Below are 56,092 nucleotides of genomic sequence, written 5' to 3'. Positions count from 1 at the left end.
AAACTCTCCAAAAAGTGTTACTTGATGTCGGATACGAGATCCGACCTTGCTTTTTCGTTCATAAGATCCATAGCAAAATTGAATTGATTATGGGGTTTAAAACCCTTATATCACGCTTGGCTTTTGTTCAGTTTTCAAGGAACATTCTTCATCGTCTCTATCAGACAACCTAAACAATTATATCTTCTTAACTATTCATTGTCAACCCTTTTTTAAATTTAATTTTGATCACTCGATCGCATCAAATCATTATTTCGGAAAGACAACAAAATTTATTTTACCAGCTATAAAGAAAATGTCAACAGTTTTTTTATTCTTTCTGTATATAAAGGCCGTCCGCATATTCACCAGAGCTTGCCCATACAATGGTACAAACATTCGAACGAGGTGGACCACTCATGCTTTGGATCATCAACGGCAAACGTATAAAGAACATCATGCTGATTATTATTGCCGCCTTCTTTGCGGCGCTGATTTTATTCGTTCAAAAACAAGAGACGGATGTGTTTACACCGATTCAATCAACCGGAGCGCTCTCAAAAGTTGAGACTGATCAGAAGCATCTGGCTCTGACATTCGACATTAATTGGGGAGATCAGCAGCTCCCACTGATTCTGAAGACCCTTAATAAAGAACATGTAAAAGCGACCTTCTTCATTTCCGGAGAATGGGCCGAACGGCATCCGAGCCTTGTTCGCAGTATGGCACGAAACGGTCATGAGGTTGAATCCCACGGAATGCGGCATGAAGATTACACGCAATTGGACACGTCTCGTGTCCGCTCAGACATCCTGTTTGGGCGTGAGGCTATTTATAAAACACTTGGCGAACGCCCAAACATGATTCGGCCGCCTTTCGGAAAGACAAATAAAGAGACATTGAGTACGGCCGGCAGTCTAAATCAGCAGGTGGTGCTTTGGAGTGTGAATCCTCGTGATGAAAAAAATCCAGGTTATAAAGTCATCGTCAGCCGCGTCTTACGCAAAACCGGTAAAGGAGACATTATTAAGCTCCATGCTTCGGACTCGGCAAAGGGAACGGATCGTGCATTGCCACTTATTATAAGAGAACTTGAAAACAGAGGGTATCAATTTGTCACAGTGAAGAGTCTTATTTCTGATACGCAGTCAAAAAGCAAGTTGATGGATTAAGGATTTTCCTGACTTTCTGAACTTTGTTGGCTTTCCGACTTTTCCTGTTCCTTCTTTAAAGCCGCGATGATCGCATCAGCAAGCCGCTTTTTATAGAGAGGAGTCGCCATAAGTTCGCCAATGGTCTGCTCGATTTGTCCGCGAAACGGCTTAGTTTTAAGAAGACTCAAGTACTGCTGCTGCATTTCAGGTGTTTTCAGAATATCCATCATCATGCCTTGATACCCTGGATCCTTCATCATCTGTTTTAATAATTTCTCATTTTCGCTCTCCATGGTCTTTGCCAGCTGTTCAGAGAAGTCCGGATCGTTAAATAGTTGCCGCCATAATTTTTGCCCTTGCTCAGTCGTGAGTGTCTGTACCACTGTTTTGCGAACAATCGGATCATCCAGTACAATGGCTTGTCTCATTTCACTGTCCTTCAATAGATCCCTAATCGTGTCTTTACCGTCATCCGTTTTGAGCAGATCCAAAACCATTTTTTTATTTTCCTGATAGGTTGGCGGTTTTTGCCCGTTTCCGCAGCCTGCCAAGCTGACGAGCATAGCGGTACACATGATCAATGATAGTACTCTAGCCATAAATGCGATCCTCCCTAACCAACAATGTCCCTGCTTTAATATGTGTGAACCGCACTTTTTTATTCAGGTAATTCGGATTCAATCACATGATTAAAAGGTAATATCGAACTGTTTGGATTAGGTAGGATTTTGCATAGTTAGGGAGTGATTGCGAAGTGTATAAAAGCGCATGAAGGACAACAAACAGTGCAAGTTAAGGTGAAAGCGAGAAAAGTGAAGGCGAACAGCAGAAAATTTAAAGCTAATCCATCAAAAGTTAAAGCGAAACCAGAAGGTTAAAGCCAAACCTATAAAAGTGAAAGTAAACGGCGGTAAACTTAAAGCTAATCCATCAAAAGTTAAAGCGAAACCAGAAAGTTAAAACCAATTCGATAAAAGCGAAAGCCAACCGCATAATTACTGAACTTTGTTCGTTTCAACTTTTTGTGATTTCGTTACCACCTTTCCACGATTCGTTACAAGTCCAGATGTCAGCAAATCTTACGGGCTTATTGCGTATCATCCGTCTATGATCGAGAAAGATAGGGTGTGAACATGTTTTCATCTTTAAACACGGCTGCGGCAAATAAAAAGCCCCGGATCTAGGATGCCAGCATCCAATGACCGGGGTGATTTGTTTTAAATCAAGATAATTTGCTAATAACCTTTTTTGCAATGTCGTTATACACCGGAGCGATCGGGTCGTCTTCAAAATAGACGCCCGGAGCGAACGTTCCTTCTTTCGGTTGCGGCTGCGTAAGCGGCACTCGGCCGAGAAGATCGGTGTGCAGCAGATCGCTGAGTTTGTCGCCGCCGCCTTTGCCGAAGACATAATCAATCTCTCCGGTCTTTTTGCTTTGATAATACGCCATGTTCTCAACAACACCGAGAATTTCATGCTTGGTGTGAGTTGCCATTGCCCCTGCACGTGCCGCGACAAATGCAGCGGTCGGATGCGGTGTGGTGACAATAATCTCTTTTGAATGCGGCAATTTGCTGTGAATGTCCATGGCCACATCACCGGTTCCCGGCGGCAGATCGAGTACCAAATAATCAAGATCGCCCCAGTATACATCATTAAAGAAGTTATTCAGCATTTTGCCGAGCATTGGGCCTCGCCAAATGACCGGAGAATTATTTTCAACAAAGAAGCCCATGGAAATGATTTTGATACCGAACCGCTCAACCGGGATAATCCGGTCATTTTTTATCGCCGGGCGCTTCTCAATGCCCATCATATCCGGCACACTGAAGCCGTAAATATCGGCATCCAGCAAGCCGACCTTCTTTCCCTGCCGTGCAAGTGCGAGCGCAAGATTGACGGAAACCGTGGATTTTCCGACGCCGCCCTTCCCGCTCGCTACAGCGATAAACTCTGTTTTCACTCCAGGTGAAAGCAGTGTCGGCAGATCAACGGGAAAACCGCCCAACTGTTTGATTTCTTCATCGCTGAGCACTGCAAAACGAATGCTCACCGCTTTTGCGCCTTGCTCTTTAATTTTTGACGAGAGTTCGACCTGAATTTGCATCTGTTTCACTTGGTCCTGCTTAGCAAGAGCAATGTCCATGCGAACGTGATCATCCTCGATCGTCAATTCCTTCAATGCCTGTGTTTCCAAAAGATTTTTATGCAAAAAGGGGTCCTGGACGGTTTTCAGCACGTCCAAAACCTGCTGTTTTTTGATCATATTCTCACCAACCCTTCCGCTAATGCATGCATTTTCAGTATACCAATCCGGGTACCAAAAACCCAGTAATTGAACACCTTTGCTTTAATCAGAAGGGACCTTTTCATTTGTGAAATAACGCATGACGCCTTGGCTAATGGAAGCTGCCGCTTGTTTTTGATAATCACGTTGTACGAGCAGCGCACGCTCCTGGGCATTCGAGAGAAATCCTACCTCAACGAGCGCGGACGGTGCCTCCGCCTTTTTCAGCAGATAGACATGGCTGATTGGTTTCGCGTACCGATTTGTATTGCCGAGATTGCGTTTCAAGGAATCCTGAATGAACAGAGCGAGCTTGCGGTTCTCGCTGAATTTCGGGTGGTAAAAGGTTTGCGCACCATGCAGGCTTGGCATTGGAATCGCATTAAGATGAACACTGACAAACGCATCCGGATGCGTTTTATTAATAAGTTCTGCCCGACGCACGAGATCCTGCCTTTTATGCCGCCCTTCATAATTGTCATCCGCTAAATCCATGTCTTTATCCCGGGTCATCATTACAACAGCACCCATTTCCTGTAAGTAATTGCGCACATCCTGTGCAATTTTAAGCGTAATATCCTTTTCTTCAGTACTTCCGCCCACCGCGCCTCCGTCCGGTCCGCCGTGCCCTGCATCAATGACAATAACCCGCCCCGCGAGCGGTGTATGCCAATTCTGACTCGTATGCCAGCTTACCAGCCATTTGACACCGGCCAGTGTCACAAAGCCGAGCACTACAACCATGCATCCCCAAAATAACCATCTGCGTCTCACGCCAATCCCCCCACACATGCAAGCCTGTCTCTATCTCATATATATGGACAAAGCCTGCGATTATGCGCGGATTAGTGAAGCTTGAGACGCCAACGTTTCAGCGAGGCATCAAATCCCTCTGACCACCAGTTGAATAAGTATTTGCGACAAGTATCCTGCAGGTCATCAAGTGATTGCTGATCTGCTCCCCAGAAAAGCCAGAAATCATAAAAGTCGTCATAAAGGGCATAAAATTCAATTTTGCTTCGTTTGAATGCTTCGATTTTTTCTTCCCCATAAAAGCCGAAGCGTCCCATCGAAGAACCCAGCAAGAAGCTCTCAAGTGCGTATTCTGCGCACATTTCTTTGCCGGTTTTTGCGGCCGCAGGAACAAGTACTAAATAACGGTCAAAATAATCCTGCACCGCCTGTTCAATTTTAGAAAACGATAAATCTTGAAGCGCCCGGCGTTCTGAATCGAGCTGTTTATGACGCAGTTTCTCTTTAAAATCCATGACAACACCCATGATCGCTCCTCCTTCCCTCTTTATCATCAGGCAAGAGAGCTTCGATCAACCGTAACAGCTTTTTCCATGCTGCTTCCGCCCATAAGGAAAGTGGTGGAAGCATAAACAGTACGAAAAATGTTTGCTTCTGAAGCATTGACGCGGTCTTATGAAAAACTGATACTTATGTTAAGAAAAATTAAATATGGAGAAGTAATCCGGAGGTGATTGTGCTTGGCTGATCGAACCCGACTATTTTTCGACGAGATCGAAGGAATGCTGCAAGGCGGTTATCTGACCAAAGCCGAGGCGTCACGTCTCCGCACCGTCTATACACGCTATATCGCGCACATAAACGAGGCACCCAAAGTGCCGCCCGCGCAGCCGAAAAAACTGCTGAGTGAAAAGCCGAAGCCGTTAGACGCCCGCAAAAGCAAAGCGGCACACGTCCCCAAGCAGCCGAAGAAAAAGCTGACCCGCGAGCAGCTTCGCGAAAAAAATTTGACGCTGGTGCTGATTTTAGGTGTTTCATTTCTTCTTCTCGGCGGATTCATTTTAGCAACAACGAACTGGGGTACGATGAATGCTTGGGTGAAGATGCTGGCCATTCTTTCTGTTTCCATTGTCTTTTCTGTAATGAGCTTCATTGCGCGAAAGCTTCACATCCGTCAAACAGCCTTCGCGTTCACTACATTATCTGCGCTCTTTCTTCCTATTGTGCTTGTCTGTGCTTCCTATTATCAGCTTTTCGGCACCTATTTCGCTCTTCATGGTAACGGTGCATCGCTTCTCGGCTTTGTCTCATCCCTGCTCTTTGTTCTGCTCTATCATTGGATTGCCCGGCGTTTTGCGTCCCGCCTCTTTGAAGGCCTGTCACTTTTATTCAGCTACGCCGCACTGTGCTTCGGCACCTACTTCATGACCCATCAAGTAACTGCATGGCAAGTGCTCATTAACCTGTTTAGTCTTATATGGCTCGCCGCACCTTACTTCTTGCAGCGCGTGAGACAGTCCCGCTTTTTTCACTACACACTGAAGTACGACCAACTGTTTACGCAAGTTCTTGTTGCGGCGAATGCTCTGCTCGCTTTAGCCTTCTGGCGTCCAGCAACCGTGTATGCGATCGTAACCCTACTTGTGTCTTGCGCATTTCTCTGGTGCGTTTATAAAGGATTGTCCAAGGGCTACCATGCCGGTTATTTGTTTTTTTGCGCTTTGACTTTTCAACAAACGATACTGTTTACTCACAATTATTCACTGTCGATCATTTTATGGACCGTTCTGCTTATTTTCTATACCGGTCTTTCGGAATTTGGCATTCAGCGATTCGCAGATCCGCTCTGGGCTCGCGTTTACCAGCATTTAAGCGCTGCCGCCTGCTGCTTGTTCTGCATCATGATTCCGTTCATCACGTATTTCAAAATTGCTATTGAGCCGAACAGCATGAGTTACTTTTTGTCTCCGCTCTGCCTTGCCGTTATTTTCGGCATTCTCGTCTATTTGACCTGGCGGCATCCGAAGACATGGTTTCCTTACGCTGCATTGTTTGCTGCTTATACGCTCGTCTTTGACGCCTGCATTATCTTTAAAAGTTCTTTTGCGACTGAACTTCGCTGCGTGATGATTCTCAGTATTGTGCTTTATACAGGGCTTTTCCTCTATAAAAGGACAGCACGCTTCATGTCAAGTTATCAGTCGGCGATTCCGATTGTAACCGCAAGTTTCATGCTGCTCAGCTTGATCGCGAGCTATGCGATTTTTGACAAATGGGAGTGGCTGACCTGGGCGTTGATCGTCTGGGCACTCATGCTGCTGACCAGCTTACTACGTACGGATCTGAGCGCAAAGATCGCTGGGCATACTCAATCCGCTGTATTCGGGCTTGTACTGCTTATCCTTTTCCCTGAGCATTGGCACTACGATATCCAACTAGTATCTGCGAGTACCGTACTGCTCGCGGCTCACCTGCTCGCACGCACGTACAACCGCGCCTACCGGATGACCATCCTTTATACAAGCGGTGTTTATTACCTGCTTTCGCTTCTGTTTATGTTTAATGAAATTGCGTCAGGACCAACTGTTTCAGGTCTCGTTATCCTCATTTACGGCGTGCTGATTTCTGCCGTACTCCTGATGCGCAACCCTAACGATTTATGGGCGGCATTGCATGGACTACTTGCCGGAGCCGCCCTGTTTTATCCGGTTTGGCTGCTTGCAAGCCATGGCGTTCAGGTTACAGGGCTTGTACTCTACCTGGAAGCAGCGGCGCTCACGGCTGTAGCAGCATGCTACCTACTTAATCAAAAAAAGCTGACGATTGCCGGACCCATTTATTATTGGCTGACACATATACTTATGCTTTTCGGCGTCTTACTCACTTGGAACAGCTTTTTTGAAGCGCCAGCTTTTCCTGTGGTGTCGCTCCTGGCAGCAGGAGGTTATATGTTCTATTGCTTCAAAACGAAAAACGCGACAGCTCGGCTGATCAGCTTTTGCTGCTCTGCCATCCTTGTCCTCGGGCTGTTTGAAAATATTCAAGTTTTCTGGTCCATGACCGGAATAAGCTTCTGGCAATGTGTTTCCGTTACAGCCGTGATTTTATACTTGTTTTATATTAAAGCAAACAGCTCATGGAAACGGACTGCCTTTTATCCGACACTTGTTTTTCTTGGTCTCGCCGTGCCAACTGCCTTTCTTGATCCATTCTACTGGATGATCATTCCGCTTGGCGGATTTGTATGGTTTGCCTGGCATGCGGTTAAAATTGTTGAACGTTATGTATTCAGCAACATTGTTCTCCTGCTCATTTTCCTTTGGGGCTCTCGGCTTCAGGATCTTCTGCCGATCACACAAGACGCGGTCTATTCGCTGGCACTGACCACACTCGTTGCAACGTTGTGTTGGGTTTTTAGCAAGGAATCATGGCGCTGCGTCCTGCATCCGACCGTTTTCTGTCTTTTAGCATTCACAGCACTGGTCGCCGTTCGCACAACTTGGGATCTCTCAGGCGTCATCATTACCTTAATTGGCATTTGTGCCTCACTCGGACTGCTTGTATTCCTTTACGTTTATCGTCTGCAGAGCCTGAGCATTGTACCCATGATGCTGCTCTCCCTTCTGATTTGGCTGAATCTTGTGCATGCACCTTTTGCAATTAAAACTGCAAGCTTTCTCAGTGCTTCACTGGTTCTGCTCACCATTTCACTCTGGCAGCAGAAACCCTTTATTAAGAAAAATAATTTTTCACTTAATTATGAACTCATCACGGCTTTTGCCTATCTGTTCGCTTTTTACGGGTACATGGCCGCGCACAACCTTTATTTTGGAAAGCTGACCGCTGCTTGTCTTGTGGTCATATATGGCGCATTGAACGCGTACCGCAGTGTGCACCTTTTAGAACGGAAAATATGGATGAACGGAGCGCTGATCGCTTTACTTTGGCCGGCAGCGATTATTCTGCAAAAGAGTCCACTCTTTCCTTTTATGAATCATGTACTGCTTGCCGCGCTCTTTTTGATCATTGTCTCACTGTCCTGCCGCAAACTATGGAGCACAAGTCTCTATGCTCTGCGCATTGAATGGATTGCGGTTGCCGTTATTTATCTACGCCTGATGCTGCTTGCGCTTACAATCGGCGAGACAGGAGCCCTGCTCACCTTCGCTATTGTGGCATTAGTCGGCACGAGCATCGGATTTCTTTTAAAATATAAGTCCTACTTCTTCACGAGCATCGTTGCGCTCATTATAAGCTTGCTGTATAACCGGCGCCATATGTGGATCGAGCTGCCTTGGTGGTTTTATCTAGTCATCGGCGGATTCGTGCTGATCGCCATCGCCAGTATCGCTGAGTGGACCAGACAGGATAAGCTCCGCCGCGCCAAGCTTAATTTGCCGCCGCGCGAGTCAATGATGCAAAAAATCAAGCATTACCTCAATGCATGGCATTAATTAGTTTGAAAAAAATGGACGGCTCATGTTGAATTTCTGAGCCGTCTTTTTGCTGCTTCTGAATTTTTTTACACGGTTTGTCCAATCATTGCCCTCAGCTTATCCACATGCGATCGATCCTGATCCAGCACTTCCCTGACGACCCGTTCACTTTCCGCTGAGAGATCTCCGCGCACCATCTTTTCGGTCATCTCAATACCAAGCTGCTCGCCTTCAATCGCCTTTTGAATGATTTGACCGTCCTCATTAGGGACCCTCAATTTGACGAGATAATCTTGAAAGGCACCAATTAAACCGGCAGTTTCAACAGGCGTGCCGCCGAGATCCTGCACGCGTTCGACAATGCGCAGTGCCTGTTCCCTAATTTCATACTGGATCGTTTGAAACTTTTGCTTGAGGTCAGAATCCTTTGCTTTTTCCATAAAATGATCATAGGCGTGGATGCCCATATATAAACCTTTCAGTAGTTCATTTAGAGCGGCTATTTCTTCATTTTTCATCATTAATCGCACCTTTCACTTTTAGGATTTCCAAGAAAAGCAAAATCATCAGTCTACCCGTTTAACTGATATGTGAGATTTGAGAAAAACGATCATAACGTCCATACATGTTGATTAGAGACTTACTCTTTGAATTTTATCGTTTCTAGTTGTGCAAAAAAATAGGACTCCGCAGAGTCCCAAGAAAAGTAATACAGGGGGAAGCAATTACTTAAAAATTTAAATTAATGGACCCCCGAGGGGGACCTAAGGAGGAAGCTGTTGTAGCTTCATCTATTATTGTGCACTTCAAATCTTAATTTTTGCTTAACCATGGCTGAACGTAAAAAAAGGGCCTACATTGTAGGTCCGTCAAGGGGATTAAGTTCTTTGATCACTTAATTTATCGGTTCAATCTTTTTTATTTCCATCATTTTCCGCAATAAACAGAAAATTTTTCTATTAAATAATTGTTTGATTCATTCATTTGCATGTTTATATTTTGGTTTCGACTGTTTTGGCTTCAATTGCAAAGCCGAGATCCTCAATCATTTGATAATCCTTCGACTTGCTTTGACCTTCTGTTGTCAAATAATCTCCAATAAAAATTGAATTTGCAATATAAAGTCCAAGATTCTGTGAGGAACGCAGGTTCACTTCACGACCGCCGGCGATACGTATTTCTTTTGTCGGATTCATAAAACGAAAAAGCGCTAAAATCTTCAAACAACGGTTTGGCGTCAATTCGTGCATATTCTCTAGTTCTGTTCCCGGAATGGGATTAAGAAAATTCACCGGAATTGAGTCTGCGTCCAATTTTCTCAGAGCAAAAGCCATGTCAATGATATCTTCATTCGTTTCTCCCATTCCGCAAATGATGCCGGAACATGGAGAAATATTTGCCTTTTTGACCGCTTCAATGGTGTCTACACGATCCTGGTAATGATGTGTGGTTGCAATTTGATTATAATGAGAGGCACTTGTATTCAAGTTGTGATTAAATCGGTCAACACCGGCCTTCTTTAGTGCTTTTGCCTGTTCTTCATTAATCAAGCCGAGACATGCACATATTTTCATTGTCGGCATTGTTTCTTTTATTTTTTCAACTGCTGAGCAAACTGCGCGTATTTCTCTAGGCGCTGCTTTTCGCCCACTCATTACAATGCAGTAGGTACCAATTTGATTTTCATAAGCTTGTTTGGCACCGTTCACGATGATCTCCTCACTAACAAGCGGATATTCTTTAATCGATGTATCCGCATAAATAGACTGTGAGCAATAGCCGCAGTTCTCTGCACAACGACCACTTTTAGCGTTAATAATCAAATTCAATTTCATGTTCATTCCAAAATAATATTTTCGTAATTGGTAAGCACCGCAGACAAGATCCAATGTTTCATCATCGGGAACATTCAAAATCTGCTGTGCTTCTTCTGCTGTACATGCATCACCGGCAATAATACTCTGAGCTAAATCATACCATTTCAAAAGTGCACCATCCTTTTTTAAACTGCTTTAGATTTTCTTATAACTGAAAGCCTCTGTTTTAGTTGAACAGCGACCACAGTACATAGAACTGTCTTAACAAGGTCAAGAAGAAAAAGTATTAAGTTGCTCTCTGCAACTGCAAGAAGCGAAAGATGATTATAAAAAGCAAACCACGATACACCAATTGCATAGATAATCAGAATACCGACAAGTATCGCGAGGTAATGCCCGAAAACCATCCATTTTTCTATTTTTATGTAATCAGTAAGTAGGCCAATAACAAATACAGCAAGTGGCCATGCAAGTACGTAGCCTCCAGTCGGTCCGAGCAGAACACCCAAACCGCCACGGTATCCGGACAATACCGGAACACCGGCAGCCGCAAGTGCAGTAAAAACAAGCATAGCCGCAAGTCCTTTCTTGGCATCAAGAATACTGCCGACCAACATGACACCAATCATCTGAAAAGTAAACGGAACGGGGATAAACGGAATAGCGACGGCAGGCAGTGCACCAAAGGCAATCATCATCGCAACAAACAATGAAATTAAAGTAAGCGATTTTGTTTTCAAAGACACATTCTCCTTTCGTTAACAAAATATAATTTTAAGTTTACCTTTTAAATACGTCAACCCAAAATAAATTAAGGTTAACATATTTTGCATACGCATATTTCATTAGTGATTTTAATGTGTTTATTAGTGGACAAACGATCAGACGTGAGAAGGCATAAAAATGAATCAAAATCGAGGAAGTCAGAAAGTACGAAGACTACATGAAAAATGCAAAAGAAAATTAAATATCGTCAAAATATCGTCACGGGGCTGTTTTTGGCCATGAAAAAAGCCCCTTTCGATCTCTCGAAAAGGGGCTTGAAACGTTGACAAATCAGCGTTTTGAGAACTGTGGTGCGCGACGTGCGCCTTTGAGTCCGTATTTCTTACGTTCTTTCATTCTTGGGTCACGCGTCAGGAATCCGGCTTTCTTCAAAACAGCGCGGTATTCAGGATCAGCTTCGAGCAGTGCGCGGGCAACGCCGTGACGGATTGCACCGGCTTGGCCTGTGAAGCCGCCGCCTTCTACGTTAACAAGAACATCATATCTGCCTTCGGTTTCTGTTGCAACGAGTGGTTGCTTCAGAATCGTGCGCAGTGTTTCAAGATTAAAGAATTCATCGGCGCTGCGGCCGTTGATGACAACTTTGCCTTCGCCAGGTACGAGCCTTACGCGAGCGACAGAGCTTTTACGGCGTCCGGTGCCGTAGTATTGAACTTGTGCCATTATCTATTTTCCCTCCCTGATCAACCGCGAAGCGTATAAGCTTCTGGTTGTTGTGCGGCATGCGGATGTTCCGCGCCTTCATAGACATGAAGTTTCAAGAAACATTTTTTTCCGAGACTGTTGTGCGGCAGCATGCCTTTGATTGTTCTTTCAAGCATGTCGCGCGCGCGTGTTGCACGCATATCTTGTGCAGAACGCGCTTTGATACCACCTGGAAAACCTGAGTGGTGAATGTATTTTTTCGTCAGCAATTTCTTGCCGGTTAATTCGATTTTGTTTGCATTGATGATGATGACATTGTCGCCACAATCAACATGTGGTGTAAAAGTCGGTTTTGTTTTACCGCGCAGAATGGCTGCCACTTCACTTGCCAAGCGACCAAGCGTTTGGCCTTCGGCATCGACAACGAGCCATTTGCGCTCAACATTAGCCGCGTTGGCCATAAAAGTTGTACGCACGTTATTTCCTCCTCTAAGCAAATCAAACATTCATATTCTTGTCTCATGCGCGACCCACAACCGCGTCTGAGTTGAGAGCCAATAAGGTCATTGCTCTCTCACCGTTTCAGTCATCTAATTGAGCCAATATCTTTGGGGCTAATAGTGGTCAAATTAGAAATGCCGAAGTATATCTTATAATATCTTGGCACTAATGTCAAGGCATTCGAACAATTCGTTCTTTGCTTCCTTGCTGTCAAAACGCCGCTTTAATAAGTAACTTGCCACAGAGTCAACCCTTGCGGCGGTGCCGTTGCCGAAGCGGCTTGTCTGTCGCGTCCGGCTATGATTTCCGCCACCTTGTCCGATGCGATTTTATGGGTTCCAACATCCAGAAGGGTTCCGGTTATAATACGAACCATTTGGTACAGAAATCCGCTGCCGACAACCCGAATTACCATCTCATCATCTTTCTCCTGCTGAACGGACAAATGATAGATGGTCCGCACCTTGTCCTTGACATCCGTATTTGCCGCACAAAAGCATGAAAAGTCGTGTGTTCCAAGAATCTCCGCTGCAGCCAGGTTCATAGCGTCTACGTCAAGCGGCTGCTTGATGTGTGACGTGTACGCTCTGCGGAACAAGTCCGGCTCGGGCCGTGTCAGCAGCCTGTAACGATACTCCTTCTTTTTCACATCGTAACGCGCATGAAACTGCTCAGGAACTTCCTCCGCCTGCCGCACATAAATGTCATTCGGAAGCAGACTGTTCAGTGCAAGCGGCCAGCGATCTTCAGGAATGCGCAGCGGCGTTTCAAAATGGAACACTTGGCCGAATGCATGAACCCCGGCATCCGTCCGACCCGACGCAGTAATTTTGATTAGCTGACCGTGATGCATACGCGAGAGCGCAGCCTCTATGTCACGTTGCACTGTCCGTTTTCCGGGCTGTACTTGATAACCATGAAACAGCGTGCCGTCATAGGCAACCGTGCATTTAATTTTTGTCATGACTTCACCTAAAATCGCTTAATTTCTCGTAAAGATCAGCAGCAGCGCGAGAAGAACCATTGCAAAAATTAGCAATGAATCGCGCCAGCTCCATTTCAGTTGATGAAGCTTGGTCCGGCCCGCGTCACCATGATATCCTCTTGCTTCCATCGCCATCGCCAAGTCTTCCGCTCGCTTAAATGCACCGACAAACAGCGGGACGAGCAGCGGAACAATTGCCTTGATTCGACTTTTCAGCGAGCCGGTCGTAAAATCTGAACCACGCGCAGCCTGAGCCTTGATAATTTTTTCCGTTTCCTCGAGTAATGTCGGGATAAAACGAAGCGAAATCGACATCATCAGTGCAAACTCATGAACTGGCATTTTAAGCTTTTTAAACGGATTGAGCAGACTCTCCATGCCATCGGTAATCTCAATTGGCGACGTGGTTAACGTGAGCAGCGTTGTCACCACAATAATGACCATGATTCGAATTGCAATAAAAAAAGACTGAGTGAGACCGCCCGTTGTCACGTGAAGCCAGCCCAGGCTGAACAAAGTTGTTCCGCCTGACGCGATAAAAAGATTAAGGACAAAGGTGAGCAATACAATGATCAGAACAGAGCGCAACCCTCTGTAAATGTAAGAGAACTGCATTTTCGAGAGCAAAATGCCAGCAAAGCAAAATAACACCATCAGTATATTTGTCAGCCAATTATTAGCGAGGAAAACAATGATCACAAAGAGAAAGACGCTGATCAGCTTCGAACGAGGGTCAAGGCGATGTACATACGAATCAAGCGGCACATATTGACCGATAACAAGATTAAACATGATCCTTCACCCCATTTAATATACTGATCACTGAATCAGCCGCTTCATCGATTGTGAATGCGGGTATCTTATCCTTACTCCCTGCTTTATCAAGCACTTTATTCAGAAATAACATTGTCTCCGGGATATCAAGACCGACTTTTCGAAGCAGATCTTCCTGCAAAAATACGTGCTTCGGCGAACCTGCCAGTAATGGCTTGCCCCCGCCCATAACAATAACTTGATCTGAGTAATTAGCCGCATCGCTCATGTTATGCGTGACCATGATAACCGTCAGATTCAGTCGAGAATGCAGATCATCGAATAAGCTGAGTATTTCCTCACGGCCCTTTGGATCAAGTCCTGCCGTTGGTTCGTCTAATATGATCACCTGCGGACGAACCGCGAGAACGCCGGCAATCGCGACCCGACGCATCTGTCCTCCGCTGAGATCGAAGGGCGAACGATGCCAAAATGATGACGGGAGTCCGACCAGCTGCAAGCTTTCCTCTGCACGCTTGGTCGCTTCCGCATCGGAAACGCCGAAATTCATCGGGCCGAAGCATACATCTTTGATAATTGTCTCTTCAAAAAGCTGATGTTCCGGATATTGAAAGACAAAGCCGACCCTTTTCCGCAGTTCCTTAAAATCTTTCTTCTTTTCATGCGCATGAATCACAAAATCGCCGACGGTTATTTTCCCTTCAGACGGTTTCAGAAGTCCATTTATATGCTGCACCAAGGTCGATTTTCCCGACCCCGTATGACCAATAATGGATGTAAAGGAGCCGGATGGAATACGAATCGAAACATCATCAAGGGCTCGCTTCTCAAATGGGGTCTTTCGGCCGTACACATGAGTCACATGCTCGAATGTAATGTCCATAGCTCATCCACCAACTCTTCCTGAAATAATGCTGTGTCCGACAGAGGCACACCTTTAGCTCGCAATGCATTGCGCATTTTTATTGCAAAAGGCAAATCTAGGCCAACCTTCCGAAGTAGTTCGGTCGACTTGAAAATATCACGCGGCTTTCCTTCTCGAATCAATTGTCCGTCGTTCATAACAAGCAAGCGATCAGAATGAATGGCTTCTTCAAGGTCGTGGGTAATCGAAATGACGGTTAGATGACGGTCTCTGTTCAATGCGCGTACGGTTTGGATAATTTCTTTCCTTCCTTCCGGATCAAGCATTGAGGTTGACTCATCCATAATTATAATGAGCGGGCGAAGTGCGACAATGCCTGCGATGGCAACACGCTGTTTCTGTCCGCCGGAAAGGCGATGCGGTTCACTCTTTGCAAATTGATCCATCCTTACAAGGCGCAGTGCTTCTGTCAGACGTTCGATCATGACCTCGCGTGACAAGCCGTGGTTTTCCATACCGAATGCGACATCATCCTGAACCGTCGCACCGACAAACTGGTTGTCCGGATTTTGAAAGACCATGCCGACTAAACGGCGAATCTCCCAAATCTTCTCCTCATCCGAGGTCACGTAACCACCGACATTCACCGTTCCTTTTTGAGGAAGGATCAGCCCATTAAGACATTTCGCCAAGGTTGATTTTCCTGAACCATTGTGACCAACAATGGAAAGCCACTCACCTTTATTTACCGTAAAATTGATATTTTTTAACACATAGGGCTGTTCTTCAGAATAGCGATAGGACAGATCGCTCACTTCAATGATCTTCTCCATCTAGTGCCTCCACTCCTCTCAGGGGCGCATAAATGCGTCTGCTTTTCTATGTATCGCGAATAGACAAGCCATTCGCACTCATCTCAACTCATGCTGCTCTCATGTAATGAATTATAGACTGGTCTTGAAATTAAGTACAAATGAACACTCATCAAATTTTCAGAATGTCTTCTGATTGTGCGAAAAAAGGCAGAAATCCAAGCTCATGCGAACCCGAATTCTGCCTCTCGTAAATCACTGATTATTTAACCAGTTCAATAATTGCCATTTCGGCACCATCGCCTTGACGAGGACCTACTTTCAAGATGCGTGTATAACCACCCTGGCGCTCTGCGTAGCGCTTAGCAATATCATCAAACAGTTTCTGAACCGCATTCTGATTTGCTTCCTGATCAGCAACTTCATTGCGGATAAAAGCCGCAGCCTGACGACGTGCGTGCAGATCGCCGCGTTTACCCAGCGTAATCATTTTTTCAACGATCGGGCGAAGTGCTTTTGCTTTGGAATGCGTTGTCTGAATCCGTTCGTTAATAATCAAGTCGGTCGCTAGATCGCGGAACAGCGCCTTCCTCGCAGCTGAATCCCGGCCTAATTTTGCATATGCCATTTACTTGTACCTCCTTTATTCCTGCCTTAAATCTTTCTTTTTTGCGCAAAAAAGAAAAATAATCCCTTGTCTGGTCAACTGGTTACTCTTCCACTCTCAGCCCAAGGCCGAGGTCGTGCAGCTTTTCTTCAACTTCTTCAAGAGACTTCCGTCCAAGATTCCGAACCTTCATCATGTCTTCTTCACTCTTCTGGGTCAGTTCTTGGACAGTATTAATTCCGGCGCGTTTCAGACAATTATAAGACCTTACGGACAGATCAAGTTCTTCAATCGTCATTTCAAGCACTTTTTCTTTCTTATCTTCTTCTTTTTCGATCATGATCTCAGCTTTTTGCGCCTGATCAGTCAAACCAACGAAGATATTCAAGTGTTCCGTCAGAATTTTGGCGCCCAAAGCAATTGCTTCTTCAGGACGGATGCTTCCATCGGTCCAGACGTCAAGCGTCAGTTTATCATAATTTGCTACCTGACCAACTCTAGTTTTTTCCACTTGATAGTTCACGCGTGTGATCGGTGTGTAAATTGAATCGATTGGAATCACAGCAATCGGGAGGTCGTCGCTTTTGTTTCCTTCTGCAGGAACATAGCCGCGGCCCTTCTTAGCGATCATTCTCACGTGGAAGTGAGCTCCTTCGTCGAGTGTCGCAATTTCCAAATCAGGATTCAATATTTCCACGTCACTGTCGTGGATAATATCGGCAGCTGTCACTTTTCCCGGTCTCTGAACGTCAATTTCCAATGTCTTTTCTTCATCCGAATAAAGCTTCAAGCAAAGCTTTTTAACATTCAGGATGATCGCTGTTACATCTTCCACAACGCCTTCAATGGTAGAAAATTCATGAAGCACAGTATCAAACTGTACCGTTGTTACAGCCGCGCCTGGAAGGGATGAAAGTAAAATTCGACGTAAAGAATTACCCAGAGTCGTGCCGTATCCACGTTCGAGCGGTTCAACAACAAACTTTCCATAGCTTCCGTCGTCTGCTATTTCAACCGTATCGATCTTTGGCTTTTCGATCTCAATCATCAAATATGAACCCTCCTTCAAAACGTCGATACTTCGTCAGCGCGCGTTGGCCAAAATGTTACCATTTCATATGGGCTTACGGCGTGCTTCTCAGTTTTTTTGGTGTACACGTTTATTCATAGTTGCATTATTAACAGATTAATAGCGAGCTATACAATCAAACGCGGCGACGTTTCGGAGGACGGCAGCCGTTGTGCGGAACCGGAGTGACGTCGCGGATTGTTGTCACTTCAAGTCCTACAGCCTGAAGTGCACGAATTGCTGCTTCACGGCCGGCACCCGGTCCTTTAACAGATACTTCAACCGATTTCATACCGCTGTCCATTGCGCTTTTGCCTGCTGCTTCCGCTGCAGTCTGTGCTGCGAAAGGAGTGGATTTCCTGGAACCTTTGAAACCCAAGCCGCCTGCACTAGCCCATGCAATAGCATTACCGTGCGGATCCGTAATGGTAACGATCGTATTGTTAAATGTTGAACGGATGTGTGCCACCCCGTTCTCCACATTTCTCTTAACCCGGCGCTTACGCGTACGTTGTTGTGCTTTTGCCATAAATGTTTAACCCTCCTTTACTTATTTCTTTTTACCAGCCATCGTGCGCTTAGGACCTTTACGCGTACGTGAGTTGTTTTTCGTGTTTTGTCCGCGAACCGGCAGACCTCTGCGGTGGCGGATGCCTCTATATGAACCAATTTCAATAAGTCTCTTGATGTTCAGAGAAACTTCGCGGCGAAGATCACCTTCAACGCGGTAGTGGTCAACCACTTCACGGATACGTGTCTGTTCTTCTTCAGTCAGATCGCGCACACGTGTATCTTCAGAAACGTTGGCTTCGGCCAAAATTTTCTTAGCCGTAGTCGGGCCGATGCCGAAGATGTAGGTTAGTGAGATAACTACACGTTTTTCTCTTGGAATATCGATACCTGCAATACGAGCCATACGTCAGAGCACCTCCTTTTAACCTTGTCTTTGTTTATGTTTTGGATTTTCACAAATCACCATGACAACACCTTTACGGCGGACAATCTTACATTTTTCACACATCTTTTTAACTGATGGTCTTACCTTCATTATTGAAACCTCCTTATACACCGCAGAGCAATTATTTATGCCTGAACGTAATGCGGCCGCGCGACACATCATATGGCGACAACTCGACCGTTACTTTATCTCCCGGCAAAATGCGAATGAAATGCATACGGATCTTGCCGGATACATGAGCTAAAATCTTATGGCCATTCTCCAATTCCACACGAAACATTGCATTAGGCAGTGGTTCGATTACGGTGCCTTCAACTTCAATGACATCTTCCTTAGCCATCGGCTGACTCACCCTTCCCTCTTGTTGCTGATTTTTCCATCCAAAAAATGAGCGATGGCAAAACGCAGTTTTCCGTTTGTCACGCGTCCGATCTCGCGCAGACTTTTCTGTACTTCGACAGATATATATTTTTGAAGTTCAAGATGGCTGATGTTCTTCTTTTTTGCATTGTCAAACTTTCTCTTGTCGCCATCTGCTATTTCAACAAAACGATGATCGATAAGCCGCACAATGACAAAATAAGAACCCGATTCTTTTCCCTTCAGCACACGTGCGAGCTGACCGGGAACAGGTAAAGGGGCTTGATCACTACCCATCAATCATCACCTTCACTTATTGCTTTGTCAAGATTTCATTTCCATTTTCCGTTATAACAATGGTGTGTTCAAAATGAGCACACGGTTGTCCGTCCTGGGTCATCAAAGTCCAGTCATCATCTTCAACCATCCAGATATCACGGCTGCCTTCATTAACTAAAGGCTCAATCGCCAGCACCATTCCGGTTTTCAAAACAGGGCCTCGGCCGGATCTTCCGTAATTCGGTACATCCGGCTCTTCGTGAAGCTCGCGCCCAACGCCGTGACCCGTTAATTCACGTACGACGGAAAATCCACTTGACTCGGCACATCTTTGAATCGCATGGGAAATGTTCGACAGCCGTGCTTCCGGCTTTGCTTCGGCAATTCCCTTATACAGCGATTCTTCCGTCGTTTCCAGAAGTCTTCGGGTCGTCTCAGAAATCGTGCCCACGGGGAAAGTCCAGGCGGAGTCTGCATGAAAGTCTTCATACTTGGCACCAATATCGATACTGATAATGTCTCCGTCCCGCAGAACATAGGAACCAGGAATGCCATGGGCTAACTGATCATTGACGGATGTACAGATGCTGCGCGTGAAACCGTCATATCCTTTAAATGATGGCTCTGCTCCCGCATCTCTTATCAAGCGCTCTGCCAGCGTATCGAGTTCAATGGTCGATATGCCGGGACGAATAGCCTGGCGCAAGGTTTCCAACGTTCGTGCGACTATTTTTCCCGCAATGTGAATTTTATTGATTTCTTCAATCGTTTTCCGCGTAATCACTTGGCGAGGTCGCCCAAGATCTTTGAAACTTCATGGAAAACATCATCGATATTCTGATCTCCATTGATTGTTTTCAAAGATCCCTTTGCTTCATAAAAGTCGAGCAGCGGCTGCTGCTGACGGATATTCACCTGCAGCCTTTCATGAACAGTCGCTTCATTATCATCTGCGCGTTGTTTCAAAGCGCCGCCGCACTTGTCGCAAACCCCATCTTTTGCGGGGGGATTGAACGTCAAGTGATACGTTGCTCCACACTCGGAACAGATTCTACGGCCTGTAAGACGAGCGAGCAGCTTCTCAGGATCAACACGAATATAGAGAACTGCATCAATCTTCTTTCCTTTTTCCGACATCATATGATCAAGCGCTTCAGCCTGCTCAACCGTCCGAGGAAAACCATCAAGAAGAAAACCTTTATTCGTATCGCTCTCAGACAAGCGTTCATTGACAATGCCGATTGTCACTTCATCAGGAACAAGCGCCCCTTGATCAATAAACGACTTTGCTTGTTTCCCTAGTGGCGTGCCACCCTTAATCGCCGCGCGAAACATGTCGCCGGTTGAGATATGAGGATAACTGAACTTATCAACAATTCGCTCAGCCTGAGTGCCTTTACCGGCACCAGGAAGTCCCATTAAAATAAGATTCATTGTACTCCTCCTGACTCATTCACCGTCATTGCCTTACCTTTTTCTGATAAAGCCTTGATAGTTCTTTTTGATCAACTGGCTCTCAATACGTTTCATTGTATCAAGTGCAACACCCACAACGATCAGCAAGCTTGTTCCGCCGATCCTTGCGCTTGCCGGCAGGCTGCCCATTTCGCCGAATACAATCGGAAGAAGTGAGATCACTGCGAGAAAAATGGCACCTAGAAAGGTCAGACGGTAGAGAATCGTTGTAATAAACTTCTCTGTGCTTTTCCCCGGACGAATACCCGGAATATAGCCGCCTTGTTCGCCAAGGTTTTTTGCCATTTTTTCAGGGTTGACCTGAACAAACGTATAGAAATAGGTAAAAGCAATAATCAGTACCGCGTAAATGATCATCCCATAAACCGTTGAATAATCGAAAACGCGGATAATCCACGCAGTCACATTATTCTGTGGAAAGAAACGGGCAATCGTCGGCGGTGTGATCATCAGTGAGATTGCGAAGATAACTGGGATAACGCCGGCCGCATTGACCTTGATCGGCAAATGCGTTGGCTCCACACTGTATGTCTTCGTGCCAATTGTTCTTTTTGCATATTGGATCGGAATTTTCCGCATCCCTTGCTGCACGAAAATGGTTCCGACAACAATCAGAAGAACAATAACAACAATGGCGAGCAATCCAAGTACTTCCATAAATGTGTTGGTTGATGCTGCAAACCGCTGAGCATAAATCTGGCTGATGGCCGTAGGAATGCGGGCAACAATTCCGGCAAAGATAATAATGGATATGCCGTTTCCTACTCCATAAGCAGTAATCTGATCACCCAGCCATACGAGAAAAGCCGTACCGGTTGTCAGTACCAAAGCAATGATTAGAAAGGTCCAAATAGTTGGATTGCTTACCAATCCTTGATAACTGTTACTGAACGTGTAGGAAAGTCCAAGTGCTTCAACAAAGCCGAGAACGATCGTTCCATACCTTGTCAGCTGATTCAGTTTGCGTCTTCCCATTTCTCCCTGCTTCGACCATTCAGTCAATTTCGGTACAACATCCATCTGCAGCAGCTGCACAATAATGGATGCTGTAATGTAAGGCATAATGCCCATAGAGAAGATGGAGAAGTTCTCCAGCGCGCCACCACCAAAAGTGTTGAACAAGCCAAAGGCACTTGAATCGCTGAAATTGATCATCTCTGTATTAATATCCGGAACAGGAATGAATGTCCCGATCCGAAATATAATGAGCATAAGCAGTGTGAATACTATTTTACGGCGAATTTCGGCTTCTCGCCACATACTGGAAAGTACTTGAAACATCAAATCACCTCAATGTTTCCGCCGGCAGCTTCAATCGCTTCTTTAGCAGAAGCAGAGAATTTATGCGCCTTAACTGTCAATTTAGCTTCAAGCTTGCCTTCGCCCAAAATCTTAACGCCGTCGTTTAATTTGCGAATTACTCGTTTTTCAAGAAGTAATTCCGGTGTGATTGCTGTTCCGTTCTCAAAACGGTTCAGTGTTTCAACATTAACAATAGCGTAGATTTTGCGTGTCGGGTTCTTAAAGCCCTTCTTTGGCAGTCTTTGAAGCAATGGATTCTGTCCGCCTTCAAATCCGAGGCGTACTCTGCCGCCCGAACGAGCTTTCTGTCCTTTTTGTCCTCGACCAGATGTTTTGCCAAGTCCTGAACCGTAGCCGCGCCCTACTCTTTTGCGAGCGAAACGGGAGCCTTCAGCTGGTTTCAATTCATGGAGTTTCATCTTGGCACCTCCTTATTCTCAATTTCACTTTCAAATCAATCATTCAGTTCGCGAACCGCCAAAAGATGGGAGACCTTGTTGATCATGCCGCGAATTGCCGGATTATCATCCTGAACAACGGTTTGGTAGGTCTTCTTAAGACCAAGTGTTCTTACCGTCACGCGTTGTGATTCTGGACGTCCGATCACACTATGTTTGAGGGTAATTTCCAATTTGTTAGCCAATTTTGTTCCCTCCTTATCCGAGCAGTTCTTCTACTGATTTGCCGCGCAGCTTTGCCACTTGTTCTACGCGTTTCAAGCTCTGCAAGCCTTCAACTGTCGCGCGAACCATGTTAATCGGATTGTTTGATCCGAGAGACTTCGAAAGAATGTCCCCCAGTCCGGACAATTCGAGTACGGCACGGACAGGGCCGCCGGCGATAATTCCGGTACCTTCGGAAGCTGGTTTCAACAGCACGCTACCGGCTCCTGAATGGCCTGTTACTTGATGAGGAATGGTTGTATTTACGATCGGAACATTAAATACGTTCTTCTTCGCATCTTCAATTGCTTTGCGAATGGCTTCAGGAACTTCGTGAGCCTTTCCCTGGCCATAACCTACATTGCCTTTTTTGTCGCCAACGACAACCAGCGCTGAAAAACGGAACCTGCGTCCGCCTTTAACTACTTTCGCTACTCGGTTGATTGTTACGACGCGTTCTTCAAATTCTGATTTATTGCGATCATTATTAGCCATGGATTCCCCTCCTTAATGTTAAAATTTAAGTCCTGCTTCCCGGGCGCCTTCGGCTACGGCCTTAACACGTCCGTGATAGATGTAACCGCTGCGATCGAAAACAACCGCGTCGATTCCTTTTTCCAAAGCACGTTCGCCGATCAGTTGGCCGACTTTTTTTGCTGCAGCAACGTCGCTGCCTTTTTCAAGATCAAATGCTTTGTCGATTGATGAAGAAGAAACAAGTGTTACACCCTTTGCATCATCAATCAATTGCGCATATATATTCTTTGAAGAACGAAAAACGTTTAAACGCGGACGTTCTGCAGTACCCACGATACGGTGGCGTACATGAAGATGTCTTTTCTGACGCAGCGCGTTTTTGTCTTTTTTGGTAATCATACAGTCTGTCGCTCCTTTCTCGTAGAAATTGAACTAAATTATTTACCTGTTTTACCTTCCTTACGGCGTACCTTTTCGCCTTCATAGCGAATACCTTTGCCCTTGTAAGGCTCAGGAGCACGAACGGAACGAATGTTAGCGGCAACTTCACCGACACGCTGCTTGTCGATTCCTGTAACAGAAATCTTGTTGTTTCCTTCAACAGCGAGTTCGATTCCTTCTTCAGGAACGATTTCTACAGGGTGAGAGTAGCCAACGTTCAGAACCAAATTCTTGCCTTGCTTGTTGGCACGATAACCAACGCCGACAAGTTCCAAATTCTTAACGAAACCCTTTGTCACACCTTCAACCATGTTGCTGATCAAGCTGCTCGTCGTACCGTGCAAAGCGCGGTGTTGATTCGAATCATCAGGTCTTTCAACTTTTACTTCGTTTTCTTCCTGTTTGATGATCATATCCGGATGAAACTTCCGGGATAATTCACCTTTTGGCCCTTTGACTGTTACAGTCTGGCCGTCAATCGTAACCGTTACGCCATCAGGAACGGCAGTCGGTCTTAATCCTATACGAGACATTAGGACACCTCCATTCTTGTTTGCTCATTACCAAATATATGCAAGCACTTCTCCGCCAACTTTTTGCTGACGTGCTTCTTTATCCGTAATAACACCTTTTGATGTTGATACAAGCGCAATACCGAGACCGCCAAGAACCTTCGGCACCTCGTCTGCCTTCGCATAAACGCGAAGACCCGGCTTGCTGATTCTCTTCAAACCAGAAATAACTCGTTCTTTGCTGCCGCCGTATTTCAGAATCAGTCGAAGCACACCTTGTTTATTATCTTCAATGTATTCAACGTCCTTGATGAATCCCTCACGTTTCAGGATTTCAGCAATTTCTTTCTTGATTCTGGAACCTGGCAGCTCAATCTGTTCATGGCGAACAATATTGGCGTTGCGAATGCGGGTCAGCATATCTGCAATCGGATCTGTCATGACCATGCAAATCGACCTCCTTCCCTATCACTTAAAATTTTACCAACTAGCTTTTCTAACACCTGGGATTTGTCCTTTATGGGCAAGTTCGCGAAAACAAATTCTGCATAATTTGAATTTTCTAAGAACCGAATGAGGACGTCCGCAGCGTTCACAGCGTGTGTATTCCTGCACTTTGAATTTTTTTGGGCGATGTGATGAAACAAGCATTGATTTTTTTGCCAAAATTCATATCCTCCTTGCGATTATTTTTTTACGAACGGCATGCCCAGCATTGTAAGTAATTCTGCTGCTTCTTCATCTGTGTTAGCAGATGTTACGATAACGATGTCCATACCGCGTACTTTATCAACTTTATCATAGTCAATTTCAGGGAAGATCAATTGTTCACGGATACCCAGCGTGTAGTTTCCGCGGCCGTCAAATGCTTTCTTTGAAACACCACGGAAGTCACGTACACGAGGAAGTGCAACAGTAACCAGCTTGTCGAGAAAATCATACATACGATCTTTTCTAAGGGTTACTTTTGTGCCGATTGCTACACCTTCGCGAAGCTTGAATGCAGCAATTGATTTTTTCGCCCGTGTAATAACTGGCTTCTGGCCGGACAACGCCGTCAGATCTTCTACAGCACTGTCCAATGCCTTCGAGTTGTGAACAGCCTCACCGACACCCATATTAATGACTACTTTTTGAATTGCCGGCACCTGCATTACCGAAGTATAGTTAAACTTTTCAACTAAAGCCGGAACAACTTCCTTTTCATACTTTTCTTTGAAACGGCTCATGTGTTTACCTCCTTTCACAGACAATCAGCTCAATCGATGACTTCGCCTGATTTTTTAGAAACTCGAACTTTTTTTCCGTCTACTATTTTATGACCTACGCGTGTAGGTTCACTTGTCTTTGGATCAAGCAGCATAACATTTGATACGTGAATTGGCGCCTCTTTTTCGAGAATGCCGCCTTGCGGAGCTGCCTGGCTCGGCTTTGAATGCTTCTTGACGATGTTGACACCTTCAACAAGCACGCGTTCCTTTGCCGGATAAGCTGCAAGGATCACACCTTGTTTGCCTTTATCCTTGCCGGAAATGACTTGAACCTTATCGCCTTTTTTCACATGCAGTTTTGCCATGTTAAATGCCACCTCCTTTTCCTAACCATTCAGAATTACAATACTTCCGGTGCGAGAGAGACGATTTTCATAAATTGTCCGTCACGCAGTTCACGGGCAACTGGCCCAAAGATACGCGTGCCGCGAGGACTCTTATCTTCTTTAATCAGTACAACGGCATTTTCGTCAAAGCGAATGTAAGAGCCGTCCGTGCGTCGTACACCGTGCTTTGTGCGAACAACAACTGCTTTTACAACTTCGCCTTTCTTAACAACGCCACCTGGTGTTGCTTGTTTAACCGTAGCAACGATGAGATCACCGATATTAGCAGTCTTGCGACCGGATCCTCCCAAAACTTTGATGGTAAGGACTTCACGAGCGCCTGAGTTATCGGCAACTTTCAAACGGCTTTCCTGCTGAATCATAAAGTGCAACCTCCTTTCGATCTTCGAACACGTTCGACAGATCAGATAATAACGGATTCCTCAACGATTTTTACAAGACGAAAACGTTTATCTTTAGAAAGCGGACGAGTTTCAATAATTTCAACAATATCGCCGACTTTTGCTTGATTATTTTCATCATGTGCTTTGAATCTCTTGGAAAACTTCACATGCTTTCCATAGAGACGGTGGTTCTTGTAAGTCTCAACGAGTACAGTAATGGTCTTATCCATTTTGTCTGAGACAACGCGACCAACCAGGACTTTACGGGCGTTCGTGCGTGTTTCTTCTGCCATTCAAATAACCTCCTTCTCAGCCGTTTTGAACATTTAATTCACGTTCATGCAAAATTGTCTTTGCGCGAGCAATGGATTTGCGGACTGCGCGAATGCGAGCCGGATTTTCCAATTGTCCGGTAGCGAGCTGGAAACGCAGATTAAATAATTCTTCTTTCAAAGACTTGACGTTTTCCTCAACTTCAGCAGTGGTCAAATTACGAATTTCCTCAGCCTTCATTTGCGTCACCACCCACTTCTTCACGTTTCACGATTTTCGTTTTAATAGGCAATTTGTGGCTCGCAAGTCTTAAGGCTTCGCTTGCCACTTCTTCACTAATGCCGCCGACTTCAAATAAAACACGGCCGGGCTTCACAACAGCTACCCATCCTTCAGGAGCACCTTTACCAGAACCCATTCGGACATCAAGAGGTTTCTTTGTATATGATTTTTGCGGGAAAATTTTGATCCATACTTTTCCGCCACGTTTCATAAAACGTGTCATAGCGATACGAGCCGCTTCAATCTGACGACTGCTGATCCATGCGGATTCCAGCGCCTGCAGACCGTATTCACCGAACGTTACCGAAGCGCCGCCTTTAGTCTGGCCGCGCATTCTTCCGCGGTGCTGTCTGCGATACTTTGTACGTTTAGGCATTAACATAATTATTTGCCTCCTTTCTTATTTGTCGTTCCTTTCGTCGGAAGGACTTCTCCGCGATAAATCCAAACTTTTACACCGATTCTACCATAAGTAGTCGCTGCTTCAGCTGTACCGTAATCAATGTCGGCACGCAACGTATGAAGCGGAACGGTTCCTTCACTGTAATCCTCAGTACGAGCCATATCTGCACCGCCAAGACGGCCGGCACATTGCGTTTTAATACCCTTTGCGCCTGCTCGCATTGCTCTTTGCAGTGTTTGTTTTTGCGCACGTCTCCATGAAACACGGCCTTCAAGCTGCCGAGCAATATTTTCAGCAACAAGCTTAGCATCAAGATCAGCTTGCTTAATTTCAAAAATATTTACATGGACGCGTTTGCCTGTAAGATCATTCAAAGCCTTCCGAAGGTTTTCAACTTCAGATCCGCCTTTGCCGATGACCATGCCCGGTTTCGCCGTCTTAATGGTTACATTAATCCGGTTCGCTGCGCGTTCCAGTTCAATACCGGAAACAGCGGCGTCTTTGAGCTTCTTTTCGATATATTGACGAATTTTAATATCTTCATGAAGATATGTCGCATATTCTTTATCAGCATACCATTTGGATTCCCAGTCACGAATGACTCCGATTCTGAATCCAGTAGGATTAATTTTTTGACCCACGCGTTATCCCTCCTTCTTTTCCGATACAATAATTGTAATGTGGCTGGTACGTTTGTTGATCTTGCTCGCACGTCCCTGGGCGCGTGGGCGGAAGCGTTTCAGCGTAGCCCCTTCATCAACAAATGCCTGTTCTACATACAAGGTATCTGTATCCATATCATAGTTGTGTTCCGCGTTAGCAATGGCGGATTTTAATACTTTTTCAATAATCGGAGATGCTGATCGCTGTGTGTTTTTCAGCACAGCAATGGCATAGCCGACATCCTTGCCCCTGATAAGATCGATAACAAGACGTGCCTTACGAGGAGCAATACGAATTTGTTTAGCGACAGCTTTTGCTTGCATCAAAAGTTCCTCCTTTCGTTAGCGTGCACTTGTTTTCTTATCAGAGGAGATATGTCCGCGATAAGTTCTAGTCGGAGCAAATTCTCCAAGTTTATGTCCTACCATGTCTTCCGTAACATACACCGGTACATGCTTGCGTCCGTCATAAACAGCAATAGTATGTCCGATGAATTCCGGGAAAATGGTCGATCTGCGTGACCATGTTTTAATGACTCTTTTCTCGTCTTTTTCATTCAGCGCAACAACTTTTGTCATCAAATGACCATCGACAAAAGGTCCTTTTTTCAGGCTTCGGCTCATGAGTAGGCCTCCTTCCAAATAAACTATTTATAAGCACTTACTTCTTTTTACGGTGTCTGATGATAAATTGTTCAGAAGCATTTTTCTTGCTGCGTGTCTTGTAACCCATCGTTGGCTTGCCCCATGGTGACATTGGCGACTTGCGTCCGACTGGTGCTTTACCTTCACCACCACCATGCGGGTGATCGTTAGGGTTCATTACAGAACCACGGACCGTTGGGCGAATACCCTTCCAGCGTGAACGTCCTGCTTTACCAACAGAAACAAGTTCATGTTCCAGGTTGCCGACTTGACCGATCGTCGCGCGGCATGTTTCAAGAACCATACGTACTTCGCCGGAAACAAGACGAATAAGCACATATTTTCCTTCTTTACCAAGAATCTGAGCGGAAGTTCCTGCAGAACGCACGAGTTGTCCGCCTTTTCCTGGTTTTAATTCAATATTATGAATCGTAGTACCTACTGGAATGTTCTTCAATGGAAGTGCATTTCCAACTTTAATGTCGGCATCGACACCAGATACGATCTGAGTTCCGACTTTAATGCCCTTTGGAGCAAGAATGTAGCGTTTTTCGCCGTCTACATAGTGAACAAGAGCAATGTTAGCCGTACGATTCGGATCATATTCGATCGTTGCGATCTTACCCGGTACGCCGTCCTTATTGCGTTTGAAGTCAATAACACGGTATTGACGTTTGTGGCCGCCGCCTTGGTGACGAACCGTCAGTCTGCCTTGATTGTTTCGGCCGGCCTTCTTTGGCAACGACTTCAGCAATGTTTTTTCCGGCGTATCCGTTGTAATTTCTGCGAAATCAAGTGAAGTCATATTTCTACGACCATTGGTTGTCGGTTTGTACTTTTTAAGTGGCATGATCAGTAACCTCCTTCTTTAATATTCCTTATTCGCCTTCGTAAAAGTTGAGTTCTTTGCTTTCCGGCGTCAAAGTGACAACAGCTTTCTTACGGTTATTTGTATAGCCTGAATAGCGGCCGTAACGTTTCGGTTTACCTTTTACGTTCAACGTATTGACTTTGACAACTTTAACATCGAAAATGGCTTCCACAGCGCGTTTGATTTCAGACTTATTTGCCTTTGTATCAACGTCAAATGTGTATTTCTTGTCAGCCATCTGATCAGTTGTACGTTCAGTCAGTACGGGGCGCTTTATAATATCGCGAGGATCCTTCATTATCCAAGCACCTCCCCAAGCTTTGCCGCAGCTTCCTTGGTGACGATCAGTTTGTTGTGTGCAACGACATCAAGAACATTGACTTCGTTTGCAGCAAGTACCTTCACTCCAGGAATGTTGCGAGATGACAAAACTGCTGTTTCGTCAACGTCGTTTGTGACAATCAGTGCCTTGTCTGAAACAGACAAATTGTTCAATAGAGTAACAATTTCCTTTGTTTTCGGAGCTTCGATCTTCAGCGTATCCAGTACGATCAGATCATTTTCCCCTGCCTTGCCGGATAGTACCGACTTAATAGCAAGTCTGCGTACCTTCTTAGGCAATTTGTAGGAATAGCTGCGCGGTGTAGGTCCGAATACCGTACCACCGCCAACCCATTGTGGCGAGCGAATAGAGCCCTGACGCGCGCGACCGGTTCCTTTTTGTTTCCAAGGCTTGCGGCCACCGCCGCGTACAGCAGAACGATTTTTTACAGCATGTGTTCCTTGGCGTTGAGAAGCCTGTTGCATGACAACTGCTTGGTAAACAACATGTTCATTAGGTGTGATGCCGAATACAGCGTCTGCCAATTCAACAGTTCCTACTTCAGCGCCTTTTTGATCAAATACAGTTACTTCTGGCATGGAAGCGTCCTCCCTTCTTATTTAGCTTCTTTTGCTTTGAGTGCGGATTTTATAACAACATAGCTCTTCTTGGCACCCGGCACATTACCGCTGATGAGAATCAATTTGCGTTCCAAATCAACTTTGGCAATGACCAAGTTTTCAACAGTAACCGTTTCGCCGCCCATACGTCCGGCCAATTTCTTGCCCTTGAAGACGTGAGCCGGATCGATAACACCCATGGAACCGGGACGACGGTGATAACGAGAACCGTGTGTCATTGGTCCGCGGGACTGGTTGTTTCTCTTAATTGGGCCTTGATAACCTTTACCTTTCGAAGTTCCGGTTACGTCTACGACTTCTCCGGCTTTAAAAGTGTCGGCAGTTACTTCTTTGCCCAATTCGTAATCATCTAAATTTACATTACGGATTTCTTTAATGAAGCGCTTAGGTTCAGCCTTTGCCTTTTCAGCGTGTCCCTTTGCCGGTTTGGTAATTTTTGATGCTTTTGCATTATCAAAACCGATCTGTACAGCTTCGTAGCCATCCGTTTCAACCGTCTTCTTTTGAAGAACGATATTGTCGGATACATCGACAACCGTAACAGGGATCGCATCGCCATTTTCAGCAAAAATCTGAGTCATACCGATTTTCTTGCCTAAGATTCCCTTGCTCATCCGTAACACCTCCTGTTTGTTCTAAATAAATTATAATTTGATTTCAATGTCGACACCTGAAGGCAGATCCAGTCTCATCAGTGAATCTACCGTTTGGGGTGTAGGCTCAACAATATCAACTAAGCGTTTGTGAGTGCGCATTTCGAATTGTTCACGTGAATCTTTGTATTTGTGTACCGCACGCAAAATCGTATAAATCGATTTTTCAGTAGGAAGCGGAATCGGACCAGATACTTTAGCACCTGAACGTTTTGCCGTTTCCACAATTTTTTCAGCGGATTGATCCAAAATACGGTGATCATATGCCTTTAAACGAATGCGAATCTTTTGCTTTGCCATGTTGTATTCCCTCCTTTTTTCGTCCATTTTTCAAAAATAGACTTGCTCCACGAAAATTTCCAGATAGCCCGCCTTGGCAAAGGAGCCGGGTGTATCTGCAACCTTCCGCATCATTGCCAAAAAACCAACTTCACTATTATACCTAAATAGTAGGCACAAAGCAAGGCGAACCATCACTTTTTCAGTGACTTATACATTATAATGACTTTCTCATAAAAGATCAAATAAAAAATATAATTTATAGAACGACTTTGGTTTACATTCAATAAGTTAAAAAGGCAAAAAAAAAGAGCCCTCCGAAGAGAGTCCTTTTTCAGTCGACCATTATTCAACGATTTCAGATACAGAGCCGGCGCCTACCGTACGGCCGCCTTCACGAATAGAGAATTTTGTTCCCTGTTCGATAGCGATCGGAGCAAGCAGATCAACATCCATTTCAACGTTGTCGCCAGGCATTACCATTTCAGTTCCTTCAGGAAGAGTAATGGTTCCTGTAACGTCAGTTGTTCTGAAATAGAATTGTGGACGATAGTTTGTGAAGAATGGAGTATGACGTCCACCTTCTTCTTTTTTCAGAACGTAAACTTGAGCCTTGAATTTCTTGTGGGCAGTTACGGTACCTGGTTTAATCAAAACCTGGCCACGTTCAACGCCTTCGCGGTCAACACCACGGAGCAAAGCGCCGATGTTGTCGCCGGCTTCAGCGAAGTCAAGAGTTTTACGGAACATTTCAACGCCCGTTACAGTTGACTTCTTAGGAGCATCTGTCAAACCAAGAATTTCAACTTCATCGCCGATTTTAACCGTACCACGTTCAACACGTCCGGTTGCAACGGTACCACGACCTGTGATCGAGAATACGTCTTCGACAGGCATCATGAATGGCTTGTCATTTTCACGAACAGGAGTAGGGATGTATTCATCAACAGCCTGCATCAAGTCGAGAATATGTTGTTCTTCAACAGGATCGCCTTGCAATGCTTTCAAAGCAGAACCGCTGATTACAGGAACATCGTCACCAGGATAGTCATATTCGCTAAGAAGATCACGAACTTCCATTTCAACGAGTTCAAGAAGTTCAGGATCATCAACCTGGTCCGTCTTGTTCAAGAAGACAACGATCGCAGGAACACCTACTTGGTTAGCAAGAAGGATGTGTTCACGAGTCTGTGGCATCGGGCCGTCAACTGCGGAAACAACGAGGATTGCTCCGTCCATTTGAGCAGCACCAGTGATCATGTTCTTTACATAGTCGGCGTGCCCTGGGCAGTCAACGTGTGCATAGTGACGTGTGTCTGTTTCATATTCAACGTGTGCAGTCGAAATTGTAATTCCGCGTTCACGTTCTTCAGGAGCACCATCGATAGAATCGTAAGCGCGAGCCTGTGCTTTACCTGATTTAGCCAATACAGTTGTAATAGCAGCAGTCAGAGTAGTTTTACCGTGGTCAACGTGACCAATTGTACCGATGTTAACATGCGGTTTTGTACGTTCATAATGTTCTTTAGCCATGGATTGTATTATCCTCCTTTAATTCAATAGAAAGTTTAAAATTTATATGCAGTAAGAAAGTTGGCAAGCTTAGTGCCATCTTTCCTAGCTTACAATAAAATAAATGGTGTGACAATTAATTTAATAAGCATGCGCGGTTAAAGTAATTATTCACCGGTTGCCTTCTTAATAATTTCTTCACTGACGCTCTTCGGCACTTGTTCGTAGTGATCGAATTGCATCGTGAAGGTTCCGCGTCCCTGAGTTGCAGAACGAAGGTTTGTCGCATAGCCAAACATTTCCGCGAGAGGAACGTGAGCACTGACAACCTGAACACCTTGGCGTGCTTCCATGCCATCAACGCGTCCGCGGCGGCTTGTGATATCACCCATAATATCTCCTAAATACTCTTCAGGCATGCTGACTTCCACTTTCATGATCGGTTCAAGAATAACCGGTGCACACACAGATTTAGCGGCTTTCAATGCCATTGAAGCTGCAATCTTGAACGCCATTTCACTGGAATCGACATCGTGATAGGATCCGTCAACAAGACTTGCTTTCACGTCGATCAATGGATAACCGGCAAGCAATCCGTTTTGCAACGAATCTTTTAAGCCTGCCTCAACCGCAGGGATGTATTCACGAGGAACAACACCACCGACGATTTTGTTTTCGAATATGAATCCTTCGCCTTCTTTTTGAGGTTCGAATTCAATCCAAACGTGACCGTATTGACCACGACCGCCAGATTGGCGAATAAATTTACCTTCTGCTCTGCCTGCCTTGGTCAGCGTTTCACGATAAGCAACTTGCGGGTTACCGACATTCGCATCAACCTTGAATTCGCGACGCATACGGTCAACGATGATATCGAGGTGAAGCTCACCCATACCACCGATAATGGTCTGGCCGGTTTCTTCATCTGTATGCGTTTTGAAGGTTGGATCTTCTTCAGCAAGTTTTGCAAGGGCAATGCCCATCTTATCCTGATCTGCCTTCGATTTCGGTTCGATGGCAACATGGATAACAGGATCAGGGAATTCCATCGATTCAAGAACAATGAGATGATCCTCATCGCACAGTGTATCTCCGGTTGTCGTATTTTTCAAGCCGACTGCTGCTGCGATATCTCCAGAATAAACTTTTTTGATTTCGCTGCGGTGGTTGGCGTGCATTTGAAGAATACGTCCCATACGTTCACGATTGTCTTTCGTTGAGTTCTGTACATAAGAACCTGCTTCGATTGTTCCTGAATAGACACGGAAGAAAGTCAGCTTACCAACGAACGGGTCGGTCATTACTTTAAAGGCCAATGCCGCAAATGGTGCATTGTCGTCAGCCGGACGTAATGCTTCTTCGCCCGTATCTGGCAATGTACCCTTGATTGCAGGAACATCAAGCGGTGAAGGGAGATAATCAATGCATGCATCCAGTACGTGTTGAACACCTTTATTCTTAAAGGCCGTACCGCACAATACAGGATAGAATTTAACGGCACACGTTGCCTTACGAATTGCCGCTTTTAATTCTTCTACAGAGATTTCTTCGCCATTCAGATATTTTTCCATGATGTCGTCATCAACGTCAGCAACGGCTTCAACGAGTTTTTCATGGTATTCTTCAGCTTGTTCCTTGTATTCAGCCGGAATCTCTTCGGCATCTACAATGGAACCCTGATCGTCTTCATAAACATATGCCTGCATGTTTACCAAGTCGATTTCGCCTTGATAATTATCTTCAGCGCCCATTGGTAATTGAATCGGGTGAGCGTTCGCTTGAAGACGTTCATGCAATGTTTTGCAAGAATAAAGGAAATCAGCGCCGATCTTATCCATCTTGTTAACAAATACAATTCTAGGCACACCGTATGTCGTTGCCTGACGCCAAACAGTTTCTGTTTGTGGTTCAACACCGGATTGTGCATCAAGAACCGTTACGGCTCCGTCAAGAACACGAAGTGAACGTTCTACTTCAACAGTAAAGTCCACGTGTCCCGGGGTGTCGATAATGTTGATTCGATGGTTCTTCCATTGAGCGGTTGTCGCCGCAGATGTGATCGTAATTCCGCGTTCCTTTTCCTGATCCATCCAGTCCATTTGTGAAGCCCCTTCATGGGTTTCACCGATTTTATGGATACGGCCTGAATAGAAGAGAATACGCTCGGTTGTTGTCGTCTTGCCGGCATCAATGTGAGCCATGATACCGATATTGCGCGTCTTTTCCAAGGAGAATTCCCTTGCCATGGTTTTCTCTCCTTCCTAATAGTGGATGCTCAAAGTGTTAGGAAAAAAGAGTATAAGCATTTTCTTGACTCTTTCCAACTTCCATTTTGAACATCGATTTTTTTATTACCAGCGATAATGAGCAAAAGCTTTGTTGGCTTCAGCCATTTTGTGCATGTCTTCGCGTTTCTTAACCGATGCGCCGGTATTGTTTGAAGCATCGATAATTTCGTTTGCTAACCGTTCAACCATCGTTTTTTCTCCACGAAGTCTTGAATAGTTAACCAAGTAGCGAAGTCCTAAAGTCGTCCGGCGTTCAGGGCGAACTTCAACTGGCACCTGATAGTTAGATCCGCCGACACGGCGTGCTTTAACTTCAAGTACAGGCATAACATTCTTCAGTGCCTGTTCAAATACTTCCATAGGTTCCTGATTTGTACGTTCCTTAATCAGATCAAATGCCTGATAGAGAATGGTTTGCGCCTTTCCCTTTTTGCCGTCTTCCATAATCCGGTTGATCAAACGAGTGACCAGTTTGGAATTATAAAGCGGATCAGGTAATACATCGCGTCTTTCGACAGGGCCTTTTCTAGGCATGTTAATTCCTCCTCCCAGTTAATAGTGATTAAGCCTTAGGCTTCTTTGCGCCGTATTTCGAGCGGCCTTGCTTACGGTCAACAACACTAGCCGTATCCAGAGCGCCGCGGATAACATGATAACGCACACCAGGGAGGTCCTTCACACGTCCGCCGCGAATCAGAACAACACTGTGTTCCTGAAGGTTGTGGCCGATTCCCGGGATATAGGCGTTGACTTCGATATTGTTTGACAAACGAACACGAGCGTATTTACGAAGCGCAGAGTTTGGCTTCTTAGGTGTCATCGTTCCGACACGAGTGCACACGCCCCTCTTTTGTGGAGCAAAATCATCAGTCAACGATTTTTTGAAACTGTTGTAGCCTCTGTTTAATGCAGGCGCCGTAGACTTTTTGATTTTTGACTTACGTCCTTGACGAATTAATTGATTAATTGTAGGCATTTACCTGTTCCTCCTTTCAAATTTCTAAACCCACTGATCCAGGCGGTTCATTTCTCGCGCAAAAAAGTGTTTTTGCAAGGATCGCCTTGCAAAAACATCATTTTTTTATCGCAACAGCCGATGCTCCGACTTCAATGCCGCAAGCCTGGCCTAGCTTCTTCATTGAGGCCACTTTACTTACAGGCACTTTCAATTCTTCCGCAAGTATCAGTACTTTATTGGTTACACGCACATCTGCATCTTCGGCAATGACAACCTCTTTAACACGGTTTTCTTTCAACGCCTTGATTGCTTGCTTCGTGCCAATAATCACATCGTTCTTCGATTGTGTCACTTTTTCATAAGAAATCACGAAAGAATCCTCCAAAGTAACAAGTGTAAAAGAACACTCAGATATAATAGCACCCGCCCTTGACCATTGTCAATGGCTGAATCAACTTTCTTGATTCAACAGTGCTTCAACCGGTTCCGCTTTCGTATCCGAACCTTGTGCGTCGCCCTCAGTTTCAACAACAACATTACGATATTTCGGCATTCCGGTTCCGGCAGGAATGAGTTTGCCGATAATAACATTTTCCTTCAAGCCAAGCAGTTCATCAACTTTGCCCTTAATTGCGGCATCAGTCAGGACACGTGTCGTTTCCTGGAACGAAGCAGCGGACAGGAAGGAATCTGTTTCAAGTGCTGCCTTGGTGATACCAAGCAATACAGGATGCGCAGTCGCCGGTAATTTGCGATTAAGCAGCACATCGCGGTTGTCATCCTTAAAGCGATGAATATCAACAAGTGCTCCCGGTAATACGGTCGTATCTCCGCTGTCAATAACACGAACTTTACGCATCATTTGGCGTACCATGACTTCGACGTGTTTATCGCCGATTTCTACACCCTGCATACGGTAAACCTTTTGAACTTCACGCAGCAAATAATTTTGCACACCTTGCAGTCCGACAACATGAAGCAGTTCTTTAGGATCGATCGAGCCACTGATCAGCGGCTGTCCGGCTTTGACTTCATTGCCCTCAGCAACTTTCATTCGTGCACTCACCGGTACTGTATAGGTTCGGGTTTCCAATGCGCCTTTGACAACAATTTCGCGTTTATCCTTCAACTCGGTTACCGATGTAACGGTTCCGTCAATTTCAGTGATGGTTGCCTGGCCTTTAGGATTCCGGGCTTCAAACAATTCTTGAATACGCGGAAGACCTTGTGTAATGTCGTCTCCGGCAACACCGCCGGTATGGAACGTACGCATGGTCAGCTGAGTACCAGGTTCGCCAATTGATTGCGCGGCGATAATGCCAACGGATTCGCCCACTTCAACCTCTGAACCAGTAGCCAAGTTACGGCCATAGCATTTTTTGCAGACACCATGTCTTGTTTCACAGGTAAATACCGTACGAATTTCAACTTCGGTAATACCGGCTTCCACAATCTTGGTTGCTCTGTCTTCGTTAATCAGCTGGTTCTTCTTAACGAGTACTTCGTCAGTGTCCGGATGATAAACCGTTTGATTTGCCGTACGACCGACTAGACGGTCATACAAACTTTCAATTTCTTCGTTGCCTTCGCGAATCGCATGCACAAGAATACCGCGATCCGTACCGCAATCGTCTTCTCTGACAATGACATCTTGAGCAACATCGACAAGACGTCGAGTCAAGTAACCAGAGTTTGCCGTCTTTAGTGCGGTATCGGCAAGTCCCTTACGTGCACCGTGAGTTGAAATAAAGTATTCCAACACGGTCAGACCTTCACGGAAACTTGAAATAATAGGAAGTTCGATAATTCGACCAGAAGGATCGGCCATCAAACCACGCATACCGGCAAGCTGAGTAAAGTTCGATGCATTACCACGGGCACCGGAATCACTCATCATGAAAATCGGGTTGGTCTTTGCCAACGAATCCATCAGCTTGGATTGAATCGTATCTTTTGCATCGCTCCAAATGCCGACAATGCGTTCATAACGTTCATCCTCAGTGATTAAGCCTCGGCGGAACTGCTTCGTTACTTTCTGCACATTTTCTTCCGCATTATCAAGGATTTCTTTCTTTTCCGGAAGCACGATAACATCGGATACACCAACGGTTATTCCGGCTTTCGTCGAATATTGGAATCCAAGCGCCTTTAAGCGGTCAAGGAATTTAGAAGTCTCGGTAACTTTATACTTTTTAAATACTTCTGCAATAATGTGTCCGAGATACCCTTTCTTAAATGGCGGGATCTCTTCACGAGCGGCGATTTCCTTTGGAATATCCGAACCCATTGGTACAAAATATTTATTCGGAGTCGCAACCTGAAGATTTTTATCCGTTGGCTCATTAATGTATGGGAACGTCGGCGGCAGGACATGGTTGAAAATTAATTTCCCTGCCGTTGTCAGCAAGTATTGTTTATTTTGTTCTTCCGTAAACGTCGGATTATGCGTCGACGATGCGGGAATTGCAATCCGCGAATGCAGATGCAGGTAGCCGTTGTAGTAAGCGAGCATAACTTCATCCGCATCCTTGAAAATCTTACCTTCGCCAATAGCGCCTTTGCGTTCGAGTGTCAGGTAATAGTTACCCAGCACCATGTCCTGAGAAGGCGTAACAATTGGCTTGCCGTCTTTCGGGTTCAGGATATTTTGTGCACCAAGCATCAACAGACGAGCTTCCGCCTGCGCTTCGGCAGACAGTGGCACGTGAACGGCCATCTGGTCACCGTCAAAGTCCGCGTTGTATGCGGTACATACGAGTGGGTGAAGACGGATCGCACGTCCTTCTACTATTCTTGGTTCAAAAGCCTGGATACCGAGACGGTGCAGTGTAGGGGCACGGTTCAAGAGAACCGGATGTTCCTTAATAACATCTTCAAGAACACCCCACACATCCGCATGGATTTTCTCAACTTTGCGTTTTGCGCTTTTAATATTGTTGGCAATGCCGCGACTTACAAGCTCTTTCATAACAAACGGCTTGAACAGTTCCAAAGCCATTTCTTTTGGCAGCCCGCATTGATACATTTGCAACGTCGGACCTACAGCAATAACGGAACGGCCGGAATAATCGACACGTTTCCCGAGCAGGTTCTGGCGGAAGCGGCCTTGCTTTCCCTTTAACATATGGGAAAGTGATTTCAGCGGTCTGTTACCGGGTCCGGTAACCGGACGGCCGCGACGGCCGTTATCGATAAGTGAATCGACCGCTTCCTGCAGCATACGTTTTTCATTTTGAACAATAATGCTTGGTGCCCCTAATTCGAGCAGACGTTTCAAACGGTTGTTACGGTTAATAACTCTCCGGTAAAGATCGTTCAAATCGGACGTTGCGAAACGTCCGCCGTCTAGTTGAACCATTGGGCGAAGTTCCGGCGGAATGACCGGAAGTACATCCAGGATCATCCAAGAAGGTTCGTTACCGGACTCACGGAACGCTTCAATAACTTCGAGTCTTTTCACTGCACGCGTTCTTCTTTGTCCTTGAACACTCTTTAGTTCTTCCTGCAATGTATCTGATTCTTTGTCCAAATCAACATCTTGCAAGAGCTTTTTAATCGATTCGGCACCCATTCCGGCTTTGAATGTGTTACCGTATTTTTCACGGTAAGCACGATATTCTTTTTCGGACAGCAGCTGTTTTTTCTCAAGCGGAGTATCGCCTGGTTCGGTCACTACATAAGAGGCAAAGTAGATAACTTCTTCCAGTGCTCTTGGAGACATATCCAGCAAAAGTCCCATCCGGCTCGGAATGCCTTTGAAATACCAAATATGGGATACAGGAGCAGCCAGCTCAATATGACCCATGCGCTCTCTGCGGACCTTTGCCCGAGTAACTTCAACACCGCAACGATCACAAACAACGCCCTTGTACCGGACGCGTTTATATTTACCGCAATGACACTCCCAGTCCTTGGTAGGCCCGAAGATGCGTTCGCAGAACAAGCCGTCCTTTTCCGGTTTCAGTGTTCGGTAATTGATTGTCTCAGGTTTTTTTACTTCACCGTGAGACCATGACCTGATTTTGTCAGGTGAAGCTAAACCAATCTTCATAAATTCAAATTTATTGACATCCAGCAAGGGGGCAACCTCCCTTATATTTTCAGTGTCTGGCATAAAGTGCCATCGCTTTAGTTCACCGAGTTGTTGTATGTTAGAAAACTATTTTGCTGCTTAGGAAAAAGAGCAGTTGAATCGTTTTCCAGGCGCAAAACATATTCTATAAGAGGTTGATTCATAGAACTCAGACTTGGACGTTCAAACTGTCATCGAGTGTCTCTTCTTCGTCCTCAAGTTCTTTAATGACGATTTCCGAGTGGTCGCCGTCCAAAACCTTGACATCCATGCCAAGACTCTGAAGTTCTTTAATGAGTACCTTGAATGATTCAGGAACGCCTGGTTCAGGGACATTCTCACCTTTGACAATGGACTCATACGTTTTCACACGTCCAACAACGTCATCAGACTTCACAGTCAGGATTTCTTGAAGTGTATGTGCGGCACCGTAAGCTTCAAGTGCCCACACTTCCATTTCACCGAATCGCTGACCACCGAACTGGGCTTTACCACCGAGCGGCTGTTGTGTAACCAACGAATATGGGCCGGTCGAACGTGCATGGAGTTTATCGTCAACCATGTGTGCCAGTTTAATCATATACATAACTCCGACTGAAACACGGTTATCGAAAGGTTCACCAGTACGTCCATCATAAAGGACTGTCTTTCCGTCTCGGGAAAGTCCGGCTTCTTCAAGCGTGCTCCAAACATCCTCTTCGCGTGCACCGTCAAAAACAGGTGTTGCAATGTGGATACCCATTTCTCGAGCAGCCATCCCAAGGTGAAGTTCAAGCACCTGACCAATATTCATACGGGAAGGCACACCAAGTGGATTAAGCATGATGTCCAGTGGACGTCCGCTTGGCAAAAATGGCATATCTTCTTCAGGAAGAATTCTGGAAATGACACCTTTGTTTCCGTGGCGTCCTGCCATTTTATCTCCTTCATGAATCTTTCTCTTCTGAACGATGTAAACACGGACAAGTTCATTAACACCCGGTGGCAGTTCGTCTCCCGCTTCACGTGTAAAGATCTTGACATCGTGTACAATTCCGCCGCCGCCATGTGGTACTTTCAGTGATGTGTCACGCACTTCACGCGCTTTTTCACCAAAAATAGCATGGAGCAGCCGTTCTTCCGCCGTAAGCTCTGTAACCCCTTTAGGCGTTACTTTACCTACAAGAATATCACCGTCGCGTACTTCCGCACCGACACGAATAATGCCGCGATCATCGAGATTCTTCAATGCATCTTCGCCGACATTCGGAATATCGCGGGTAATATCTTCAGGTCCAAGCTTCGTATCACGTGCATCAGATTCATATTCCTCTATATGAATAGAAGTATATACGTCGTCTTTCACGAGTTTTTCGCTCATGATGACAGCATCTTCATAGTTGTAACCGTTCCATGTCATGAATCCGACAAGCACGTTTCGGCCGAGTGCCAATTCGCCCTTATCCATGGAAGGTCCGTCAGCGATGATTTCGCCCTTGTCAACAACCATACCTGTCTCAACAATCGGTTTTTGATTGTAGCACATACCTTGGTTGGAGCGTACGAATTTTGAAAGTTTGTATGAAACAACATCGCCTTCAGTTTCTCGGCCGTCAATGGTTTCCAAAGTACGTATTTTAATCACACGTGCCGAAACATATTCAACACGACCGCGGAATTTTGAACGGATTGCTGCCCCTGAATCGCGGGCAGATACATATTCCATTCCTGTTCCGACAAGCGGTGCTTCTGGACGAAGTAACGGCACGGCCTGACGCTGCATGTTGGCACCCATCAGCGCACGGTTGGAATCGTCGTTCGCAAGGAACGGGATACAAGCTGATGCAACAGACACAACCTGCTTAGGCGATACATCCATATAATCGACACGTTCTTTATGAACAACCAGGTTCTCACTACGGAAACGGGCAAGAATATGATCATCCATGAATTCGCCGTCGTCGCTCAATTCAGCATTTGCCTGAGCAACAACGTAGTTATCTTCCTCATCGGCAGTCAAGTAATCAATGTGTTCGGTTACTTTGCCGGTATCCGGATCTACGCGACGATATGGCGTCTCAATGAAGCCATATTTATTAACGCGTGCATAACTGGACAGTGAGTTGATCAAGCCGATGTTCGGACCTTCAGGTGTTTCAATCGGGCACATACGGCCATAGTGCGAGTAGTGTACGTCACGCACTTCCATGCCTGCACGTTCACGAGTCAAACCGCCAGGTCCAAGAGCAGACAGTCTTCGCTTATGTGTCAATTCGGCCAGAGGGTTTGTCTGGTCCATGAACTGCGAAAGCTGCGAGCTTCCGAAAAATTCTTTTATCGACGCAATAACAGGGCGAATGTTGATCAGTGCCTGCGGCGTAATGCTGTTTGTATCTTGGATCGACATACGCTCGCGAATGACACGTTCCATTCGTGACAAGCCGATACGGAACTGGTTCTGCAGCAGTTCGCCGACAGAACGGAGACGACGGTTGCCCAAATGATCGATATCATCGGTATCGCCAATTCCATGAAGCAGATCAAAGAAATAGTTAATTGAAGAAAGAATATCGGCCGGTGTAATATGCTTGATTGATCGGTCAATCACACAATTGCCCATTACGCTGACCACTTTACCCTTGTCTTCATCGAGAGGCGAGTACACATTGATTTTTTGAACTCGGATCGTTTGTCCTGCGATCACACCATCGGTTGGCGTATATTCTACAAAGCCGAGTTTTTTCTCAATAGTCGGCAAAAGTCGATCGAGAGTACGGCGGTCAAGCAGAGTACCTTCATCAGCAACAATTTCCCCTGTTTCCGGATCTACCAGTTTCTCAGCCAATCTCTGATTAAATAATCTGTTCTTAATATGAAGCTTTTTGTTCATTTTATAGCGGCCGACATTCGCCAAATCATAACGCTTTGGATCAAAGAATCTTGCTTCGAGCAAGCTTTTCGCGTTTTCAACAGTCGGCGGTTCGCCAGGACGAAGACGTTCATAAATTTCTACAAGCGCTTTATCCGTGCTGTCGGTATTGTCTTTTTCCAGTGTATTTCTCAGATATTCGTCTTCTCCAAGAAGATCGATAATCTCTTGATCCGTACTGAATCCAAGGGAACGCAAAAGAACCGTTACGGGCACTTTCCTTGTACGGTCGATTCTTACATAGACGACATCTTTTGCATCCGTCTCATATTCAAGCCATGCACCACGGTTAGGAATAACCGTTGCACCAAAGCCTTTTTTGCCATTCTTGTCGACTTTATCATTAAAGTAAACGCTTGGCGAACGCACCAACTGGGAAACGATTACTCGTTCCGCTCCGTTGATAATGAAGGTACCTGCTTCCGTCATCAATGGGAAATCACCCATGAATACTTCTTGCTCCTTCACTTCGCCTGTTTCTTTATTAATCAGCCGAACTTTTACGCGAAGCGGCGCGGCATACGTCACATCCCGCGATTTTGATTCATCAACTGAATACTTTGGTTCTCCCAAACTATAGTCGACAAACTCCAAAATTAGATTTCCCGTAAAATCTTCCACCGGAGAAATATCCTGAAACATTTCTCGGATTCCTTCGTCAAGGAACCACTGATAGGAGGCGGTCTGAATTTCAATAAGATTAGGGAGTTCCAGCACTTCTTTAATCCGAGCGTAGCTCCTGCGTTGGCGGTGGCGTCCGTATTGTACGAGTTGACCTGTCAACTATTTCACCCCTCAAATCAAGCATATTGAAAAAATCGGCAAACCATACTTCTTAAGCTTACCGCAGTCCAAAAATTATTTGATTAGTTTTCCCAAAATTAGGGATCCCTATACCTACAAAAATATCCATGTTAGCATTAAGACATAATATCATAGACAAAATTTAATGTCAACCTTTTCTCGCACAAAAAATAAAGTATCCTTTTTTCTTTGCGACTACATCGACTCGTTTGTATAACGTTTGGAGCATTTTCAAAGCGGACGGTGCACCTTGTTTCTTTTGGATAACCGTCCAAAGTTCACCATTTTCTTTTAAAAAACGATGAGCATCTTTAAAAATCTGGTGGACAACTTGTTTACCTGCCCTGATCGGCGGATTAGTGAGAATCGCGGCAAATTCTCCGGATACATGTTCAAATAAAGAGCCTTGCAGCACCACAGGCGCAACTTGATTTTCCGCGGCATTTTTCTTCGCCAGTGCCACGGCTCGCTCATTGATATCAACCATTGTCACCTTTCGCTTAGAAAAAGCCTTTGCAAGCGCAATTCCAATCGGACCATACCCGCATCCCATATCTAAAAAATCTCCTAATACTGCAGGTTCGCGAAAACTTTCAATTAAAAGCGAGGATCCAAAATCAATTGCATTTTTTGAAAAAACACCTGCATCCGTCGTAAAAATCAGGTCATGCTGCCGCAATGTGGCGTTCAAGGCATGCGGCTTGCTTTCCGCATGGGGATGCTCCGAATAATAGTGTTCTGCCATATGCATCAGCCCCCTTTAAAAATCAGAATCATGTTCTGTTGATTGTCCAGCGGCGTCTTGACCAATGTACTTCTCGGAGGAAAAAGAAAAAGCCCGCGCAAGCGCGGGCTTTTTCTAGAACTTATTTCAGTTCTACTTTTGCGCCAACTTCTTCAAGTTTGCCTTTGATTTCTTCGGCTTCTTCTTTAGCAGCGCCTTCTTTTACAGGACTTGGAGCACCGTCAACCAATGCTTTTGCATCTTTCAGGCCAAGACCAGTGATTTCGCGGACAACCTTGATAACCTTGATCTTTTGTGCGCCAGCTTCTGCAAGAATTACATCGAATTCTGTTTGTTCTTCAGCTGCACCGGCACCTGCACCAGCTTGAACAGCAACCTGAGCTGCTGCAGTTACACCGAATTCTTCTTCAATTGCTTTAACGAGATCGTTCAATTCAAGCACGGACATTTCTTTAACCGCGCTGATGATTTCTTCCTTAGTCATTGATAATCCTCCTCATTTTTCGTTCTATTTTAAATGATTTTTTTACAATTAAGCTTCTTGTTCTTTCTTTTCGGCAACAGCTTTGACGCCCAAAGCGAGCTTTTGAATTGGGGCTTGCAGAACATTTGCCAACATAGAAAGCAATCCTTCTCTGGATGGCAGTTCTGCAAGAGCTCTAATTTCATCAACCGAAGCCAGTTTGCCTTCGATAACGCCTGCTTTGATTTCAAGAGCTTCGTGTTCCTTTGCAAAGTTATAGAGTACTTTTGCCGGAGCAATGACATCTTCTTTGCTGAAAGAAACTGCTGTAGGTCCCTTCAAGGAATCGTCAAGGTCGGAAAGACCAACAATTCCAGTCGCACGGCGTGCAAACGAGTTCTTATATACTTTGTAATCAACGTTTGCTTCTCGCAATTGTTGGCGAAGTTCTGTAACTTCCGCTACAGTAAGGCCGCGATAGTTAACAACGATTGTTGCGACGCTGTCTTTTAATTTGCCGGCAATTTCGTCAACAACTTTCTTTTTGCCTTCTAAGACTTTCTCGTTACTCATGATAAATGGCACCTCCTCTTTCAGAATCTATCCGTATCAGTATTTCCCCCACTTTTAGGCCTATCAAAAAGCCCTCGATCCAAACGGCTCGAGGGCGTAATCTATCAAACAAAAAGTTATCAAGAACTCGCTAAACCTCGGCTGGGATTTATTAAGCATGAATCATGCCCCTGCTGTCTACGGCTAATCATTCAATTAACACAACATGAACTATTATATTGAGTTTGCCAAAGCATGTCAACCTAATTATTCCGTGTCAGTCAATTATTTTACAGATGCAACGGCAACTTTTACGCCAGGTCCCATTGTTGACGAAACTGCGATGTTCTTCATGTATGTGCCCTTAGCTGCTGCAGGTTTAACCTTGATCAGCGTTTCAACAAGCACCTTGAAGTTTTCAACCAGCTTTTCCTCGTCAAAGGAAACTTTACCGATCGGCACATGAACATTTCCGTCTTTCTGAGCACGGTATTCAACTTTACCGGCTTTAATTTCTTTAACGGCTTTTTCAACGTCAAAAGTTACAGTGCCCGTTTTCGGGTTCGGCATTAAGCCTTTCGGTCCGAGAACACGTCCAAGACGGCCAACTTGTGCCATCATATCCGGCGTAGCAACAACCACGTCAAAGTCAAACCAGCCGCCGCTGATCTTTTCAACATACTCTGCTTCGCCAACGTAATCTGCTCCGGCAGCTTCCGCTTCCTTAGCTTTGTCACCTTTTGCAAAAACGAGCACACGCTGCGTTTTACCTGTACCGTTTGGCAATACAACGGCACCGCGAACCTGCTGGTCGTTCTTCCGTGTGTCGACGCCCAAACGGACAGCAACATCAACGGATTCATCGAATCCGGCAGAAGCGATTTTCTTTACCAAGCTGACGGCTTCTTCAACGTCATACGTTTTTGAACGATCGACCGCTTTAGCTTGTTCTTGATACTTTTTACCTCTTTTAGCCATTTGAAATCCTCCTTCGTGGTATTAACGGTTTGCATATGACCTCCCACCAACCATAAACAAATGCGCGAAACAAAGCTTTGTTTATTTGCGCGCTTCCCGATCAGTCTTCGACAACGATGCCCATGCTGCGCGCAGTTCCTTCGACCATACGCATAGCGGATTCAACATTTGCCGCGTTCAGATCAGGCATTTTCAGTTCGGCGATCGCGCGTACCTTGTCGCGTTTGATCGTTGCAACTTTTTTCGTATTCGGTGTACCTGAGCCGGATTGAATGCCTGTTTCTTTCTTAAGCAGAACGGCAGCCGGCGGCGTCTTTGTGATGAACGTAAACGAACGGTCTTCATAAACAGTAATTACGACCGGAATGATCAGACCTGCCTGATCGGATGTCCGAGCGTTGAATTCTTTACAAAAGCCCATAATGTTAACGCCCGCCTGACCCAATGCCGGACCAACTGGCGGAGCCGGATTTGCTTTACCTGCTGGAATTTGCAGCTTAACTAGCTTGATTACTTTCTTTGCCATGAGAGCACCTCCCTACAACAATTTGTGGTACGGGTTGCCCCTTCCACTCCTAAATTACCTCTATGGCTTCTTGCACTTCATGTGACTTGCGATGGTGAGATCGGATAAAATCATACAAACATCAAGATTATACAATCGGCAAGCACAAATTGCAAGGTTTGATCGTGCGGCTATTGCTTTTCTGCCCGCAAAAAAAGATTTAATCGAGTTTTTTCACTTGATTAAAGTCGAGTTCCAACGGTGTTTCACGTCCGAACATATTCACATGCACTTTCAATTTGCTCTTCTCTTCATCAATGCTTTCAACACTTCCAATAAAGTCGGCAAATGGGCCTTCTTTTACTTTAACTTGCTCTTTTATTTCAAAATTGGCGTCGCTTACCTTTTCTTTCAATCCCATCTGTTTCAGAATGGCATCTACTTCGTCCGGCAAAAGCGGGATCGGTTTTGAACCGGCGCCTGTCGATCCGACGAAGCCTGTAACTCCCGGTGTATTACGCACAACATACCAAGAATCATCGGTCATCACCATTTCCGTAAGAACGTAGCCGGGAAATACTTTTTTCATTGCTGTTTTCTTTTGACCGTTCTTAATTTCTGTTTCTTCTTCCATGGGTACAAGAACACGGAAAATTTTATCCGCCATACCCATGGTCTCAACCCTTTTCTCCAGGTTGGTCTTTACTTTGTTCTCATAACCCGAGTATGTGTGAACAACATACCAGTTCTTCTCCATATCGTTCTTCCTCCAAATGATCCATTCGCTTTTCGCCGATTACAATCAGCCTTGATAAAGAATCATTGATTTGTGATCACGTGCAGAAGCTGGGAAATTCCCAGATCAATGACAACGAAAAAGAGTGCAAGAAAGACCACAGTTACAATAACGGTAACCGTGTATCTCAACAGTTCTTTTCTTGTCGGCCAAGTGATTTTTTTCGATTCAGTGACAATGTTTTGAAAAAATTTACCGGTCCCCTTGATAATGCCCGCCATAGGTACTACCTCCGCTAGTCAGATTATTTCGGTGTCTGTTCTTTCGTATATGTCTTGCAATTTCTGCATGATTTATAGATGATTTAACCTGCATTTCGCGTACCCGAATCATGTTCTGAATATAGGCTGCGGGTCTGGGACAGGCCGTCTCACTCCGTGACGATGCCCATGCCGTCAGGGGAAAGAAGCCTGCATTTTCTGCAAGTAAAAGAAAGAAAGGCGCTGATTCGCCTTTCTTGTTGTTTGTCATATACTCTTTGTACTTTACCATAAAAAAACACAGCCTGTCAATGATCCGTCAGGCTGTGCTGTTTCAAATACTGAATTCCTGATATTGCATGCAGTGTTCGAGCTTGCGTTTCACACGCTGCAATGCATTATCAATCGATTTAACATGCCTTTTTAAATCAACCGAAATTTCTTGATAAGTTCTTCCGTCAAGATACTGCCTAAGTACTTTGCGCTCTAAATCACTTAAAACACGCGACAGCTTCTCCTCAATATCATCATATTCTTCACGGCTGATCAGCATCTGTTCAGGGTTGCTTGACTGCGCTTCGCAAACAACATCCATCAGTGTCCGTTCGGATTCTTCATCGTAGATCGGTTTATCAAGTGAAACATAAGAATTCAGCGGAATATGTTTTTGCCTCGTCGCTGTCTTAACGGCTGTAATCATCTGACGCGTGATACACAATTCTGCAAATGCTTTAAATGACGCCAGCTTGTCTCCCCGATAGTCGCGGATCGCTTTAAACAGTCCAATCATTCCTTCTTGAATGATATCCTCGCGATCAGCACCGACCAGAAAATAAGCTTTTGCTTTGCCGCGCACAAAATTCTTATATTTAAAAATGAGATATTCCAGGGCTTGGTTATTTCCTTCGTGAACCGCTTTCAATAGTTCTGCATCGTCTAGTGAACCAAAAGCTGCATTTGCCTTAACCGGATTATCAATCATCTTTAATCCCCCCGAGCACTTGGATGCCTTTTGTTAGAACATTATACATTACAATTTTTTAAATTGTCAATAAAATTCAAAACCCTCTGCGCATTTGTTCCAGTTTCTTTCGAGTTGCCTCATCAAGATAAATTTTCGTTATTGACGAAGAAGTTCGTTCATTCATGGTGCTTTTCTTAATCTCTTTTTCTATTTTCCCAATTTCTTCAATCAGCTCCCGCGACGGTTTTCTGAGTGCTCCTTGAGAAAAAACCGCCCATTGCTCAGCCATGTCCGACGTTGCGACATGGATCCGGGTCTTTACATTCTGTAATTTTTTGATTAGTCCTTCGATCTTTTGATCCGCTTTTTCACTTTTCTTGGTGTAAATGATTTCGATCTTCGATTTTTTCGTTTTCGTCTCTTTTCCAGGGATTAAATAAGCATCGAAAATTAAAATCACACGCCAGCCGGTGACTGCCTGATACTCCGATAATTTATCAACCAGCAAATCGCGGGCACTTTCAAAATCATTTTTCTGAAGTGCCTTCAATTCGGTCCAAGCCCCTATCACATTGTAGCCGTCGACAATCAGAATATCGTTCATCACGCATCACCCTTGCTCTTCGCGGCGCCGAAGCACCTCATACATCAATAAGCTTGCGGCAACTGAAGCATTTAAAGAGGTTACTTTGCCGCGCATTGGCAAACTGATCAGAAAATCACATTTCTTTCGCACAAGCTGGGACATGCCAGCTCCTTCATTGCCAATGACTAGACAGATCGGAATTGAAAAATCAGCAGATCGATAATCTTCACTGCCGTCGGCTGCCGTTCCTGCGAACCAGACTCCTCTCTTTTTCAACACTTCCATGGTACTGGCAAGATTAGCGACCCGCACGACCGGCACATATTCAATCGCACCGGTCGATGCTTTTGCGACAATTGACGTCAATCCGACCGAATGCCGTTTCGGAATAATCACGCCGTGACAGCCTGCAGCATCTGCCGTTCTTAAAACAGATCCTAAATTATGTGGATCTTCGACATTATCCAGCATCATAAAAAACGGCTGCTCGCCGCGACTTTCGGCAAGGGCGAAAAGGTCGTCCAATTCTGCATAGCGGTATGCCGCTATAGAAGCGACTACGCCTTGGTGCTGGGCTGATTTAGACAGTTGATCTAATTTCTGTTTAGGCACAAACTGAAAGGCGATGCCGTTAGACTTAATTAAATCAAGCAGCTCGCTCAGACCCTTTCCCTCTTTGTTCAGCCATACTTTATTTATTTCTCTTCCCGATCGAATGGCTTCTGAAACAGGATGCCGTCCGATGATCCATTCATCATTCATTATTGACCGCTCCCTTCGACCGGTTGATTCACAAACATTTTCTCCATGATTTCATCAATTCGTGCTTCTTTTCCAAGGAAAAACAACGTTCCGATTAATGCCTCAAAACCAGTGCTGAAATTATACGTCTGAACGTCTGTGTTCCTTGGAACCGAATGGGATTTTGCATTGCGTCCCCGCCTGACCACAGCCCATTCTTCCTCCGTGAGAAAACCTTCATCCATCAGTTCATGAAGAAATCTGGATTGTGATTTTGCGGAGACATAGTCTACGGCTAAAACATGAAGTGCATGAGGTTTAGATACACCGGATTTAGCAATAATTTCTTGACGTACATAGACTTCAATCACAGCATCGCCCATATAAGCCAATGCCAGGCTGTTGAGCAGATTCGGGTCGGTTTTTGTTCCGTTCAGTCTCATTCAAGTCCTCTTTTCCAGCGTACGCCTTGAGGAGTGTCTTCCAGGATGATTCCCGCTTCCTTTAGTTGGTCGCGGATACTGTCGGCAACGGCAAAATCGCGTTGTTTTCTGGCATCTTCACGTTTTTGAATCAAGGCTTCAACTTCATTGTCTAATATACTTCCCGACTCGTCTTCAAGTTTCAAACCCAGCACCGCAGATAATTCGGTCAACGCTTGTAGATACGCACCCAGATCATTTTTCGAAGCACTCTCATTTTGAAGGGCAATATTGGCATCCCGCGCAATATCAAAAAGAACAGCAATTGCATTGGCTGTATTGAAGTCGTCATCCATGGCTTCAATAAATGGTTTTCGATAATTTTCGACAAGTACTTCATTAATTTTTTCTGAGTGACCCGTACCGCCCAACCGGTGGTTCAAATTATAGTGCGTTGTCTTTAAACGACCGAACGCCTGAACCGCATCATTCAACAATGCATCACTAAAATTAATCGGGTGGCGATACTGAACGGATAAGATGAAAAAGCGGATCACTTGCGGATCAAATTTTTTTATCAGATCGTGAACAAGAATCACATTGCCAATCGATTTCGACATTTTTTCATGATTAATTTGAATATGTCCGTTGTGCAGCCAATAATGAGCCATGGTTTCATGATGCAGCGATTCGGACTGAGCAATTTCATTTTCATGGTGCGGGAATGCAAGGTCCGTGCCGCCCGCATGAATATCGATGGTATCACCCAAATATTTTTCAACCATAGCCGAGCACTCGATGTGCCAGCCCGGTCGACCTTCGCCCCACGGACTCGCCCATTTGATTTCGCCAGGCTTTGCCGCTTTCCACAATGCAAAATCCAAAGGGTCCTCTTTGTTCTCGCCAATTTCAATTCGGGCACCCGACTTCAGATCATCAATGGACTGATGGGAGAGCTTGCCGTAATCTTTAAATTTTCGTGTTCTGAAGTACACATCGCCTTCCGATTCGTACGCATATCCGGCGTCCACCAGCTTGCTGATGAATGCAATGATCTCCGGCATCGTTTCTGTCGCCCGAGGATGCACGGTTGCTGTCTTCACGTTCAACGCACCGGTATCTTCCTTGTATGCCTTAATGAACTGTTCTGCGATTTCAGGTACTGATTGATGACGTTCCTTTGACGCATTGATCAACCGATCATCAACATCGGTAAAGTTTGACACATACCTCACTATATACCCGCGATACTCAAAATACCTGCGAACCGTGTCGAAAACGACCGCCGGACGCGCATTGCCAATATGAATGTAGTTATAAACGGTCGGGCCGCACACATACATTCGAACTTTATTTTTTTCTATTGGATGGAACAGTTCCTTTTTTCTCGTCAGCGTATTATAAACTTTTAAAGCCATTTTGATCTCACTCCTTTTCTTTTTGTACACGCTTCAACGCTTGCAGCTCTACTTTCAGCTTGTCGACTTCCATTTCTAACTGATGCATTTTTTCGGCCACCGGATCAGGAAGGTCCGCATGGTTCAAGTCATGATGATGCACCTTTAATCCATTCTGTCTGACGACGCGTCCCGGAATACCGACCACTGTCGAATTGGATGGAACATCATGCAGAACAACTGATCCCGCACCGATTTTGGAATGATCGCCGATCGTAATTGATCCAAGCACCTTTGCGCCTGCTGATATAAGCACATCATTTCCTACCGTTGGGTGCCTCTTTCCCTTTTCTTTACCGGTACCGCCAAGGGTAACCCCTTGAAAAAGGGTCACATCATCGCCGATCTCACAGGTTTCTCCAATAACAATGCCCATACCGTGATCCATAAAGAAACGCCTGCCGATCCTTGCTCCCGGATGGATTTCAATGCCTGTAAAAAAACGTGAAAACTGTGACAAAGCACGCGCGAGAAAGTAGCGTTTCTTCTTCCACAGCCAGTGCGCCATTCGATGCGACCAGATCGCGTGCAAGCCGGAGTATGTCATAATCACTTCCCATTTGCTTCTCGCCGCAGGATCCTGGTCAAACACATTGTTCAGATCTTCTGCAATAATGCCGCTCACGTGCACTTTCCTCCTCCATCTTCATCATTACATCGCATAAGTTAAACGCTCTTCGCTATATCCGGTCAACAAATAGATTAGATTCCCATGTACGAAAAAAAGCATCTTTGTGCCGGTTGACACAAAGACGCCTTTAGACGCGGTTCCACTTTGTTTGAGATCATTCTCCACTCATATGCCGATAACGGCGGCTTCCGTTTTCGCCTACTAATCTCCGTTCAGCGATCAACTCAGAGGGGCAATTCAGCAATTCGCTTCCCAAACGGCTTGCAGCCTAAGGCCGTTTTCTCTGCGGGGGGAGTTGCGAATACCTACTCAACCTCTTCATCGTCTTCTATCACACATTATGCGTGTTTTTTTAAAATGTCTACTTTGACTAATTCAGAATTGTTAAAGGAATCGTTCAGACTTTCTGCTCGGTCGACAAGTAATGCTCTAATCTTTTCAACACAAGATCTCTTCCCAACAATTCCAAAGCTTCCGGAAGTTCAGGGCCGTGGGCCGAACCCGTCGCAATCACGCGGATCGGCATATACAATTTCCAACCGCGCTGCTTCGTTTCTTTCTGCGTTACCTTTATTTTAGGGGCAATTGCTTCCGCTGTCCATTCGGTAAGTCCCCTCAGTTCGCGATCGAACACCGTAAGTACATCGGTTACTTGTTCACCGTCAAGAATTTTCTCTTCATCTTTCGTCAATTCCGTTTTCGCAATGTCTTTATTAAAGAACATGTCGCACAAATTGATAATATCTGCACCAAAATGAAGCTGTTCTTGATATAAAAGTACAACACGTGTTGCCCAGTCACGCTGCTCCTCAGTCATTTCAGACGGAATAAGACCAGCGTCAACCATATAAGGCAATACCATTTGCACATACTCTTCTTTTGGCATCTTCTTAATATACTGACCATTCATCCATTCAAGCTTCGATTTATCAAACATCGCAGGCGATTTGCTTAATCGGCTGGCATCAAACAGCTTAATAAATTCATCGCGAGAGAAGATCTCCTCTTCTCCTTTTGGCGACCAGCCAAGCAATGTAATAAAGTTAAACAATGCTTCCGGCAAAAAGCCCATATTCTTATATTGCTCAATAAATTGAACAATACTGTTATCGCGCTTGCTCAGCTTTTTATGGTTTTCGTTAACAATCAAGGTCATGTGACCGAATGTTGGCGGCTGCCAGCCAAATGCACGGAACAGAAGAATTTGCTTCGGCGTATTTGAAATATGCTCTTCACCGCGAAGAACATGAGTCATTTTCATCAGATGATCGTCGACGACAACGGCAAAGTTATACGTCGGAACCCCATTCTGCTTGACGATCACAAAATCACTGACGTCATTGGATTCAAAGGTTACGTGACCTTTAACAATGTCGTCAAATTCAATTTTCTGATCATCAGGGATACGGAACCGAATCGTTGGTTTTCGTCCTTCTGCTTCAAATTGCGCAATTTGTTCCGACGTCAGATGACGGCACTTGCCTGAGTATCCAGGTGTCTGACCGTTTGCCATCTGTTCCTCACGCTCTGCCTTCAATTCTTCAGGCGTGCAGTAGCATTTATAAGCAAGACCTTTGTCAAGCAACTCCTGCCAATACTTCTTGTAGATATCCAAACGCTCCATCTGGCGATATGGACCGTATTCACCGCCGACATCGACACTCTCGTCCCATTCAAGGCCGAGCCATTTCAAGTATTTCAACTGGCTCTCTTCTCCGCCTTCTACATTACGTTTCTGGTCGGTGTCCTCAATACGAATAATAAATTTGCCGCCGGCATGGCGTGCAAACAGGTAATTAAAAATTGCGGTACGCGCGTTCCCGATGTGCAGAAAACCTGTCGGACTCGGCGCATAGCGTACCCTGACTTCTTCTGTCAACGCATTCACCACTTTCTGTTATTCTTATTTATTTTAGCACGTTCTCCTCCTGGGAGGGTCACAAATTGCGCGAAAAAATGAAGAATTGATCGTTTCTTTTGCATCAATTGCTCTGGTCGGCTTCTACTTTTTCAACAAGACAAATAGCTTCTGCAGCAATACCTTCCCCTCGTCCTGTAAACCCAAGCTTTTCCGTTGTCGTTGCTTTCACGTTTACTTGTCCCGTCTCTACGTTCAGCACATCAGCAATCACACGGCACATTTCCCCAATATACGGTGCAAGCTTAGGTTTTTGGGCAATAACAACACTGTCAACATTGCTGATTTCAAAACCTTTTGAGCGGACGATGGCGGCTACTTCTTCGAGCAGTTTCTTGGAATCCGCTCCTTTATAAGCTTCATCCGTATCAGGAAAATGCTTTCCTATATCCCCTTCGGCAACAGCGCCGAGCAGCGAGTCGCTGATCGCATGAAGCAGTACGTCTGCATCCGAATGTCCGACGAGCCCGAGCTCATAGGGAATCGTCACACCACCGATAATCAAGTCGCGATTCTCAGCGAATTGATGGACGTCAAATCCGTGACCGATTCTCATTAGTCATTCCTCCTCTCTCTCCATGAACAGCTGGGCGATATCCAGATCTTCAGGCGTTGTCAGTTTAATGTTGTGATAGCTGCCTTCAACAATCCGGACCGGTAAGCCCATCCGTTCAACGAGTGATACATCATCCGTACCCATGAAGTGTGCCTTCATGCTTTCCTGGTGTGCTTTACGGATCACGGACAATCGAAAAGCTTGCGGGGTTTGGGCTGCCCACAAGCTTTTTCTCTCTAATGTTTTTTCTACTTGAAAATCTGCTGCTTGTTTGATTGTATCTTTAACCGGAACAGCAAGCAGTGAAGCGCCATGCTCCGCAGCGGCTTCCGCTACTTCTGCAATGTACTTGCGCGTAACAAACGGTCTGGCACCATCATGAATCAGTACAATCGCATCCGGTTCCATAGTGAGCATATTCAGCCCCAAATAAACGCTTTCCTGACGTTCTTTACCGCCGCCCGCGAAGGCACGCACTTTAGTAATATGGTAATCTTCAACCAACATTCTAAATTTTTTCTGCTCATCCTCTCGAGTGACCAGGACAATGCCAATGCACGACGGATCCGTTTCAAAAACACGCAGTGTATGGATGATAACCGGACAGCCGTCCAGTTTGAGCAGTACTTTATTTTCTCCGGCGCCCATCCGCCGGCCTTGACCCGCGGCAAGGACAACCACTTGATAATCCATCTGATAGAGCCTCCGAACTCAGAAGGCAGCCTGGTTTTTAATTCAGAGCGCCTTTTCAAGCAATTTAGGCTTGGCAAAAATCATTCGGCCGGCAGAGGTCTGCAACACACTGGTTATGACGACGTCAATCGTTTTGCCTATATACCTATGTCCTTCTTCTACCACAATCATCGTCCCATCGTCAAGATAGCCAACGCCTTGATTTTGCTCTTTACCATCTTTAATGACCTGAACACGCAGTTCTTCACCCGGAAGAACCACGGGTTTTACGGCATTCGCCAAATCATTAATGTTTAAAACAGGCACCTTTTGAAACTCGCAAACTTTATTCAAATTAAAGTCATTAGTCACAACAATACCACCGATTTCCTTAG

The 56,092-nt window shown here is 45.2% G+C and carries 70 protein-coding genes, 1 rRNA gene and 2 other annotated features (2 of these 73 cut by a window edge); of the genes, 2 read left to right on the top strand and 69 right to left on the bottom strand.

Annotated features, from left to right (window positions below; genetic code table 11):
* Window positions 1–14: ribosomal RNA gene (locus tag AC6F33_RS00925) — 16S ribosomal RNA — on the bottom strand; it reaches 1,535 nt to the left of the window's first position.
* Between the two features lie 384 nt (window positions 15–398).
* Between AC6F33_RS00925 and AC6F33_RS00920 the strand changes: the two genes are divergently transcribed.
* Window positions 399–1,151 carry a polysaccharide deacetylase family protein gene (locus AC6F33_RS00920; RefSeq protein WP_255748518.1) on the top strand — a complete coding sequence of 251 codons (753 nt, stop codon included), beginning with the start codon at window positions 399–401 and terminating at the stop codon, window positions 1,149–1,151.
* Here the strand turns inward: AC6F33_RS00920 and gerD are convergent.
* From gerD to AC6F33_RS00900, 4 genes are all read right to left on the bottom strand, one after another.
* The gene (gene gerD, locus AC6F33_RS00915; protein WP_255748519.1) at window positions 1,148–1,732 is read right to left on the bottom strand and encodes a spore germination lipoprotein GerD; all 585 of its coding nucleotides are present in this window, start codon (window positions 1,730–1,732) and stop codon (window positions 1,148–1,150) included. The two genes, AC6F33_RS00920 and gerD, sit on opposite strands and share 4 nt — an antisense overlap.
* Before the next feature lie 623 nt (window positions 1,733–2,355).
* Complete coding sequence (salA, locus tag AC6F33_RS00910) at window positions 2,356–3,399, bottom strand: iron-sulfur carrier protein/transcriptional regulator SalA (protein ID WP_480948101.1); 1,044 nt, start codon at window positions 3,397–3,399, stop codon at window positions 2,356–2,358.
* Between the two features lie 84 nt (window positions 3,400–3,483).
* A complete protein-coding gene (gene cwlD, locus AC6F33_RS00905; RefSeq protein ID WP_255748521.1) occupies window positions 3,484–4,194 on the bottom strand; it encodes an N-acetylmuramoyl-L-alanine amidase CwlD in 711 nt (236 codons plus the stop codon).
* 71 nt (window positions 4,195–4,265) lie between these two features.
* A complete protein-coding gene (locus tag AC6F33_RS00900; protein ID WP_255748522.1) occupies window positions 4,266–4,700 on the bottom strand; it encodes a DUF2521 family protein in 435 nt (144 codons plus the stop codon).
* 213 nt (window positions 4,701–4,913) lie between these two features.
* Here AC6F33_RS00900 and AC6F33_RS00895 point away from each other — a divergent pair, with 213 nt between their 5' ends.
* Window positions 4,914–8,627, top strand: a complete 3,714-nt coding sequence (locus AC6F33_RS00895; protein ID WP_500777542.1) for a hypothetical protein — start codon at window positions 4,914–4,916, stop codon at window positions 8,625–8,627.
* 68 nt (window positions 8,628–8,695) lie between these two features.
* Here the strand turns inward: AC6F33_RS00895 and AC6F33_RS00890 are convergent, their stop codons facing one another.
* The 64 genes from AC6F33_RS00890 to AC6F33_RS00575 all read right to left on the bottom strand — a co-directional run.
* The gene (locus AC6F33_RS00890; RefSeq protein ID WP_500777541.1) at window positions 8,696–9,130 is read right to left on the bottom strand and encodes a DUF2383 domain-containing protein; all 435 of its coding nucleotides are present in this window, start codon (window positions 9,128–9,130) and stop codon (window positions 8,696–8,698) included.
* A 471-nt stretch (window positions 9,131–9,601) separates the two neighbouring features.
* Window positions 9,602–10,594 (bottom strand): biotin synthase BioB, encoded by a 993-nt coding sequence (gene bioB / locus AC6F33_RS00885; RefSeq protein WP_255748526.1) that lies wholly within the window; start codon window positions 10,592–10,594, stop codon window positions 9,602–9,604.
* A gap of 17 nt (window positions 10,595–10,611) precedes the next feature.
* Window positions 10,612–11,166 (bottom strand): biotin transporter BioY, encoded by a 555-nt coding sequence (locus AC6F33_RS00880; RefSeq protein WP_255748527.1) that lies wholly within the window; start codon window positions 11,164–11,166, stop codon window positions 10,612–10,614.
* Window positions 11,167–11,482: 316 nt separating this feature from the next.
* Window positions 11,483–11,875 carry a 30S ribosomal protein S9 gene (gene rpsI / locus AC6F33_RS00875; protein ID WP_255748596.1) on the bottom strand — a complete coding sequence of 131 codons (393 nt, stop codon included), beginning with the start codon at window positions 11,873–11,875 and terminating at the stop codon, window positions 11,483–11,485.
* 20 nt (window positions 11,876–11,895) lie between these two features.
* Entirely contained in the window at window positions 11,896–12,333 is a 438-nt protein-coding gene (gene rplM, locus AC6F33_RS00870) for a 50S ribosomal protein L13 (RefSeq protein ID WP_255748597.1), read from the bottom strand.
* 248 nt (window positions 12,334–12,581) lie between these two features.
* Window positions 12,582–13,322, bottom strand: a complete 741-nt coding sequence (gene truA, locus AC6F33_RS00865) for a tRNA pseudouridine(38-40) synthase TruA (RefSeq protein WP_255748598.1) — start codon at window positions 13,320–13,322, stop codon at window positions 12,582–12,584.
* A gap of 18 nt (window positions 13,323–13,340) precedes the next feature.
* Window positions 13,341–14,138, bottom strand: a complete 798-nt coding sequence (locus AC6F33_RS00860) for an energy-coupling factor transporter transmembrane component T family protein (protein WP_255748648.1) — start codon at window positions 14,136–14,138, stop codon at window positions 13,341–13,343.
* The gene (locus AC6F33_RS00855; protein WP_480948106.1) at window positions 14,128–15,000 is read right to left on the bottom strand and encodes an energy-coupling factor ABC transporter ATP-binding protein; all 873 of its coding nucleotides are present in this window, start codon (window positions 14,998–15,000) and stop codon (window positions 14,128–14,130) included. The genes AC6F33_RS00860 and AC6F33_RS00855 overlap by 11 nt, the downstream gene beginning before the upstream one ends.
* Window positions 14,976–15,815: an energy-coupling factor ABC transporter ATP-binding protein gene (locus AC6F33_RS00850; RefSeq protein WP_255748600.1), complete on the bottom strand. Its 840-nt coding sequence runs from the start codon at window positions 15,813–15,815 to the stop codon at window positions 14,976–14,978. The genes AC6F33_RS00855 and AC6F33_RS00850 overlap by 25 nt, the downstream gene beginning before the upstream one ends.
* Before the next feature lie 241 nt (window positions 15,816–16,056).
* On the bottom strand, window positions 16,057–16,422 hold the full coding sequence (rplQ, locus tag AC6F33_RS00845; RefSeq protein ID WP_255748601.1) for a 50S ribosomal protein L17: 366 nt from the start codon (window positions 16,420–16,422) through the stop codon (window positions 16,057–16,059).
* An 82-nt stretch (window positions 16,423–16,504) separates the two neighbouring features.
* Window positions 16,505–17,449, bottom strand: a complete 945-nt coding sequence (locus tag AC6F33_RS00840; protein WP_255748602.1) for a DNA-directed RNA polymerase subunit alpha — start codon at window positions 17,447–17,449, stop codon at window positions 16,505–16,507.
* A 157-nt stretch (window positions 17,450–17,606) separates the two neighbouring features.
* The gene (gene rpsK, locus AC6F33_RS00835; protein WP_255748603.1) at window positions 17,607–17,999 is read right to left on the bottom strand and encodes a 30S ribosomal protein S11; all 393 of its coding nucleotides are present in this window, start codon (window positions 17,997–17,999) and stop codon (window positions 17,607–17,609) included.
* Between the two features lie 21 nt (window positions 18,000–18,020).
* Window positions 18,021–18,386, bottom strand: coding sequence for a 30S ribosomal protein S13 (gene rpsM, locus AC6F33_RS00830; RefSeq protein WP_255748604.1), 366 nt, complete (start codon window positions 18,384–18,386; stop codon window positions 18,021–18,023).
* Window positions 18,387–18,404: 18 nt separating this feature from the next.
* A complete protein-coding gene (gene rpmJ, locus AC6F33_RS00825) occupies window positions 18,405–18,518 on the bottom strand; it encodes a 50S ribosomal protein L36 (protein ID WP_010024581.1) in 114 nt (37 codons plus the stop codon).
* 31 nt (window positions 18,519–18,549) lie between these two features.
* Entirely contained in the window at window positions 18,550–18,768 is a 219-nt protein-coding gene (gene infA / locus AC6F33_RS00820) for a translation initiation factor IF-1 (protein ID WP_010024579.1), read from the bottom strand.
* An 8-nt stretch (window positions 18,769–18,776) separates the two neighbouring features.
* On the bottom strand, window positions 18,777–19,085 hold the full coding sequence (locus tag AC6F33_RS00815) for a KOW domain-containing RNA-binding protein (RefSeq protein ID WP_255748605.1): 309 nt from the start codon (window positions 19,083–19,085) through the stop codon (window positions 18,777–18,779).
* A 16-nt stretch (window positions 19,086–19,101) separates the two neighbouring features.
* On the bottom strand, window positions 19,102–19,851 hold the full coding sequence (gene map, locus AC6F33_RS00810) for a type I methionyl aminopeptidase (protein WP_255748606.1): 750 nt from the start codon (window positions 19,849–19,851) through the stop codon (window positions 19,102–19,104).
* Window positions 19,848–20,501: an adenylate kinase gene (locus AC6F33_RS00805; protein WP_255748607.1), complete on the bottom strand. Its 654-nt coding sequence runs from the start codon at window positions 20,499–20,501 to the stop codon at window positions 19,848–19,850. Before AC6F33_RS00805 ends, map begins: the two co-directional genes overlap by 4 nt.
* A 33-nt stretch (window positions 20,502–20,534) precedes the next feature.
* Window positions 20,535–21,824 carry a preprotein translocase subunit SecY gene (gene secY, locus AC6F33_RS00800; protein ID WP_255748608.1) on the bottom strand — a complete coding sequence of 430 codons (1,290 nt, stop codon included), beginning with the start codon at window positions 21,822–21,824 and terminating at the stop codon, window positions 20,535–20,537.
* The gene (gene rplO / locus AC6F33_RS00795; protein ID WP_253063894.1) at window positions 21,824–22,264 is read right to left on the bottom strand and encodes a 50S ribosomal protein L15; all 441 of its coding nucleotides are present in this window, start codon (window positions 22,262–22,264) and stop codon (window positions 21,824–21,826) included. The genes secY and rplO overlap by 1 nt, the downstream gene beginning before the upstream one ends.
* A gap of 35 nt (window positions 22,265–22,299) precedes the next feature.
* On the bottom strand, window positions 22,300–22,488 hold the full coding sequence (gene rpmD, locus AC6F33_RS00790) for a 50S ribosomal protein L30 (RefSeq protein WP_255748609.1): 189 nt from the start codon (window positions 22,486–22,488) through the stop codon (window positions 22,300–22,302).
* A gap of 13 nt (window positions 22,489–22,501) precedes the next feature.
* Window positions 22,502–23,002, bottom strand: coding sequence for a 30S ribosomal protein S5 (rpsE, locus tag AC6F33_RS00785; RefSeq protein ID WP_253063898.1), 501 nt, complete (start codon window positions 23,000–23,002; stop codon window positions 22,502–22,504).
* 18 nt (window positions 23,003–23,020) lie between these two features.
* Window positions 23,021–23,383, bottom strand: a complete 363-nt coding sequence (gene rplR / locus AC6F33_RS00780; protein WP_255748610.1) for a 50S ribosomal protein L18 — start codon at window positions 23,381–23,383, stop codon at window positions 23,021–23,023.
* Window positions 23,384–23,421: 38 nt separating this feature from the next.
* Window positions 23,422–23,958, bottom strand: a complete 537-nt coding sequence (gene rplF, locus AC6F33_RS00775) for a 50S ribosomal protein L6 (RefSeq protein ID WP_255748611.1) — start codon at window positions 23,956–23,958, stop codon at window positions 23,422–23,424.
* A 27-nt stretch (window positions 23,959–23,985) separates the two neighbouring features.
* Window positions 23,986–24,384 (bottom strand): 30S ribosomal protein S8, encoded by a 399-nt coding sequence (gene rpsH, locus AC6F33_RS00770; protein WP_253063904.1) that lies wholly within the window; start codon window positions 24,382–24,384, stop codon window positions 23,986–23,988.
* A 33-nt stretch (window positions 24,385–24,417) separates the two neighbouring features.
* Window positions 24,418–24,603, bottom strand: a complete 186-nt coding sequence (locus AC6F33_RS00765) for a type Z 30S ribosomal protein S14 (protein WP_093674131.1) — start codon at window positions 24,601–24,603, stop codon at window positions 24,418–24,420.
* Between the two features lie 20 nt (window positions 24,604–24,623).
* Window positions 24,624–25,166: a 50S ribosomal protein L5 gene (rplE, locus tag AC6F33_RS00760; protein ID WP_255748612.1), complete on the bottom strand. Its 543-nt coding sequence runs from the start codon at window positions 25,164–25,166 to the stop codon at window positions 24,624–24,626.
* A 29-nt stretch (window positions 25,167–25,195) separates the two neighbouring features.
* Entirely contained in the window at window positions 25,196–25,504 is a 309-nt protein-coding gene (gene rplX, locus AC6F33_RS00755) for a 50S ribosomal protein L24 (RefSeq protein ID WP_255748649.1), read from the bottom strand.
* A 44-nt stretch (window positions 25,505–25,548) separates the two neighbouring features.
* The gene (rplN, locus tag AC6F33_RS00750; protein ID WP_253063908.1) at window positions 25,549–25,917 is read right to left on the bottom strand and encodes a 50S ribosomal protein L14; all 369 of its coding nucleotides are present in this window, start codon (window positions 25,915–25,917) and stop codon (window positions 25,549–25,551) included.
* Between the two features lie 41 nt (window positions 25,918–25,958).
* Window positions 25,959–26,231: a 30S ribosomal protein S17 gene (gene rpsQ, locus AC6F33_RS00745; RefSeq protein ID WP_255748613.1), complete on the bottom strand. Its 273-nt coding sequence runs from the start codon at window positions 26,229–26,231 to the stop codon at window positions 25,959–25,961.
* Window positions 26,232–26,247: 16 nt separating this feature from the next.
* Window positions 26,248–26,451 carry a 50S ribosomal protein L29 gene (gene rpmC, locus AC6F33_RS00740; RefSeq protein ID WP_253063912.1) on the bottom strand — a complete coding sequence of 68 codons (204 nt, stop codon included), beginning with the start codon at window positions 26,449–26,451 and terminating at the stop codon, window positions 26,248–26,250.
* Window positions 26,441–26,875 (bottom strand): 50S ribosomal protein L16, encoded by a 435-nt coding sequence (rplP, locus tag AC6F33_RS00735; RefSeq protein WP_255748614.1) that lies wholly within the window; start codon window positions 26,873–26,875, stop codon window positions 26,441–26,443. The genes rpmC and rplP overlap by 11 nt, the downstream gene beginning before the upstream one ends.
* A gap of 2 nt (window positions 26,876–26,877) precedes the next feature.
* The gene (gene rpsC / locus AC6F33_RS00730) at window positions 26,878–27,537 is read right to left on the bottom strand and encodes a 30S ribosomal protein S3 (protein WP_255748615.1); all 660 of its coding nucleotides are present in this window, start codon (window positions 27,535–27,537) and stop codon (window positions 26,878–26,880) included.
* Window positions 27,538–27,540: 3 nt separating this feature from the next.
* Complete coding sequence (gene rplV, locus AC6F33_RS00725) at window positions 27,541–27,882, bottom strand: 50S ribosomal protein L22 (RefSeq protein WP_255748616.1); 342 nt, start codon at window positions 27,880–27,882, stop codon at window positions 27,541–27,543.
* Between the two features lie 18 nt (window positions 27,883–27,900).
* Window positions 27,901–28,182: a 30S ribosomal protein S19 gene (gene rpsS / locus AC6F33_RS00720; protein ID WP_255748617.1), complete on the bottom strand. Its 282-nt coding sequence runs from the start codon at window positions 28,180–28,182 to the stop codon at window positions 27,901–27,903.
* A 37-nt stretch (window positions 28,183–28,219) separates the two neighbouring features.
* On the bottom strand, window positions 28,220–29,053 hold the full coding sequence (gene rplB, locus AC6F33_RS00715; RefSeq protein WP_255748618.1) for a 50S ribosomal protein L2: 834 nt from the start codon (window positions 29,051–29,053) through the stop codon (window positions 28,220–28,222).
* Window positions 29,054–29,081: 28 nt separating this feature from the next.
* Entirely contained in the window at window positions 29,082–29,372 is a 291-nt protein-coding gene (gene rplW / locus AC6F33_RS00710) for a 50S ribosomal protein L23 (protein ID WP_255748619.1), read from the bottom strand.
* Window positions 29,372–29,995, bottom strand: coding sequence for a 50S ribosomal protein L4 (gene rplD, locus AC6F33_RS00705; RefSeq protein WP_255748620.1), 624 nt, complete (start codon window positions 29,993–29,995; stop codon window positions 29,372–29,374). Before rplD ends, rplW begins: the two co-directional genes overlap by 1 nt.
* Window positions 29,996–30,012: 17 nt before the next feature.
* Window positions 30,013–30,651, bottom strand: a complete 639-nt coding sequence (rplC, locus tag AC6F33_RS00700) for a 50S ribosomal protein L3 (protein WP_255748621.1) — start codon at window positions 30,649–30,651, stop codon at window positions 30,013–30,015.
* 30 nt (window positions 30,652–30,681) lie between these two features.
* Window positions 30,682–30,990 carry a 30S ribosomal protein S10 gene (rpsJ, locus tag AC6F33_RS00695; protein WP_010024543.1) on the bottom strand — a complete coding sequence of 103 codons (309 nt, stop codon included), beginning with the start codon at window positions 30,988–30,990 and terminating at the stop codon, window positions 30,682–30,684.
* 324 nt (window positions 30,991–31,314) lie between these two features.
* Window positions 31,315–32,502 (bottom strand): elongation factor Tu, encoded by a 1,188-nt coding sequence (gene tuf, locus AC6F33_RS00690; protein ID WP_255748622.1) that lies wholly within the window; start codon window positions 32,500–32,502, stop codon window positions 31,315–31,317.
* A gap of 146 nt (window positions 32,503–32,648) precedes the next feature.
* Window positions 32,649–34,727 (bottom strand): elongation factor G, encoded by a 2,079-nt coding sequence (gene fusA, locus AC6F33_RS00685; protein WP_255748623.1) that lies wholly within the window; start codon window positions 34,725–34,727, stop codon window positions 32,649–32,651.
* Between the two features lie 105 nt (window positions 34,728–34,832).
* Complete coding sequence (gene rpsG / locus AC6F33_RS00680) at window positions 34,833–35,303, bottom strand: 30S ribosomal protein S7 (RefSeq protein WP_023511460.1); 471 nt, start codon at window positions 35,301–35,303, stop codon at window positions 34,833–34,835.
* A 28-nt stretch (window positions 35,304–35,331) separates the two neighbouring features.
* Complete coding sequence (gene rpsL / locus AC6F33_RS00675; protein ID WP_253063936.1) at window positions 35,332–35,745, bottom strand: 30S ribosomal protein S12; 414 nt, start codon at window positions 35,743–35,745, stop codon at window positions 35,332–35,334.
* A 97-nt stretch (window positions 35,746–35,842) separates the two neighbouring features.
* Entirely contained in the window at window positions 35,843–36,094 is a 252-nt protein-coding gene (locus AC6F33_RS00670) for a 50S ribosomal protein L7ae-like protein (RefSeq protein ID WP_255748650.1), read from the bottom strand.
* A gap of 84 nt (window positions 36,095–36,178) precedes the next feature.
* Window positions 36,179–39,805 (bottom strand): DNA-directed RNA polymerase subunit beta', encoded by a 3,627-nt coding sequence (gene rpoC, locus AC6F33_RS00665; protein WP_255748624.1) that lies wholly within the window; start codon window positions 39,803–39,805, stop codon window positions 36,179–36,181.
* Window positions 39,806–39,968: 163 nt separating this feature from the next.
* The gene (rpoB, locus tag AC6F33_RS00660) at window positions 39,969–43,490 is read right to left on the bottom strand and encodes a DNA-directed RNA polymerase subunit beta (protein ID WP_500777540.1); all 3,522 of its coding nucleotides are present in this window, start codon (window positions 43,488–43,490) and stop codon (window positions 39,969–39,971) included.
* Between the two features lie 169 nt (window positions 43,491–43,659).
* Window positions 43,660–44,256, bottom strand: a complete 597-nt coding sequence (locus tag AC6F33_RS00655) for a class I SAM-dependent methyltransferase (RefSeq protein ID WP_255748626.1) — start codon at window positions 44,254–44,256, stop codon at window positions 43,660–43,662.
* Window positions 44,257–44,377: 121 nt separating this feature from the next.
* Window positions 44,378–44,740 (bottom strand): 50S ribosomal protein L7/L12, encoded by a 363-nt coding sequence (gene rplL, locus AC6F33_RS00650; protein WP_255748627.1) that lies wholly within the window; start codon window positions 44,738–44,740, stop codon window positions 44,378–44,380.
* Window positions 44,741–44,788: 48 nt separating this feature from the next.
* Entirely contained in the window at window positions 44,789–45,292 is a 504-nt protein-coding gene (rplJ, locus tag AC6F33_RS00645) for a 50S ribosomal protein L10 (RefSeq protein WP_255748628.1), read from the bottom strand.
* 55 nt (window positions 45,293–45,347) lie between these two features.
* Window positions 45,348–45,493, bottom strand: a sequence feature (ribosomal protein L10 leader region).
* Window positions 45,494–45,556: 63 nt separating this feature from the next.
* Complete coding sequence (gene rplA, locus AC6F33_RS00640; protein ID WP_255748629.1) at window positions 45,557–46,249, bottom strand: 50S ribosomal protein L1; 693 nt, start codon at window positions 46,247–46,249, stop codon at window positions 45,557–45,559.
* Between the two features lie 100 nt (window positions 46,250–46,349).
* The gene (rplK, locus tag AC6F33_RS00635; protein WP_253063948.1) at window positions 46,350–46,775 is read right to left on the bottom strand and encodes a 50S ribosomal protein L11; all 426 of its coding nucleotides are present in this window, start codon (window positions 46,773–46,775) and stop codon (window positions 46,350–46,352) included.
* A 199-nt stretch (window positions 46,776–46,974) separates the two neighbouring features.
* Window positions 46,975–47,511 carry a transcription termination/antitermination protein NusG gene (nusG, locus tag AC6F33_RS00630; protein WP_255748630.1) on the bottom strand — a complete coding sequence of 179 codons (537 nt, stop codon included), beginning with the start codon at window positions 47,509–47,511 and terminating at the stop codon, window positions 46,975–46,977.
* Window positions 47,512–47,573: 62 nt separating this feature from the next.
* Window positions 47,574–47,759, bottom strand: coding sequence for a preprotein translocase subunit SecE (gene secE / locus AC6F33_RS00625; RefSeq protein WP_370646078.1), 186 nt, complete (start codon window positions 47,757–47,759; stop codon window positions 47,574–47,576).
* A gap of 325 nt (window positions 47,760–48,084) precedes the next feature.
* Window positions 48,085–48,732 carry an RNA polymerase sporulation sigma factor SigH gene (gene sigH, locus AC6F33_RS00620; protein WP_255748631.1) on the bottom strand — a complete coding sequence of 216 codons (648 nt, stop codon included), beginning with the start codon at window positions 48,730–48,732 and terminating at the stop codon, window positions 48,085–48,087.
* A gap of 76 nt (window positions 48,733–48,808) precedes the next feature.
* Window positions 48,809–49,318 (bottom strand): NYN domain-containing protein, encoded by a 510-nt coding sequence (locus tag AC6F33_RS00615; protein WP_255748632.1) that lies wholly within the window; start codon window positions 49,316–49,318, stop codon window positions 48,809–48,811.
* 6 nt (window positions 49,319–49,324) lie between these two features.
* Window positions 49,325–50,062, bottom strand: a complete 738-nt coding sequence (gene rlmB / locus AC6F33_RS00610) for a 23S rRNA (guanosine(2251)-2'-O)-methyltransferase RlmB (RefSeq protein WP_255748633.1) — start codon at window positions 50,060–50,062, stop codon at window positions 49,325–49,327.
* Entirely contained in the window at window positions 50,062–50,484 is a 423-nt protein-coding gene (locus AC6F33_RS00605) for a Mini-ribonuclease 3 (protein ID WP_255748635.1), read from the bottom strand. Before AC6F33_RS00605 ends, rlmB begins: the two co-directional genes overlap by 1 nt.
* Window positions 50,481–51,881 (bottom strand): cysteine--tRNA ligase, encoded by a 1,401-nt coding sequence (gene cysS, locus AC6F33_RS00600; protein ID WP_255748636.1) that lies wholly within the window; start codon window positions 51,879–51,881, stop codon window positions 50,481–50,483. The genes AC6F33_RS00605 and cysS overlap by 4 nt, the downstream gene beginning before the upstream one ends.
* A gap of 7 nt (window positions 51,882–51,888) precedes the next feature.
* On the bottom strand, window positions 51,889–52,545 hold the full coding sequence (gene epsC, locus AC6F33_RS00595; RefSeq protein WP_255748637.1) for a serine O-acetyltransferase EpsC: 657 nt from the start codon (window positions 52,543–52,545) through the stop codon (window positions 51,889–51,891).
* Between the two features lie 120 nt (window positions 52,546–52,665).
* Window positions 52,666–52,882: a binding site (T-box leader), on the bottom strand.
* Between the two features lie 66 nt (window positions 52,883–52,948).
* A complete protein-coding gene (gene gltX / locus AC6F33_RS00590; RefSeq protein ID WP_500777539.1) occupies window positions 52,949–54,430 on the bottom strand; it encodes a glutamate--tRNA ligase in 1,482 nt (493 codons plus the stop codon).
* A 103-nt stretch (window positions 54,431–54,533) separates the two neighbouring features.
* Entirely contained in the window at window positions 54,534–55,025 is a 492-nt protein-coding gene (gene ispF, locus AC6F33_RS00585) for a 2-C-methyl-D-erythritol 2,4-cyclodiphosphate synthase (RefSeq protein WP_255748640.1), read from the bottom strand.
* 3 nt (window positions 55,026–55,028) lie between these two features.
* Window positions 55,029–55,718 (bottom strand): 2-C-methyl-D-erythritol 4-phosphate cytidylyltransferase, encoded by a 690-nt coding sequence (gene ispD, locus AC6F33_RS00580; RefSeq protein ID WP_255748641.1) that lies wholly within the window; start codon window positions 55,716–55,718, stop codon window positions 55,029–55,031.
* 42 nt (window positions 55,719–55,760) lie between these two features.
* A protein-coding gene (locus AC6F33_RS00575; RefSeq protein WP_255748642.1) for a PIN/TRAM domain-containing protein crosses the window boundary here: on the bottom strand, window positions 55,761–56,092 show its 3' portion. It continues 769 nt past the right edge of the window; the window shows 332 of its 1,101 coding nt (coding positions 770–1,101); its start codon lies off the right edge, out of view; the stop codon is at window positions 55,761–55,763.

The organism is Sporolactobacillus sp. BBK16-2 (assembly GCF_059878335.1).
This window is presented reverse-complemented; position numbering and strand designations above follow the sequence as displayed.

Bases quoted from the DNA above. Each gene is read 5' to 3' on its own strand.
- rplL (WP_255748627.1), bottom strand. From the start codon at position 44,740: ATGACTAAGGAAGAAATCATCAGCGCGGTTAAAGAAATGTCCGTGCTT.
- AC6F33_RS00840 (WP_255748602.1), bottom strand. From the start codon at position 17,449: ATGATTGAGATCGAAAAGCCAAAGATCGATACGGTTGAAATAGCAGAC.
- nusG (WP_255748630.1), bottom strand. From the start codon at position 47,511: ATGGAGAAGAACTGGTATGTTGTTCACACATACTCGGGTTATGAGAAC.
- AC6F33_RS00615 (WP_255748632.1), bottom strand. From the start codon at position 49,318: ATGAACGATATTCTGATTGTCGACGGCTACAATGTGATAGGGGCTTGG.
- rplC (WP_255748621.1), bottom strand. From the start codon at position 30,651: ATGAGCAAGGGAATCTTAGGCAAGAAAATCGGTATGACTCAGATTTTT.
- secY (WP_255748608.1), bottom strand. From the start codon at position 21,824: ATGTTTCAAGTACTTTCCAGTATGTGGCGAGAAGCCGAAATTCGCCGT.
- rpsS (WP_255748617.1), bottom strand. From the start codon at position 28,182: ATGAGCCGAAGCCTGAAAAAAGGACCTTTTGTCGATGGTCATTTGATG.
- salA (WP_480948101.1), bottom strand. From the start codon at position 3,399: ATGATCAAAAAACAGCAGGTTTTGGACGTGCTGAAAACCGTCCAGGAC.
- fusA (WP_255748623.1), bottom strand. From the start codon at position 34,727: ATGGCAAGGGAATTCTCCTTGGAAAAGACGCGCAATATCGGTATCATG.
- AC6F33_RS00815 (WP_255748605.1), bottom strand. From the start codon at position 19,085: ATGGGTAGTGATCAAGCCCCTTTACCTGTTCCCGGTCAGCTCGCACGT.
- rpsL (WP_253063936.1), bottom strand. From the start codon at position 35,745: ATGCCTACAATTAATCAATTAATTCGTCAAGGACGTAAGTCAAAAATC.
- rplK (WP_253063948.1), bottom strand. From the start codon at position 46,775: ATGGCAAAGAAAGTAATCAAGCTAGTTAAGCTGCAAATTCCAGCAGGT.
- rpmC (WP_253063912.1), bottom strand. From the start codon at position 26,451: ATGAAGGCTGAGGAAATTCGTAATTTGACCACTGCTGAAGTTGAGGAA.
- rpsH (WP_253063904.1), bottom strand. From the start codon at position 24,384: ATGGTCATGACAGATCCGATTGCAGATATGCTGACCCGCATTCGCAAC.
- rpsG (WP_023511460.1), bottom strand. From the start codon at position 35,303: ATGCCTAGAAAAGGCCCTGTCGAAAGACGCGATGTATTACCTGATCCG.
- AC6F33_RS00805 (WP_255748607.1), bottom strand. From the start codon at position 20,501: ATGAATCTTATTTTAATGGGACTTCCTGGTGCCGGTAAAGGCACTCAG.
- rplN (WP_253063908.1), bottom strand. From the start codon at position 25,917: ATGATTCAGCAGGAAAGCCGTTTGAAAGTTGCCGATAACTCAGGCGCT.
- rplE (WP_255748612.1), bottom strand. From the start codon at position 25,166: ATGAGCCGTTTCAAAGAAAAGTATGAAAAGGAAGTTGTTCCGGCTTTA.
- AC6F33_RS00855 (WP_480948106.1), bottom strand. From the start codon at position 15,000: ATGGACATTACATTCGAGCATGTGACTCATGTGTACGGCCGAAAGACC.
- AC6F33_RS00900 (WP_255748522.1), bottom strand. From the start codon at position 4,700: ATGGGTGTTGTCATGGATTTTAAAGAGAAACTGCGTCATAAACAGCTC.
- rpmJ (WP_010024581.1), bottom strand. From the start codon at position 18,518: ATGAAGGTAAGACCATCAGTTAAAAAGATGTGTGAAAAATGTAAGATT.
- tuf (WP_255748622.1), bottom strand. From the start codon at position 32,502: ATGGCTAAAGAACATTATGAACGTACAAAACCGCATGTTAACATCGGT.
- rpsM (WP_255748604.1), bottom strand. From the start codon at position 18,386: ATGGCTCGTATTGCAGGTATCGATATTCCAAGAGAAAAACGTGTAGTT.
- rplP (WP_255748614.1), bottom strand. From the start codon at position 26,875: ATGTTAATGCCTAAACGTACAAAGTATCGCAGACAGCACCGCGGAAGA.
- rplJ (WP_255748628.1), bottom strand. From the start codon at position 45,292: ATGAGTAACGAGAAAGTCTTAGAAGGCAAAAAGAAAGTTGTTGACGAA.
- truA (WP_255748598.1), bottom strand. From the start codon at position 13,322: ATGACAAAAATTAAATGCACGGTTGCCTATGACGGCACGCTGTTTCAT.
- AC6F33_RS00605 (WP_255748635.1), bottom strand. From the start codon at position 50,484: ATGAGACTGAACGGAACAAAAACCGACCCGAATCTGCTCAACAGCCTG.
- rpsQ (WP_255748613.1), bottom strand. From the start codon at position 26,231: ATGGCAGAAGAAACACGCACGAACGCCCGTAAAGTCCTGGTTGGTCGC.
- rlmB (WP_255748633.1), bottom strand. From the start codon at position 50,062: ATGAATGATGAATGGATCATCGGACGGCATCCTGTTTCAGAAGCCATT.
- rplB (WP_255748618.1), bottom strand. From the start codon at position 29,053: ATGCCACTTAAAAAGTACAAACCGACAACCAATGGTCGTAGAAATATG.
- rplF (WP_255748611.1), bottom strand. From the start codon at position 23,958: ATGTCTCGTATAGGATTAAGACCGACTGCCGTTCCTGATGGCGTAACG.
- rplR (WP_255748610.1), bottom strand. From the start codon at position 23,383: ATGATTACCAAAAAAGACAAAAACGCGCTGCGTCAGAAAAGACATCTT.
- rpsE (WP_253063898.1), bottom strand. From the start codon at position 23,002: ATGGCTAATAATGATCGCAATAAATCAGAATTTGAAGAACGCGTCGTA.
- rplO (WP_253063894.1), bottom strand. From the start codon at position 22,264: ATGAAACTCCATGAATTGAAACCAGCTGAAGGCTCCCGTTTCGCTCGC.
- rplD (WP_255748620.1), bottom strand. From the start codon at position 29,995: ATGCCAGAAGTAACTGTATTTGATCAAAAAGGCGCTGAAGTAGGAACT.
- ispD (WP_255748641.1), bottom strand. From the start codon at position 55,718: ATGGATTATCAAGTGGTTGTCCTTGCCGCGGGTCAAGGCCGGCGGATG.
- AC6F33_RS00920 (WP_255748518.1), top strand. From the start codon at position 399: ATGCTTTGGATCATCAACGGCAAACGTATAAAGAACATCATGCTGATT.
- infA (WP_010024579.1), bottom strand. From the start codon at position 18,768: ATGGCTAAGGAAGATGTCATTGAAGTTGAAGGCACCGTAATCGAACCA.
- sigH (WP_255748631.1), bottom strand. From the start codon at position 48,732: ATGATTGATAATCCGGTTAAGGCAAATGCAGCTTTTGGTTCACTAGAC.
- AC6F33_RS00850 (WP_255748600.1), bottom strand. From the start codon at position 15,815: ATGGAGAAGATCATTGAAGTGAGCGATCTGTCCTATCGCTATTCTGAA.
- rplW (WP_255748619.1), bottom strand. From the start codon at position 29,372: ATGAAGGATCCTCGCGATATTATAAAGCGCCCCGTACTGACTGAACGT.
- AC6F33_RS00655 (WP_255748626.1), bottom strand. From the start codon at position 44,256: ATGGCAGAACACTATTATTCGGAGCATCCCCATGCGGAAAGCAAGCCG.
- cysS (WP_255748636.1), bottom strand. From the start codon at position 51,881: ATGGCTTTAAAAGTTTATAATACGCTGACGAGAAAAAAGGAACTGTTC.
- gerD (WP_255748519.1), bottom strand. From the start codon at position 1,732: ATGGCTAGAGTACTATCATTGATCATGTGTACCGCTATGCTCGTCAGC.
- rpsI (WP_255748596.1), bottom strand. From the start codon at position 11,875: ATGGCACAAGTTCAATACTACGGCACCGGACGCCGTAAAAGCTCTGTC.
- ispF (WP_255748640.1), bottom strand. From the start codon at position 55,025: ATGAGAATCGGTCACGGATTTGACGTCCATCAATTCGCTGAGAATCGC.
- rpsK (WP_255748603.1), bottom strand. From the start codon at position 17,999: ATGGCAAAAGCACAACAACGTACGCGTAAGCGCCGGGTTAAGAGAAAT.
- rplV (WP_255748616.1), bottom strand. From the start codon at position 27,882: ATGCAAGCAAAAGCTGTCGCTAAACAAATTCGTATTGCTCCTCGTAAG.
- rplA (WP_255748629.1), bottom strand. From the start codon at position 46,249: ATGGCTAAAAGAGGTAAAAAGTATCAAGAACAAGCTAAAGCGGTCGAT.
- AC6F33_RS00890 (WP_500777541.1), bottom strand. From the start codon at position 9,130: ATGATGAAAAATGAAGAAATAGCCGCTCTAAATGAACTACTGAAAGGT.
- rplQ (WP_255748601.1), bottom strand. From the start codon at position 16,422: ATGGCATATGCAAAATTAGGCCGGGATTCAGCTGCGAGGAAGGCGCTG.
- rpsJ (WP_010024543.1), bottom strand. From the start codon at position 30,990: ATGGCAAAGCAAAAGATTCGCATTCGTTTAAAGGCATATGATCACCGT.